Raw genomic sequence first — 44,551 nt, 5'->3', positions numbered from 1 at the left:
AAATCCATTTTTAAAATCAATAAAATGAAAATTGGATTCTTGTATGATTCATGAGATAGGCTTTATGAAATTGATTCAAATGAAATACTTAAAAAATTCTTCGTCCAAATGGGTTGCTTACTCGTTTTCATTGAAATCATTCCTTTTTGGTCCTAACTTTTCTAATAGAAAGAGGAGTTGCTGTTGTTCTAGCTCTGTTAATTGCATAATGTATTGTTGTTCCATAGTTTGAATGCTTTTTTTAACGAGTGGAAATGTTTTTTTTGCCATATCTGTCAATTCTACAATGCGCTCGCGTTTATCTGCTCCATGCCTCCTTATAATCCAGCCACTTGCTTCCATTCGTACAAGCGTCCGTGTGACGGTTGGCGCTTCAACTTTCAAGTATTGCCAAATATCGGTTTGAGTCATGGGCCCTTTTTCGGTGAGAGTATAGAGGATCGTCCACTGAGCCGTATAGAGTCCATATTCCTGCAATTGTTCGTTCAATTCCTTTGAAAATAATCGTACCTTTTGATTTAACGTATGAAAGAGGTTGCTTGTATCCATAATCGTCCTCCATTAAATTATTTACCTAAGTAAATAATCGTTCTTGAATTTATTATATAGGATGTAAGTAGATTACGTAACCCTATAAAATAAACATTATATAGAGATTGAGTTTATGAATAAAACGAGATCACGGCAATTGTACATAAAAATAGTCATATGCCTCTTTCATTTCCAGTGAAAAATGGTTGCAGGCCCTTGTCTGAAGAAGGCATGTATAGGTGGGAGAAACGATTTTTCTTATCCTTCGACGTTAACCTTTTTCTGAATAAAATCCTCGTCTTCTAGGAAAACTGTTGCAGAGGTGAGGAAATAAATGGGTTTTTTAGATCTTTTCGGTCAATGGCTTGAAAAGCGAAATGAGAAAAGGATTGAATTTGCTAAATCACAGGGCACGTGTCCGGAATGTCAGGGCAAGGGTGTGAACCTGTTAGGAATGGAACAATATACGATGAGCACCTTTTATGTCTGTTCTGGTTGTAGTGGCAGCGGATCGTTTTCTGATTGGGTGGAAACGAATTAATGGTAAGTGAGATGAGTAGGTTACTGGAGAAGGTTTTCACCTTTTTTAGTAACCTCTTTGCGTTTTAAAATCCTTAAAAGAATGAGCATCTTGCCGAATAAGAGCTTTTTATTAGAGCTTTTGTCATGTAGGAGGAAAATGGTCATAATCGCATCTAATATGTAAACAAACACCAAAATAAACGATGGGGTGAGCCTATGGAAAAAGGACAAAAAAAATATACAATTAAGGAAGTCTCTAAAAAATTAAAAGTCTCAGTAGGAAAGCTAAAAGAATGGGAAGAGTCGTTTTCACATGCTCTTTATGTACAAAGGACAAAAACAGGAGCGAGACTATACTCTGATTTTGAAATAGAAACATTAAAGAAAATCAAAATCCTAAAAGATCATCATATCAACGATGATCACGTCAACTTTATACTTGATACAAATTATGAAGTAGAACGTGATGATGATATAAGCGAAACAACTTCTCCAGAAATGGTAGATATGCTTGTTTCCTTACAAAACGATACGACAGAAACCATTCAACAACTAAATGAGTCTTTTGCTCAAGTGAAAGAAGAAATCATCCTAGATTTAAAAGAAGAAATAAAAACGGAATTAAACGCAGGGCATCATAAAACAAAGTCTCTTATTCAATCCTATTCTCACCTTGTCGTAGACAGAGCAGAACATACACAAGAAGAAATTACTAAACTAAGACAAGACATTCACCGTGAGGAAGAAGAGAAATTATTTATTCAACATAAGCTTGAAGAAAGGGAAGAGCAGTTTCAAGAATTTGTACTAGCTTATAGACAGTCTGCTGCTGCTAAGCAAAGATTTCCTAATTGGTTAAAGATTTTTAAAATGAAAAAAGAAGGAAGTATGGATTTAAATTAATAGAGATGAGTGGGTTATGCCCTCTGGTTTAAAAGTGAAAAAGAGAAGCCACTGAAAAAGTCCCTTTAAGCAGATTCTAGGAAATAGCAATGGCTTCACTTGTTGCGCGCCTGTTATGAGAAACCCACTCATAGCAGGCTTAAGACAAAGCAACGGTTCCATTGCTTAAAGGCCATTGAAACAGGTGAAAGCCGTACCTTTTTCAGTGGCCTCATTCTAACTCCTTTTTCAGCGGTTTCTCTTTTTTAGTGCCATTTTTTAAAACGGAGAGTCAGCTAGCAGTTGCTGTATGCTTTATCTCAATGAGCGCCAAAAATAGGAACCTCCTCTTTATAGGCATTAAATTTTGTTTCTGGTGTCCCTCTTGATACTATGTAGTTGTAACTTGATCAAGAAAGGACCATGAAAATGTCTAATATACAAATACCTGTATCTGTTTTAAATCTAGCCCCGATTCGCCAAGGGCAAGGGTCAAAGGAAGCCATTGATGCGATGGTAGATCTTGCCCAAGCAACCGAGAAATTGGGCTATACTCGTTATTGGATTGCAGAACATCACAATACATCAACGCTTGTCAGTTCAGCGACTTCTATATTAATCAAACATACGCTCGAACATACAGAGCACATACGTGTTGGATCTGGTGGGATTATGTTACCGAATCATTCACCTTTAGTAGTGGCGGAACAATTTGGTACAATGGCAACAATTTACCAGGATCGTCTTGACTTAGGACTAGGGCGGGCGCCTGGGACAGATATGAAAACGGCTAATGCATTACGCCGAACCCAAAAAGATGTCTCGGTCTACACATTTCCTGAAGACGTCAATGCCTTGCTAACTTATTTTGGTCCAAAAGAGCGTCAAAGCTATGTTAAAGCTTATCCAGGGGTTGGTACGAATGTTCCGATTTACATCCTTGGATCCTCGACGGAATCCGCTTATTTAGCAGCAAAACTAGGCTTACCTTATGTATTTGCTTCACATTTTGCGCCAAGATACATGGAAGAAGCTATTACGATTTATCGAAATCGATTCCAGCCATCCGAATATTTAGATGCTCCAAATATGATGGTTTGTTTGAATGTCATTGCAGCTGAAAGTGATGAAGAAGCCAAACGTGAGTTAACAACAATGCAGCAATTTTTCCTAAATGTCGTACGGGGTACTCAAAACCCATTAATGCCGCCTGTTGATAGCATGGATGACATTTGGAGCTCACACGAAATGGCTTTGGCTACGTCGATGTCGAGTGTGACGCTCATGGGAAGTAAAGATACTATCCGAGAGCAGTTGAAGAGTTTCCAAGAGAAATATAATGTAGATGAAATCATGGCGGTCTCTTATATTTATGATGCTGAGAAACAAAAACGCTCCTATGAACTATTTAAAGAAGTGGTTGATGGGAAGTAGAGTACGAGTGTGAACTGGAGGCACAGAACCTTCTTCGGTGGCTCTTCTATGGCAAGGATTTATTTAGGAAAAGAAAACAAGTCAAGAGGACATAGGTTACGTTAATCAACATTTTGACATGAGTTCCGCTATTTTGTTATTTCAATAATGTTTTGCCGTCAATTTGAACTAAACGGAACCAGTGTCCGGCTCAATGGACTCTAGCGGTTGGGCACTGAATAAAAATAATGATATTACATAATAGCTTGGAGGAAAGTTAATGGAAATAGGAGTAAGTACATTTGTAGAAACAACTCCGGATGTTGAAACTGGTGAGGTCATCAGCCATGCACAGCGAATACGTGAAGTAGTTGAGGAAATCGTACTGGCAGATCAAGTGGGGGTGGATGTCTTTGGTGTTGGTGAACATCATCGTGAAGATTTTGCAGCATCGTCTCCTGCAGTTGTACTTGCTGCTGCTGCTTCGCAGACGAGTCGGATTCGATTGACAAGTGCGGTAACGGTGCTTTCTTCAGCCGATCCTGTGAGGGTGTTTCAGGATTTTGCAACTCTTGATGCGATTTCAAACGGGCGCGCGGAGATCATGGCAGGCCGGGGTTCGTTTATTGAATCCTTTCCGCTATTTGGGTATGACTTAAGAGACTATGATGAATTGTTTAATGAGAAGCTGGAGTTGCTGTTGAAAATACGAGATTCTGAAAAAGTAACTTGGAGAGGCGGACATCGTCCAGCGATTGATAATCTTGGGGTGTATCCACGCCCGGTTCAAGATCCCTTGCCTGTTTGGATTGGCAGTGGTGGGAACTCTGAATCTGTTATTCGTGCGGGGCTCCTTGGATTGCCACTTGTTCTAGCTATTATTGGTGGACAACCGTTGCAATTTAAGCCGCTTGTGGAGCTTTATAAAAAGGCAGCGACTCAAGCAGGCCATGACCTATCCAAGCTACCAATTGCTTCACATTCACATGGATTTATTGCCGAAGAATCTGAAGTGGCAGCCGATAAATTTTTCCCGTCGACCGAGCAAGTGATGAATAAATTAGGGCGAGAGCGTGGTTGGGGACACTATGGTCGATCGAGCTTTGATGCGGCTCGTAGCCTTGAAGGAGCGCTATATGTGGGAGATTCGGACTTTGTAGCCGAAAAGATCATTTACCTACGAAAAAATGTGGGCATCACTCGCTTTATGTTGCATGTGCCGGTCGGCTCCATGCCTCATGAAGATGTGATGAAAGCGATCGATTTATTGGGGAAAGAGGTAGCACCAAAGGTTCGTGAAGAAATATCTAGGTGGGAAGCTGAGGAAGGGAATTAGGTTGTTAAAACGTAACTTTAGAAATATTAAATGGGTAAGACTAACCGCACGTGGTTAGTCTTACTGGTGTTTCACTGTAAAAGATTCTTCTAAAGAGGAAAAAGCGGCTTTTACATTGAAAAAGTAATACTCTCTTAAAACAGCTTCTCCCTCACATATTCAACAGGCATCTTATGACCCGTCCTAGTTGAAAAGAGCGTGCACCTGCCCACACTCTGCAAGCGCAACACCAAATTTCCTTGCTATTCCAAATGAAGTTTACAATAGCAATTTGAGCTTTGTACTTTGAAGATTTTTCAACTGGACGATGAACGGTTGTTTCAAAGCCAAAGTCTAATTGGGAGGCCGGGATTCCCAATTTTTCATATTCCCTCACAGTATTTGGACATAAGGGAAAAATATAGTCTGGTTGCATGGTTCTAACTAATGGAATTGCCCAAGCATCTGTGGTTTGCCCGGTTTTCTAAGTAGATCATAGAATTTACTGATGAACGATCCAACTCTAGTCAACCGCGCATCACTGACAAAAAGATTAAACTTCTGCCTTGAGACTGCAGTCTGGCCCTTCCAAATAGGTCAAAAACTCCCCTTCTTAATAGCCTCTTTATATTTCTTTAATTTATAGATAACAGACGGTTGGCTAATTCCTAAATACTCAGCCATTTCATAGGTCGTTTTACATTTTGCGTATGCGCTTAAGATTACTTTCAATTCGACCTCTTCCAAGGTTTCTTTTAGTGTCTTTCTTTCTATGATCTCTTGATCGAAGTTCCATGGCGGATCTACCGTTTCCTTGATGTCTTTTTGAAGGTCAAAGGGAAGGTGTTCGGGTACGATGATTTGCTCCTCAATCGTTAAGACGAGACGCTCTAGCAAATTTTCCATCTCGCGGACATTTCCAGGCCAATGATAGTGAATCAATAGTTCATACGTAGTTGGATGTAATTTTTTGCTTGTGTCATATTTTTCATTGATGGACTGGAGATAGTGCTGCAAGAGAATCGCGATATCATCCTTTCTTTCACGTAAGGGGGGAATGTCAACTGGAACCACATTTAATCGGTAGTATAAGTCCAGTCTGAACTTGCCTTCATCTACCATCTTTTTTAAATCTTGATTGGTGGCTGTAATTAAACGGAAATTCACCTGAAGTTCGTCTTTTCCACCAATCCGCATCAACTTTTTCTCCTGAATGACTTTCAATAATTTTACTTGAATGGCGAGTGGCAGTTCTCCGATTTCATCTAAAAATAACGTGCCATGATTTGCTTGCTCAACTAACCCTTGTTTTCCTTTTCTTTGTGCACCAGTGAATGAGCCTGGCTCATAGCCGAACATTTCCGATTCAAATAACGTTTCAGGTATGGTGCTGCAGTTCACTTCAATAAAAGGTTCTTTGTGACGCTCACTTTGATCGTGAATAAAACGGGCAAGCGTGCTTTTGCCGACCCCTGATTCCCCTAAAAATAAAATGGTTGCATCGGTTTTAGCTACCCGTTGAATCGTTTTAAATAGCTGCTGCATTTTCGCGCTACGAAACAAGATGCGATGGCTGGCTTCCTTTTCACGTAGTTTCTCAACTTCCGTTTGAAAGCCTGCCACTTTCGTTTGCAATTGCTTGTACTGCTCTTGAAGCTGGATGATCTCTGTTTGATCTTGGCTATAACTAATTGCTCTAATTAATCGTCCTTCTTTATTAAAGACAGGATAACCAGTCGACATTACGACTTGTCCTGTTTTGGTGTGCTGCAAGATACGAACGACTTTTTTTTCCTTTAAAACGAGGACGTTAACGGAAGGAGAGAGAACGCCTTCTTTTTCAAGATCGTACACGGACTTTCCTATATACGAATCAGCTTTTACCCCATACATCGTCCAATGATTAGGATTGGATCGTAAAATAATCCCATCTTCATCGGTAATCGTAATGTTGTTATTGGACGTTTCGACGATTTTATCTAATTCTATTTGTAACTCTTCGTCCACCGTAAATCGCCCGCCTCTCATCATCTTTTGATTTAAATATGAATCAAATCCACTGGATAATCAATATTTAAATCGGATTTTTCCGATTTTGATTAAAAAGTTGATCAAAGAGGATGGAAACATCTGTCATACCCGCTTAAAAAAGTTGGCACCATTCTTGCAATAATAAAAGTATAAGAATCTATTTGGAAAGGGAGTCATCTTCATGAATCAGTATATTCACGAATTAGAGGAATTAGATAAAAAGCATTTCCTACACCCAACATCGCCGATTCAACAACAGCAACAACACGGTCCTAGTTTCATATTTACGAAAGGTGAAGGAGTTATGTTAGAAGACATAAAAGGATATAAAGTGATTGATGGCATGTCTTCTTTATGGAATGTTAATATTGGTCACGGAAGAGAAGAAATGGGAAAAGTGGCGTTGGAACAAATGTCAAAGCTAGCATTTAGCTCTTGCTTTGCAACATTTAGTAATGAACCGGCGATCAAGCTGGCGGCTAAACTCGCTGATGTTGCACCGGGACATTTATCCGCTACATTTTTCACATCTGGAGGATCAGAGTCAAATGATACAGCTTATAAGCTTGCGAGACATTATTGGATTTTAAAAGGACTACCCAAAAAGAAAAAAATCATTACAAGAACAAAGTCCTATCACGGTGTAGCAATGGGAGCGACCAGTGCGACGGGATTAAAGCCGTTTCGTGACTTCACGAACTCATTAGCACCAGATTTTCATTATGTAGAAAATACGTCATCAGAAGCTCTTCGCCAAATGATTGAATTAGAAGGACCTGATACGATTGCCGCATTTGTTGCCGAACCGGTGCAAGGAGCTGGAGGTGTGCATATCGCGCCCGATAACTATTTTAAGGAAGTTAGAGACATTTGTGACGAATACAACCTGTTAATGATCACAGATGAAGTGATTACCGGATTCGGGAGAACGGGTACGTATTTTGGCATCGAGCATTATGATGTTGTGCCTGATATGATGTGCTTTGCGAAAGGGGTTACGAGTGGGTATGCACAGCTAGGTGGAGTGATGATTTCAGAAAGGATGCATCAAGATTTTGCTAAACATTCAACGGGTACATTGCTACATGGCTATACCTATAGTGGCCATCCCATGGCTTGTAGTGTGGCGCTTAAAAATTTAGAAATTATTGAGAGTGAAAATCTGATCGACCGTGCAAAACAAATGGGAGCTGAGATGCTAGCTGGCTTTAAAGCTTTGCAAAAAAGTCAGTCCATCGTGGGTGAGGTAAGAGCTCTTGGGTTAATGGGAGCGATTGAATTGGTGAAAGACCAAGACACAAATGAAAGATTCCAAGAGCCAGTCGCGCCATTAGTAGTGGCCGAAGCTGCTAAACGTGGGCTCGTGATTCGCTCGGTTGTATTTGATGGCCAGGATACACTCGTGATGGCCCCACCATTAGTGATAAATAAAGAAGAAATCAATCAAATGATTACGATTTTAGCTGAGACGATTTCAGCAGTTGAAATAACATATAAAAAGGGGATTGAGGGATGAAAAAAATGTTATTCATCAATGGAGAATGGATAGAAGCTAAAAAAACAACTGCTCTTTTAGCTCCGTATAGCGGGGAAGAAATGGCTCAAGTGGCTAGTGCTGATGAAAATGAGGTGGAACTAGCATTAGAAGCAGCGGATCGTGCAAAACTTTCAATGGCGAAAATGCCGAGTCACAAGCGTGCAACAATTTTAGAGAAAGTAGCCAGATTACTTGAGGAAAGGTCAGGCGAAGCTGCTAGAATCATTGCAACGGAGTCCGCTAAACCGATTACGATTGCCATGGGAGAAGTTGAGCGAACAATTCAAACATATAAGTTTGCAGCAGAAGAGGCAAAACGTATTCATGGGGAAACGTTACCGCTAGATGCTGCCCCTGGTGGCGAAGGGAGAGTTGCTTATATGGTCCATGAGCCGATTGGAGTCATTGGTGCGATTACTCCATTTAATTTTCCGATGAATCTAGTGGCCCATAAAGTAGGTCCCGCTCTAGCAGCAGGGAATACAGTTGTATTAAAGCCGGCAGAACAAACACCATTATCCGCTCTTTTCATTGCGGAACTTTTTCAAGAAGCAGGGCTTCCAGCAGGTGCTCTTAATGTGGTAACTGGTAAAGGCTCGCTTATTGGAGAAAAGATCGTAGCCGATGAGAGGGTTAGTAAAATCTCCTTTACAGGTAGCCCTGCTGTAGGAATTGGGATTCGCAGTAAAGCAGGATTAAAGCGCGTGACATTGGAGCTTGGCTCCAATGCAGCTGTCATTATTGATAACGATGTAAAGCTTGATCACATTATCGACCGGTGTGTGGTAGGAGCTTTTTCGAATCAAGGTCAAGTATGTATTTCTTTACAACGCGTTTATGTTTTGGAAGAATTGTACGATGAATTTGCATCAAAATTTACAAAAGCCACAAGCCAATTAACAGTTGGAGATCCATTAGATCCTAAGACAGACATTTCTGCTTTAATTAGTGCTAAAGATGTTGAGCGAGCATTGACGTGGATTCGGGAAGCGGAACAACAGGGAGCTCAAGTTGCAATTGGAGGCAGAGCAGACGGCAGCGTTTTATTGCCTACTGTGTTACTCGATGTTGATCCATCACAAAAAGTCTCATGTCAGGAAGTATTTGCACCAATTGTCGTTATTAATAAGGTAAAAACGGTTGAAGAAGCCATTGAAATGGTCAATGAATCAAAATACGGATTGCAAGCAGGCATTTATACAGACAACATTCATACGGCTTTAGACGCTGTTGAACATCTTCATGTAGGTGGAGTGTTAATCAATGATATCCCTACATTCCGTGTTGACCATATGCCTTACGGTGGAGTAAAAGAAAGTGGGATTGGCCGAGAAGGTGTGAAATATGCGATTGAAGAAATGACAGAAAAGAAATTGGTTGTATTTAATCGGAATAGATAGAGTTTATGGTTTAGTCTTGGAAGATATGCGCTGTGATCTAAATAGCGTTAAATAACGGAACAGAGCATAGGTTTCTGCCACCCCAGGTGCGTTAAATATATGTGGTGGCAGGAACCTTTTTTATTGATTTACTCCTCACTCTCTAAAAAATCCTGAAGTTGATTCAGCCGCTCATCATATTCTTTCGTATCAATCTCTGCATCGACTTGATCACCTAAATCTATGTTTTCCCACTCCAGCTGCTTTTCCTGAGTCGCCACATTATTTTGTCTAACACTCTCAACAGGAGGAGAGGGGATCTGTGAGTCTTCACGCTGATCCATTTCTCTAAGTCGAGTAAATAAATCCTTATACTCATCTTGTAATCTCTCACGTTCCTGTACAATTTGTTGCATTCGTAGATGGATGGCTGCTCTTTCATCAAACACCATAGCTCACTCCTATACAAAAAATAGTATTTTCTAAATCATAGCATAATTTTGTTTTTTGTTGGGTGATAAAGTATGGTGCGAGAGCAGGGTAGTCAGTGTATGGTAACGCATTTGTTTCTATGAGACGCATATCTCTCAAAGTTGATGCAAGATAGTGATGAGTTAAATTTAAGCATGATTTATACAAATCATTGGACAAATTCTAAGCCTTCATTTTAAAAACTAGCAAGTCACCTTCAGATTGCAGCTTTTATGTTAAAAATAGACCGTTTTGACCGATTCATTCGTTCCACTAAAAAGGCCATGCATATACTAAAGCGAGCACGTGCCGTAGCTAAACTTTTTTGCTAGTACTACTCTGATTTCTTTTTGTAAAACCATTTATCAGCAATGAAAAGGAATAGCACTAAAACGAACGCGTACAAAAGATTATCCCCTAGTCTCAGTTCGATTCCCCGAATATTGTCTACAAGTATGATTACCAACAGAGCGGATATAAAATAGGAAGGATAATACCAATATTTACGGATGATATTCACGCAAACACCTCCAATTAGCAATTTGTTCCATTCTAATTCATAACAGAAAACGATTCAATCTATCAAACCAAACTATTGCTGTTCTCACAACTTTCTTTAATGCTATTAAACACAATCAATTCTTAACAGCCGCCTCTACCCTTGTAAAAGCAGGAATCAGAGGAAGCCCAGTTGTTGTTGCTGCAACCCTTGCTGTTCTTTCCTATCAATGCATTAGAGAAATTGGATGGAGATAAACAAATATACCTATTTGAAACTCAAAGAGCCGATAATACTATTATTATCGGCTTTTTAGTAGTATATAGACATTTCAATTGTTCTTTGATACTGTTTAGTAGAGTAGTGATGAAAATGAAATATGAGTTAATTAAGATATCTTCCTAACGATGTCCCTGATAACTTATTCACAAGGAATGAACTTAAGTACATGGCTTTAGTTCCTTAGTTTCTTTAAGAACCTGATTCGATGGCTCATTATACAGACCAAAAGAGAGCATATAATCTTTATGGTGTTGAAATAACGAGGAAACCGAAATCTTAAAATACAAAAGGAATTTCTCTCTCGATTACAGAATTTCAGCCGTTTCTAAACCTTCAAACCGTATATTCTTTCACAATTTCACCACCAATTAGAATGTTCGTTCTCGGGAATGTATGTTCTAATTTTACCACGACAATGTATGATGCTGCATCAACTAATTTTAGTATTTGTTGTTGTTGTAAATGAGGTCACTTTAGTGGTCTTAAAACAAAAAGAACACCACTTATCGTTTAAGTGATGTTCTGAATTGAATATAATGTGCAACATTAAAGACAATTCACTACTCTAATAAGATTAGCTAATCACTTGTCTTTAATTTTACATAGTAGTGCTGCTTTTTCAACTTTTCTTAGCTTAAATCACTTGCAACAATCTCCCAAACACACGATTAGTTCCCAGCTCCTCGATACTTCTTCACCCCAGTATTCCATAACAGGACCGCCATCGTTAAAAAGATCACACCCATCACCGGAGTCAAGAACGCATACACATACCATTCTTCCCTTTGTAAAAAATAAGCAGCGGGGTACACGCCAACAAAGGCAAAGGGCAAGATCCACGTTAAAATATAGCGAATCACACGGTGGTAAATATCGACTGGGTAGCGGCCATAATTTCCTATGTTATACATCATCGGCATTATGTCTGTTCGGCTATCTGACCAAAAACCAATACTCGCAAGCGATATAAAAATACCCGCATAGATAAAGGCTCCACCCATCACCATAGCAATAAAAATAAAGAGATCATACCAAGCGTACGTTAAGCCTAAGCTCGTTCCAGCATAGTACATTATCGCTAAACCGGTCATCACGCCAAATAACGACTCTAACTCCATTCGTTCCATAATAATTTGGAATAGACTATGAATCGGACGTGTTAAGACACGGTCCATTTCTCCTTTGACGATATAGCGTTCATTAAAATCCCAAATGTTAAAGAAGGATGAAAACAAGGCGTAGGGAACAAGGAAGAACCCATAAATAAAAATGATTTCTTCACGGTTCCAGCCAATTAAAAAGGTCGTATGACCAAATACCACTAGAATAAAAATTAAATTTACAGCTTGAAACAATAAGTCTGAAAAAATTTCAACGATCGTATCAACGCGATACGTTAATCTTGTTTTTAAATATTGAGAGGCATATTGAAAGAAAATAGAGATGTAAAACATTTGTTAGCCTCCTTGCACAATTAACTGTTTTTTTGCTAGAGACCATAACAGTTGAATTGGTATCATTAATATCATCGCCCAAAATGCTTGCAGCATCACGGCCGTATAAATCTCGTTGCCGACAAACCCTTCAGTGAAAATCATGCTAGGTATATAGCTAATCGCCTGAAAGGGTAAGTACATCATCACCGACTGTGCCCATAGAGGGTAAAAAGAGATCGGTAGTAAGAGGCCAGAGAACAAGTCAATTACGACACGTTTCGCACGAATTAGCCCCGAATTATTAAATAAGAAAAACGTCATAATCCCAGTAAGTAAGTTAATTTGCGTATTGACAATAAAACTAAACACGAGCGAAACAAAGAACATCAACCATGTCGTTAAACTAGCGGAAAAACTGATTGGAAAAAGTAAAGCAACAATGACCATTCCAGGTACAGAAAAAAACAATAACCGGAATAATCCTTCTCCAAGTCCTTGCATCGTTTTCATTCCTAAATAGTTATAAGGCCGAATCATTTCAATCGCTACTTTGCCATCGTGGATTTCCATCGCGATTTCACGGTCAATATTATTAAAATAAAAAGCTCTTGCCATCCAAGCTATAGCTATATAGGTGGTCATCTGTAGAACTGATAACCCTTGAATGTCTTCTTGTCCTCCGTAGATCGCTGTCCATAAAAAATAATAAGCCCCAATGTTAATACTATAAATTAAAATCCCGCTATAATAGTTCGTTCGGTAAGCAAGCATCATTAAAAACCGAACTCTGATCATTTCTATATATTGACTCATGAAAGGGCCATTCCTTCTTCATAAATCTTACGGATGATTTCTTCGGTGGAAACTTCATTGATTCGTACATTTTTAATGGGATTCTTTTGAACAACTGTGCTTATTAGATCAGATGCAACACGTTCATCGCCATTCACATTGGCGAGCCATGTCGTTGCATCTTTTTGTTCCCAAAGAACGTTTGCGGTATCAGGCAAATCAGTCACATAGATGTCTGTTAGAAATTGAAATTCAACCTGTTTTCCCTCAACTGCATTTGCTTGAAGTTGATCGAGCCTGCCATCATAAACGATTTTTCCTTCATCTAATAACACAACTCGTTCGCACAGAGCTTCGATATCCGTTAAGTCATGTGTGGTGAGAAGAATGGTCGTTTTATACTGTTCATTAATTTCTTTTAAAAACTTGCGAATTTTTAATTTTACTAAAACATCTAACCCAATCGTCGGCTCGTCTAAAAAGAGGAGGGGAGGATTATGAATTAAGGCTGCAGCTAATTCACAACGCATTCGTTGTCCGAGCGACAATTTTCGTACCGGTTTATCTAATAAAGGACCAATTTCTAATGTTTCAATGACATGACCCATATGATTGTTGTAATCTTCATCGGAAACACGGTACACCTTTTTTAAAAGTCTGAATGATTCTTGCACCGCAATGTCCCACCATAACTGGGAACGTTGTCCAAAAACCACTCCAATTGAGCGGACAAATTGTTCTCGTTGTTTATGAGGATCCATCCCATTGACGATAATCGATCCTGATGTAGGTGTTAGAATCCCAGTTAACATTTTGATCGTGGTCGATTTGCCAGCGCCATTTTCTCCTATGTAGCCGACCATCTCTCCTTGTTTTATGTTTAAGGAGATATTATCAACGGCTGCAAGCACTTTATAATTCCTCGTAAATAAGTCCCTAAAAGCTCCTGATAAACCAGAACGACTTGAATACGATTTAAATTCTTTTCGTAAATCTTGAACTTGAATAATGTTCTTATTTACGTCCATTTACATTCCCCCTAAGGCTAAAAGACAAAGCCTGATTCTCTCTTTCATGACCATGCGCTTTTTTTAAAACACAGTATAGTGTAACTCGTCTGAATCGTTACAGCAAGTGGAATCGCTTGATATTTACAGCTTGTTTCAGTCTAAGCATTTTTGTTTTTTTACCAAATCTAAAAAGAATCATGGGTGCACTCACTCTTTCTATTGGAGGAGAACTTATAGAATTACTCACTGTTTTAATAACGGTGTATCAGTTCATGAAAAAAGTTAAAGCTAGGGAGAGAGAAAAAAGGATAGGCGAAGTAAGTTAAAAGGTAAAGGAAATTCTCCTATCTGATGAACAAGTGCAAATATCCAGAATGTAGTCCCATGCGTTGAAAAAAGTGTCGCTCGGCTCTTTTTAGTGGAAGAAGGGAAAGAGAATCTTCAAATTTTTTGGAAAATAGATTGACAGCAACAAGCAAATCGTGATAAAAACTGTATATACATAATATTTTTAGTGCATAAAAGCGTAAAAGCATAAAAGTGTTAAAGTGTGCGAATTTGTTAACTGAATGAAGAGTAAAAAATAGTATCTCAGGGGGATTATTATGGAACATATTGGCAAAATTATAGACTGTACCATTCGTGACGGAGGTTTGATTAACAATTGGGATTTTAGTGTAGAGTTTGTTCAAGATCTGTATGATGGCTTAAGTGCTGCTGGTGTAGAGTACATGGAAATTGGTTATAAAAACTCACCTAAACTTCTTAATGCAACAGAGCCTAATCCATGGAGATTTCTTGATGATAACTTCCTAAAAGAAATTCTCCCTGAGAAGAAATTTACAAAACTATCGGCTCTTGTAGATATCGGGCGTGTAGATCCTGATGATATATTACCACGTGAACAAAGTCCTCTAGATATGATCCGGGTGGCTTGCTATATCCGTGAAGTGGATAAAGGCTTAGAGCTTGTTCAAATGTTCCATGATTTAGGATATGAGACATCACTAAACATTATGGCACTTTCAAGTGTTCCTGAAAATCAACTAATTGAAGCATTTAAATTAGTGAAAGAAAGTCCTGTAGATGTTGTCTATATTGTCGACTCCTTCGGAAGCTTAGATCCTGCAGATGTAGAACATCAGGTTAAAAAGTTCAAGGAGATGATTCCTAATAAACAGCTTGGAATTCATACACATAACAACATGCAGTTAGCATTTGCGAATACATTAACGGCAATGAGAAATGGTGTGACTTTCCTGGATTCCTCTGTTTATGGTATGGGTCGTGCAGCTGGTAACTGTAATACGGAGTTACTTGTAACTCACATACAAAAACCAAGTTATGAGCTTAAACCTGTCCTAGGCGTCATTGAAAAGCACATGCTAGAAATGCGTCAAAAATGGGAGTGGGGTTATATCATTCCTTACATGATTTCAGGTACAATCAATGAACATCCACGTGTCGCAATGGCTTACCGTGCAAGTGAAGACCGTGATCAATATGTCAATTTCTATGACAAAGTAACATCACCTGAAGCCTCATTAGCTCCAGAGTCAAATTAACCTATTTAAGGTACCTCGATTGATTGGGGTACCTTATTTTTGGTGGATGGTTTATGGGTGGGTTTATCGGTTTTTATGGAAGAAGTAAATGTAAAACAGATAACCCCAAAAGGGACACTTTTAAAAGTGCCCCTTTTGGGGTTTTAACTTATTAAATTTTCTCAAACAATCCAATAGTAAGTAGAGATTCAAGGCCTTCTTGACTTTGGCTGTCGCGAACTTCAAATTCTACTTCTTGATTAGGTTGTAAAGAGATTGCTAGTAAACCTAAAAGGCTTTTCGCATCTATAACCCAGTGATCTTTTCGAATTAAAATGGTTTCTGGATATTCGCTAGCTTTATTGACTAGGCGACTTGCGTCATCTCCAAAAATCGGTTTTAGCACTCTTACCCTCATGTATTCACTCTCCTTTAAATGTTTGAATATTTCAAATATAATATACCATAATATAATTGAAGTAGATATTTATTTTTAATAGATGTGTTAGAACTTGGACGAACAGACCTAGTTGATATAAAAGGCTAAAAAACTTCTTTAAGTTCACTGTGAACTTAGAGAAGCTTTTTTTATGAAGGATTAGAATGATTTCCCATAGGGTTAAAAAACCTTTATATATATAGGGGTACTGTGATCGATGTTACAGCAACCATAAGACTCGCCTTATAAAATGTAGATAGTTCAAAACTTAGGATCCAAGGGGATGACTTGTATGATCGTAAATGAATTAATTGCAACAAAGGAAATCTATGCAGGAGAAGTAGTCGAAAACTATTACGTAATTTACGAAGAAACACGAAGTAAGGATTTCGTACTCAAGAATAACTTTTTTCTAGAAAAGAGTAGTTTTATTGAAAAAGTGATCTCCATCTTCAAAGGTGACTCATTCTCTACCTTACAAAAAATAAAAGCATATCCAATTGAAAATATAACAATAGAGTCCATGAAAGAGATCATTGGGAAGGACCTTCCTGAACTATTTAGTAAAGGTTGAAGGGTTATTTTTGTTTATAGTGGCACAATCTCCAGAGTTTTGAGGAGTAATACTTTTGATGAATAATGAGGCGATAAAAAAATGACAACTGAAAGGTATAGTTTTAAAATTGTTGATCGTCTTCAAAAAATAGATGAAGATATTCAACGAAGTGAATTGAGATATCACACGAAAAGAGTTCTTGTAAGCAAAGAATTTACATTTGATGCAGCCCATCATTTACATGCCTATGAAGGAAAATGCAAAAATCTTCATGGTCACACTTACAAGATTATCTTTGGAATAAGTGGTTTTGTAGATGAGATTGGAATTGTCATCGATTTTGCAGACATTAAGAAAATATGGAAAGAAGATATTGAAGTATATTTAGATCATCGTTATTTAAATGAAACTCTTCCTAAAATGAATACGACTGCGGAAAATCTTGTTGTGTGGATATATGAAACGATGAAGACATCCTTACTGCAAAGACAAGACCAATTTAATGAAGCGAGAGTTGAATTTATTCGACTATATGAAACTTCTACAAGTTATGCCGAAGTCACTAGAGAGTGGATGGATGTAGAGTGAATGATTAAAAATGGAGAAATAACGTTATAAAAACCAAACATCTCTGCAAAGAAGAGTTTGAAATCGGGAAAGAAGCATTAAATATGATTTGTGAACAAGTTAATGTGATTTCACCCGAAAATGGAGAAGTTCTATAAAGTCTGTGTAACAAGGACCTTGCATCACAAGATAATGCAAGGTCCTTGTTTTTTTTAAGAAAGCAGTAGGATGGGGAATAACCGATGAATGTAAAAAGGAACATGCAAATGAGCCTAACGTATTTATGAAAATCATTGTTTGATGAGGACTAATTCCATTGTTTTAAGGGGCTGGAATTATGGCCTTCTATCGGTGTATCCCTGTAATAACCATGTCGATTTTATGGTATGCAAGTATATGATGTCCTTTTTTAAGAATATTTGTTGGAATTCAACTGTAAAAATCAGGAATTTGTAAAAGGTTTTCTTCTTGCGATTATCGAACTACTTTATAGTCCCTGTGTTGTTTAGAATATGAAGTAGGGACTGGCTTATCAACTAAATAGAAAGGAGGATTTGCTAATCATTCACTTAAAAACTAACGTAAGGGAGAGGGTATATATTGATCAAAAGAACCTTGTTATTATCTATCGTCTTCGTAATTTTATTAGCGCTTACATTTAGAACATCAGGACAAGCTAGTTCAAACTTTCATGAAACTATTGGGCAATCCCTGCAACCAAGAACCGTAAATATTGGAATATTACCAGTAGAACCAGATCCAAATAAACCTGTTATTGTGTTTGTTCAAGGACTAACGAATAACTCTACCACTTGGTATCAAGGAAATAATATGTACGAATTAGCTGTACAGGGGGGATTTGAAACGGCTTTTGTTGAGTTACACGACTCAGGTGGAACACCAATGAGTTATTGGGACAACGGTGCAATGCTTGCGGATCAGCTTGAACAAATATCAGAATACTTTAACGGGAAAAAACTTGCGGTTGTGGGGTATAGCAAAGGTGGAATCGATGCTCAAGTTGCCTTAATTCATGAAGGGAAACATCACCTAGTTTCTGATGTTGTTACCATTGGATCTCCACACTGGGGAAGTGAATTAGCCGATCTAGCCAATAGTAGATCACTTGGTTGGTTAGCAACATTACTAGGCCAAAACAGTGAAGGTACTCAAAGTTTGCAAACTGGGGTTATGAATCATTTTAGAGCCATCACAGACAATCGCTGGGAGACTCAGCAAAATCGATATTATTCGATCGCAGGTAATCGAACGGGGCCTATTTTTAGTAATTACTGGCTAGGTTCAGCCTTTATTTCAGGTCCAAGTGACGGTGTTGTATCCGTGGCTAGCGCCCATTTACCATATGGTGAAATGCTTGCTGTAGGAAACTGGAATCATGGTGAAGTTCACCGAGGTTCAAATGCCCTTCCTTTTTTCAAAGATAGAATTGAAACTTCCAAACCGATGGAGGAAGCAGCATTTGATTACTTCTATGACAAAACGGGAACAGGAGAGGTAGATCGACTAGTTCGAGGGGGAGCTCAAAATGGAATCGCAGAAGAGACTTTTTTTGTTGAAAACGACGTGAAGAAATTAACAATCAACTGGATGAGTGCAACAAAACTCGATTCTGTTGAACTTGTAACTTCGGGAGACAACGAGCGTAAAACGTATGAAGTAGTCGCAGTCCAAGATACAGACTATTTTAATGGAGCGTGGCATCACTTTTTAGAACTAGAAAACCCTAAAAAAGGTAAATGGACGATCATTACGTATACAGAGCAACTATCAGCTTATGCTCTTCTTGTTAAGTTTGACTCTAACCTAAACAAACAGCTGAAACTTGAAGAGGATGGCAATAAGAAAAATTGGAGATATCACGCTAACTTTACGGCTGGTAACAACCATGAAAACACGCCATTTAAGTTGTTTTACGAAATCGACTTTGTTCCTAGAAAAGGCAAAGAAAACAAACAAATTGGCCACAAAATAAGAGAGTATAGACAAGCTCAAAAACATAATGAAAAGAATAAAGTAACGATTCCTGATCGTGGTGAAGGAGCATACAATGTCACTGTCAACATTGAAGGAATGACGCCGTCTGGTGATAAGTACCAAAGAACGGTAATCAAATCGATCTACATGGATGATAAAGGGAATGCTTATTAAAATCTTAAGTCCTAAACTAGATGGAGTTGGTATAAGAATATACTCAGAAGAAAGATAAATGACTGTATGAGAAGTTCGCAATGAGGCTATAATTTTCATAAAGGTTCCTGTTCCTCGGTGTGTTTAAACAGTGGGGAACAGGAACTTTTTTTGGAATAATCCTAAAAAATAAGTTCTTTTATTGTGATACATGTTACAGCAGAAGTTTGAGAGTCCTAATACCATAATGGTAGTTCTATATTTTATTATACAAGGGGATGACTTGCATGATCGTAAATGAATTAATTGAAACAAAGGAAATATATGCAGGTGAAGTGGCTGATAATTACTATGTTATTTACGAAGAAACGTTATGTAAGGATTTCGTCTTTAAGAATAACTATCTATTTGAGAAGAGCAGCCTTATTGAGAAGGCGATTCATATTTTCAAAGGTGATTCATGCTCTAGCTTACAAAAAGTAAAAGCATATCCTATTAATCATGTAGCACTCGAGTCCATGAAAGAGATTATTGGGAAGGAACATCCTGAGATCTTTAATAAGGGGTGACAGTGAGCCAAAGTGGGTTCCAACTCACTTATTCATACAACAGTGGCCTTCTCTTAAACAGCTCATTAAGGGAACCTGTAGAGATGATGTTGCATCCTTCACCAACCCTTATGCTCTTCTTGACGAAAAATAATGTAAAGAATATGATGAGGATAAATGAAGTGATTAAAGAGGTAGACGGACAAAAAATCAATCAGGATTCGTTGAATGTAAACCGACATATTCAAAAGTTCAGTGGTCTAAGAAAGGCTATTGGCTTCTTGAAATGTCGGTTTTTTTTTGTTGAGTCTTTTATGTGACCGTTTTTATCTGACTCCATTGAAGAACAAAATTCTTATGTTAGGGTTCAAGGGTTAGGGTGAATAATATAGTTGGATAAGTTTATAAAAGTGATGCTAGAGCTTGTAGAACTTCATTTTGTAGAATAGCAATCGAATTTGATCAACTACGTTCGTTTGAGGAAGTAGAAGAAACACATATAGGCACCGTTTCCTTTCTGCATATACACTCTATGATGGAAGAAAATTTTTTGTCTAGGTTTTTGTCTAGGATTGTAGAGATTGCCATGAATGGTGAATTAGACTTAGACATTGAAGGACTTTATAAAGGGTATATCATTAGGGGCTATTAGTAATATTTACAAAAGGGACGTTCCGTTTATCATGAAGAATCCTTTAAAAGACGCTGCTTTATGTAGGGTTCATTCAAACAAGCGATTGTTAGTAAAATAACAGTTGCTTGTTTTATTAGGTTAAGAAAGCACTTGTGATAGGGTCGTATAAAAATATTCCTTAGTGAACGTATAAATGGGTTGGTTCTATTAGACGAATCTTTGATTACTTAGGTGAATAGTATAGAGGCAGGGGGGAGGGTTCCTTATGGTATGAAAATCGCTTATACAATGTCGGGGGTGGTAACCCCCGTCGGATTCATTGTGGTGGTAAGTGAGTATTGCATCCTCACAACGGATAGCGCTTGAATAATTGGTACGATGTAGTCTCTATTTTTCTAGAGTAAGTATGAAAGTTAAGTTGATTTTGGAGGGGGAATGATGCAACTTTTTTACACAGTCCGTCCAGGAGATACACTGTATCAAATTGCGAGGCGATGGGCAATCCCGGTGGATTCCCTTATTGCCGCGAATAATGTGATTCCACCTTATACGATTTACGTAGGTCAACAGCTTTCTGTACCTCCTGGTGTTGATGTGATTCGTGTAAGGCCAGGAGATACAATCTATACCATTTCTCAATATTTCGGTGTTCCACAAGCCCTTATTTTTGAAATAAACCAGCTTGAGCCTCCTTATACCATTCAAGTCGGTCAATTGTTAAAAGTTCCACCTGGTAACCCCTACTATATCGTTCAGCCTGGAGACACGCTTTATCAGATTGCTAGGCGATTCAATGTAATAACGGGAGGACGAAGCAACTACGAGTTGATCAGGCAGGTTAATCGGCTTCCATCAAATTTGATTTTCCCAGGAATGAAGTTGGTCATTCCTTATGCTCCTTTAGGGGATCAAGGGTTTATTGCTTATATATCCAACCGTGGCGGAAGCTATGATCTGTGGTTATATAACCTCAGCGATGGTGGCAATGTACAGCTTACAACTGGTTTAGGAGATTTATTTTCAATCCCTTTTTGGTCACCAGACAGTAGACATATTGCCTTTGTAGGTCGTAATAGAATTCTTTACGTATTCAATTTAGCTGAAGAGAAAATGGCTCGTATAGACCAGTTTGAAGAGGGAGAAGGTAGTTATTTAAATTGGTCACCTGACAGTCGAAAATTAGTTTATACAAGACAGAATCATATAATCTTGTATGATGTTTTCACACATCAATCCGAAAGAATATTACAGCCTGGTGCAACGGACACTCAATGGTTTCCGAATGGGACAGAACTTCTTTTTCAAGCACCTGATCCATCAGGGATTAGTCAACTGTTTCGTATTCAAACCGATGGAACCGGTAAACGTCAAATCACCCAAAACACCGGTGGTCGACTTAATCATGTGCGCCTGTCTCCTGATGGCTTGTATGCCCTGTATACAACGCCTGGAGTTAGTATTTCATTGATTTATACCGTGGACATCATCACAGGAATTGTGAGTGAAGTGAGGGGAGGACCACTTGCCAAGAACTATTTTCCGGCATGGTCTCCGGATTCATCAAGCATTGCTTACAGTGCGACTGCTTTTGAAAACATCGGATATTTTTCCCTTATTCGAACGGTGGGGAGGCAAGGAGAGGGTGACCGAACAAGAGCTATTTCGAATTGCTTTGCTACGCCAATTACCTGGTCACCAGATGGCCGTAATCTCGCCTATCTATCAGGCTGTAACAACCAAGGAATGGCGAGCGAACTATGGTCCATTGACATAGGGCATCCTGTTCCGATCCGGTTAATAGAAGGAGTGGCGATCACATCTTTACAATGGTCCCCAATGCCAAACTCTGCGTTGATAAGGACCTATCGCAGTACGATCTATAAAGTTCAATTTCAATATCCTGCACATTGGCAAAAAATAACGGATGAAAGATATGAAGGCACAGAGGGCTTCTTCCAAATTTCAGCGATTTCTTCAGATGAACCGATTCACAAAGTTTGTCAAAATGAAGCATTCCAGCAATTATTGCCGTACGGTTCGTCACCACGCACCATTCAAACACAAATTCAACATCAAGAGGCATGCTTTATTATCCCGTCAGAGGACCAACCTACAGAAATGAGAAATCAAGCAGCTTTGATTGTCCAGTATCCACAACCTATTCCAATCGAAGGAACAACGTACAATTACTTTATCTTATGGGCAGACCAAGATCATATAAATGAGATAAGCTCAACCCTCATTTTTTTGTAGGAAAAACGACGAAATGGCTTATAAGTAGCCTCGTAACATTCTAATTAGCTGCCCAAATCATTTAGTGGTTTGGGTTTTTAGTTGTCATCTTATTATTGTTTCAGTTGATAGAATTTGTATGAATTGTATGAATAAAGGATAAAATTTTACTTTATGTTAAAATATGTATATTGGTGAACGTTATCGCTTATAGAGTTAAAAATTAGAAAGAATGATTTAATTGAATAAACTGAGGAGTGGTGTGTTTGAGCAAATTTCTAGCAATCCTTTTTTTGTTTTTTTTATTAGTAGGATGTTCTACAGAGGAAGAAAAAGTAATTGAGAGGTTAAAGCCAGAGGAAGAGAATAGGTTTAGTGTAAGAGTTTTTGTTGATAAAACCCCGTCAGAAGAATATCAACGAAGTATTCTAGATATCTTTGACGAGCAATCTCTTTGGGGAGAAAAAATTACCTCCCATGGGTTTACAATTATAGATGAAGAGTCGACTCATAGTGATGATTATATAAAAATTTTCGACTTGAAAAAATTCCCTGGAATCATCGTTTTTAATCACGATGGTGTTGCATTTCGAACGTATGAAGTTGAAGAGTTAAGAGTATTTTTTTTGAATCAATAAACAGTCTGAGTGCTAAAGTTTAGGGGACTCAAATTTAATTGTAAGTAGTCAAAATGTTAATGTTTAATAATAAAAAGAGAGTTACTAGGAGGAACAGGTGAATTATTTTAAAATATTATTTAAGGATATGTTCTTTGATTTAGTCTCAATGGGGAGAGGTTTTATATACGGTTTTGTGATGGTGGGATTGTTGGTTTTCATCGTTACTTTTTTGATTTATTTATTTTTAACTGCCAGAACCTTTTTTCTTTAGTTATGTTCTGATGCTCGGAAAAACTCAAGAAACGGAGATCCCTAAATGTATAGGGATCTCCGTTTTTTAAGTCATAAAATTAGTGAAAGAATACGGTAAATGTTAGGACCATTAATGTTAAGATTCCTGGATTTTTAAGTTGAGTGTTTGACATGTCGATTACCTCCTGAAATGTTCATCTCATTATGTTAATTTCATCTTAACAAGCAAATAAAAAGATGTAAGCATTTTGGTTAGATAATGTAACATGAAAGATGCATTTTAAATATAGGTTTTAAAAATGGTCATTTCATTTCATTTCGTTTATTTAGGTGTTTAGAAAAATAAGTGCCACATCTTTTCTTTCTTACAGCTATTGGATTGCTCCTAATTTGAAATCAGTAATTATGATTGTAATAATCAGGGAACTGCCCCGACCCTTGTCCATAGGAGTACCCATGATGCGAGTGGGAGTCATGAGGATTATGCTTCACATGAGTTTTGGTTTGGGATTGAACTGGATGAGATTGATGTTGAACGTAATGATTGTGCCATTGATACTCATGTCCGTGGTTGTAAACGGGCTGATATCCAAAGTGTCCATACCCGTTTCCTAGATATCCAGATTGGTGCCAAAAGTGCCCTTGCCTTTGATGAAAATTGTGTCCGAAATCTACGGGTGAGAATCGACCGATTCCTTGAAGTGGAGCTGGAAACATATGATCACCTTTTCTTAAGAGATAAGATATCCTATTGAACAAGATTTAGATTAGAGCTTATCCTTATCAAAATTAGGCTTTTGAGGAGTAGTTAAGATAAACTCAATACGTCCAATAATCAATTAAATTGCTTGACTAGCATTGTAGAAGAACGTAAGGAATTTACTTCCCCCCTCATTTGCCTAAAAACACTTAAGCCTCCATTTAGGACATCCTTTAACCTATTAAAGTATGGTAGTCATGTATTGGGGGCAGGCACCGTTTTCCGTTTTAATAAAGATGAATGTTTCCTTCTGTAACAGAATATGATCAATTTGGAAACAGAAAACAGGAAAATACGTAGGAAGGGGTTAACGGTATGCCAGTAGCAAGCGAACGTGGAACTGTTCAATGTCCTATAGAAACGATGTGGGAGTTCATTAAAGACATGGGAAATTGGGCTCCGTGTATGCCAGGTTTTGTAACATTTGAGGAAATAGATGAAAATGTATCAGTTTGGGCTCTTAAGGGCGATATGGGAATCTTTAAGCGGAAGATGAATTTTACCGTAACGGTAACCGAGAGAGTGATGCCTGAACGTGTTGCTTTCACATTAGAAGCAAAGAAGGAGGGCATTAAAGGGTATGGCTCTTACAAGGCGGTTGCTAAAGGTCCGAACACGACCGATGTAGAATTTAACCTGGATATGACTGGTACAGGGTTACCTGCGAAAATGGTAAACGCCCTATTATCAAAAACACTCCCTCGTGATTGCGAAGAATTAAAAGACAATCTGATCGAAGTGTTAGAAAAAGAAGGTCAGTCAATCGATGTTAGATAAGAGTAATATGAGTACAGTATTAACAAGATTTGTTGTATTAGTTCGTTAAGGTGATAGTGTGTAGCAATGAAATCCTCTGTATCGTAGTGATGTAGAATTAGGTGCATAAAAGAACAAAGTGACGCTTTAAAAATAAACTTGACGCAAATCTTTCAAATGCGCCGCATAAAAATAAATCTGACTAATAATTTCTGGATCTGACGAATAGGATGTGAATTTTGACGCATAAATTTATTATGTGACGCATTTTTTTGGAAATCAAAATTTTAAGCGAAAAAAGTGAAGTCAAAAGTAGGTTATATCAACATAAAATACTGTCACGAAAAAAATGGAATAATAATATACCTGTTTTACTCCTCAAAGCACTTTTGAGGGTTTTTATGAAATTTGAAGTTCTCTTTTTCAACAGAGTTTTTATTCTTTATCATGAGTCTTTTATCAATCTAAAATAACGCTCCTCTCTGTGAATTTTTGGGAGGAGCCTTTTCAATTAAACTTAGTCCTATTTACCCAAACCTCTATATAGTTATCCAAAGATGCTTTCTCTGTTTGAGGAAAAATTAACATCACTCCATTATATTTAGGCTTGTTCACATTGTAACGTACTTCCCTCTTTCAACGTTACATATGTAAAGCAACAAGAACTCACAACAAGAAGAGGGTGTATAGAAGTGGATAACATAAAAAAGATTGGATTGAAATTGATGACTTTGTCGTTAGGGCTACTAATCATGCTCGGATTTACTAACGGGGTTGGTGCAGCAACATATGAAGTGAAAACGGGAGATACCTTATACCAGATCGCTCAAGACAATAAGATGACTGTAGATGAATTAAAACAAATGAATCAGTTAACGAGCAACATGATTTTCCCGGGACAAAAAATAAAGGTGAAAGATGCTGTCACGTATGAAGTCCAAAAAGGCGATACGCTCTATAGTATCTCAAAGAACTTTAAGATCACCGTCCAAGAGCTTAAAGAAATGAACCAACTTTCGAGTACCATCATCTTTCCTGGACAAAAGCTTCAGGTGAGAGATGTAGTTTTTGAGACGTATGAAGTCCAAAAGGGTGATACGCTATATAGCATATCAACTCATTATAAGATCACTGTTGAAAAACTAAAACAAATGAACGATCTTACAAGTAATACGATTTTTCCTGGTCAAATACTTCAAGTGAAGATCGCAGTGATCGAAACGTATGAAGTCGAAAAAGGGGATACACTCTTTAGCATTTCGAGAGAGTATAAATTGTCGGTAGATGAGTTAAAACAACAGAATCATTTGAAGACGAATGTTATCTTCCCGGGGCAAAAGCTTACGGTTAAACGAAACCTATAGTTGGAACAAACAACGTCTAAGCCTTCGCCAAACAAAAAAAGGTGTCTCATTAGGTTCCTGGAACCATTGGGACACCTTTTTTACTTTTCTCCTGGTACTATTAATCCATCTTAAAACTCGAAACAGCCCCTTGTAAATCCTCTGACATGTCTGAAAGGGAATGGGCTGCATGGATAACCTCTTCCATCGAGGCCAGTTGTTCCTCGACCGAGGCTGCGACTGTTTGAGTGTAACCTGCTGAGGATTCAGCAATTTTAGTTGTCTCAACAATCGCTAAGCTCATGTTTTCTGTCCCTTGGGATACTTGATGAGTAAGGGTTGTAACGTGTTCAATTTGTTGGGTGACGCGTCGGACAGAAGAAGCGATTTCAGCAAAAGTCTCACCGGCTGCGCCAACTAACGTAATTCCTTCGATTACAGTAAGTCGTCCACTATCCATTGAATGAACAGACTGTTGGATATCGGTTTGAATAAGTATGACTAATATTGAAAAGGCCAAAGACATTTGGTGATGAAATTCTTTTATCAAACAAGTAAGAGAACACCGGATTATATCCACTGTTCTCTTACTTGTTAATTACTTATTATTTTCTTCTATTAAAGCTTAAACGAACTTTTCAACGAAACGATGAGATTGAACACAAGGTTGTCTGTTGTCGTATCTTTTGGATCGACATTAAAGTAACCGTGTCTAAAAAATTGGAATTTCTCTTGAGAGGCAACCTCTTTCATATTTGGCTCGACAAAGCCTTTTAAAGCTTGAAGAGAGTTAGGGTTTACATGATCAAGGAACGTTTTTTCTACTTCCGGCTCTGTTTCTGTTTCCGCTGATTCTTCTAACTCTTCTGGTTCTTCATTTAAAAGGAGTGGCTCATACAAACGGAACTCAGCTGGCACCGCTTGAGTAGCCTCGACCCAGTGTAGTGTTCCTTTTACTTTACGGCCCGTAAAGCCTGATCCACTTTTCGTTTCTGGATCGTACGTACAATGGATTTCAACGACGTTTCCATCTTCATCTTTGATGACGTCCTCACATTTAATGAAGTAAGCATGCTTTAGACGAACTTCGTTGCCTGGGAATAGACGGAAGTATTTCTTTGGTGGATCTTCCATGAAATCCTCTTGCTCAATGTAAAGCTCTCTTGAGAAGGGAATTTGTCTTGTTCCCATTTCTGGATTTTCCGGGTTGACTTCCGCGTCTAGCATTTCCACTTGTCCTTCTGGATAGTTAGTAATGACGACTTTTAACGGACGAAGAATTCCCATTGTTCGAGGAGCTTTCATTTTTAAATCTTCACGTACAAAGAAGTCCAACATTTGAGAATCAACCGTACCTGAACCTTTTGATACACCAGTTTCGCGCACAAACGCACGAATGGCTTCTGGTGTATAACCTCTTCTTCGTAAACCTGAAATGGTTGGCATACGTGGGTCGTCCCAACCATCAACCAATCCTTCATCAACGAGTTGTTTTAACTTTCGTTTACTCATGACGGCATTCGTAATGTTTAAACGACCGAACTCGATTTGTTGTGGGGTACTCGTCATTTCACATTCTTCTACGATCCAGTTGTAAAGCGGACGTTGATCCTCAAACTCAGTCGTACAGATTGAATGAGTGACATCTTCAATCGCATCCTCTAACGGATGAGCAAAGGCGTACATTGGGTAAATGCACCAATTGTCTCCCGTGTTATGGTGAGTAGCATGAGAGATACGGTAAATAACTGGATCGCGCAAGTTAATATTGGGAGAACTCATATCAATTTTGGCACGTAGCACCTTTTCCCCGTTGCCAAATTCACCTTTACGCATGCGCTCGAATAATTCTAAGTTTTCCTCAATCGTACGTTCGCGATAGGGGCTATCTTTACCAGGCTCCGTTAATGTCCCGCGGTACGCACGGATTTCATCTGGTGACAAATCATCAACGTAGGCCTTTCCTTTATTAATTAAAAGGACGGCTCTTTCGTACATTTCTTGGAAATAATCAGATGCAAAAAACAGCCCATCCCAATCATAGCCGAGCCATTGTACATCTTCTTTAATCGCATGAACGTACTCTGAATCTTCTTTTAAAGGATTGGTGTCATCAAAGCGTAGGTTCGTTTTACCTTTAAATTCATCTGCTAAATCAAAGTTAATGACGATCGATTTTGCATGTCCAATATGTAAGTATCCATTAGGTTCAGGCGGGAAACGAGTGATAACATGGTTTCGCTTGCCGGACTCTAGATCTTCTTTTATGATATTTCGAATAAAATTCGAAGAGTTATGTTCCAAGTTGATCAACCTTTCTTCATATGTATTGTGCATTATATTTCCATAATACACTATTTACTAGTAAATAGTGTATCACAAGTCGATGAGTGATAAAATGTTCGTTGACATGCGCCGACTCTAAGTGTGCGCTTACTTGCTCATCTTCCAACTAGCGATATACTCGGTATTCTCATTTTTAAGATCGAGGACAGGATCTTCAACCATCCAACATCCTTCAATTTCAAGCTCACGACAAGCCAAGTCAAACTGACACATAGCAATCCCCATATCTAAAAGCTGCATTTTATAGCCCAATTTCGAACTATAATTGGGTGTATGTTCAATGTAGAAATGACAAACTTGTCGGTCTGTGGATAGGACAAGTCTCCATGGTTGTTTATTCGAGGCAGATGGACCTAACCTCACCATTTCAATCGGAGTTTCTAGACCATCAACGTTCTCCTTTACTAACGGTACAGCAAAACTAGCATCGAAAAAAAGGCGATCCCACGGTTTTTTATTATCGGCTCTTACGACAAAACGTAACGCCTTATCAAACACCCGTTGCTTATCTTTCGGATATCCGAGTGGAGTCACACAAGGAATAAATTCTAAGTCACGTAACTGAATTTCTTTTTCAAATGAATTCCGTGAAAACGTACCACCCATCCAACACGTTCCTAAACCTAACTGAGTCATAAATAAAATAAGGCGATGAAAAATAAAAGCATACTCAACTAGGGCATACTTTTCATTTTTGGCTGCTCCTACTAAATAAGCTTGTGGATTTTTTATGAATCCATACGTTCCAAGCTTCATCCCTTTGTCCGTCACATTGCGATGAAGGAGGATAAAATCCATTCGGCCTCTTCCTCCGAATGGGCCTATTAAATGTTCTTCCTTACTTATGTAATTAGATATTTGCTTCACATCCGCTTCTGATAAACTCTGTTGTTCATACGTTCGAATGGACTGGCGGCGACGCATTGTTTCAATAGCTGATAGTGTGAAATTCATTAGATTCCCCTTTATATGAGCCTGATCGATCGAAGAGAGTAACGATGAAAGTAGTTACAGTTCTTGTACTTCAACGATTTCATTTTCTACCTATACGATTGATTTGAGTCGTGTGCTGAATTTCTTCATCTTTAAGAATAAGACGGAAGTTCTTTTTTGTTGGTAGGGGTTAGAAAATTTTTGAAGCCTTCTCCTTTAGTCTGAACGACTCCATGTAGTTCAAGCCCATCTTGATCTTCACGTTGATGACTATATGAGCGGAAATTATTTTTTCTTCCTTGATTTCGACTTTACATGGTCAGTAGGCTAAAGAGTGGATGCGAAATTGGCTTAGAAAACCAACACCTAGGCTTTCACGTAGTGAGAGATTTTGATGTATGGCATGAATGATGTGTTCGTATACTTTTCGGTCATCGTAAACAAAACTAATCAATGCGACGTAGTCAAAGTGATCGAAATTCTCTTCCTTCACAACTCCAATCATAGTTTTCCCTTTATTTGTAATTGTTAGCATAAAAGTCCCCATAAGGATGAGAGAGAAAAAAATCTTCCCTGGTAGATAGCCTTTAATTTTACCTTAGTGACATTGAAAAATAAAGGGATTTACATGTAGCTTGCTTTAGGGGGAGTAGTAAGAATGGTGGTCATTTGCGAAGTTTGTAAATGTAATGCAATAATAGCGATTAACGGCTTTGAAGAGGTGAACGGTGTGAATGCCATTTTATCTGACTTATTTCTAGTAGTATTTGGTATGATTCTTGGAGTAATTGTTAGTGATCCCTTAAAAAAATATTTACAGGCAAATACAAGGAAGAGGCGCGTCAGAAAAAACGTGTCCAACTTTTGCTATATATCCGGGAAAACAAGTCAAAGAGTGTCCCGACAACAGAAGAACTAGCCGGGAAGATCTTTGCGGGAAAATTGGATGTAACAATGGTAGGAGACCTTTTAAAAGAAAATGAAGAAATAGGATTGATTAAGGGGAATATCTAGTAAAAATCAGGATGATAGGAAAAAAGTGGATATATGTTAAGAAGCAATAGAGAGAGGCTGATTCACAACGTGTTGCACGGTGGGAAGCGGTTTTTTCATTTTAATTGACTAAGAGACAGCCGTTTTTGGGACATGTGGCAATATATGACTTTTGGTGACGCATAACTACCTCGATTTGATGCATAAAGTTCTTCATAACGCATAAATGCCCAATCTGACGCATATTTTCTCCTCGCGTCGCAAAACGTCTTCGATTTGACGTATATATATCTTGAGGCTTCATTCCCAACTGTTGAAAAGAGGTAGAAAGAGAAAGAATTGTAATAATTTCATGATTAAAATTATGAGGCACAATTGAAAATCTGCTTTTTGGCAATATTAAGCTATTTTTCTTCGATGTGATCCATGAATTTGCAAGAAATCACTCGTTATTGCTAGTACCTCACCCTATTTCAATTTCTTCGTTCTAAGATGGAAGGGGCATCATATATTGAAGCAAAAGGTTAGTGGTCAGGCGTCTAAGTTATGGACATCCCTTATAGAGGATAACTTTTTATTAGTAGTAGAGTTCAAGATTTCCTTTTTGTAAGGCTAAAAAAGAGCTTTCTCTCGAAGTCTCTTAACTTTAGCTAAATTCAACATCTGTTCTAAGCGCCACCAAAGAGGACCACCGGTAACAGAATAAAAGTCTTTACTAAAAAAGGGAGGCATAACATTATGGGTCTAGATCCTCAAGCGAAGTTTCTATTAGAGCAAATGGCAGCGGCTGGTGCACCGCCCATGCACGAACTTACACCAGAGGAAGCGAGGGCATCAGCGAATTTTACCGCTTTGGCAGGCGCACCTGAAGAAGTAGGTAAGGTAGAGAACCGAACGATTCCAGGACCTGGCGGGGAAATACCGGTTCGCATTTATACGCCAGAAGGCCAAGGGCCGTTTGGGGCATTGGTTTATTACCACGGAGGTGGTTGGGTCATTGGCGACCTTGAGGGGGTAGATGTACCTTGCCGTCTTCTTGCGAATCGCTCGAATTGTGTAGTCGTTTCCGTCGATTATAGATTGGCGCCTGAGCATAAATTCCCTGCAGCTATCGATGATGCGTATGCAGCTAGTAAATGGGTAGTGGAAAATGCTTCTTCGATTCAAGTTGACGCCGAGCGGGTTGCTGTTGGTGGCGACAGTGCGGGCGGGAATCTCGCAGCTGTCGTGTCTTTAATGGCCCGAGATAAAAACGAATTCCAGGTAGCCTTCCAAATGCTGATTTATCCGGTGACTCATCATTCGTTTGAGACCACATCACATAGCGAAAATGCGGAGGGCTACTTATTAACGAAGGATAGTATGGAATGGTTCTGGAAGCATTATTTACGTACCGAAGAGGAAGGTAAAAATCCTTATGTATCCCCTCTCCTTGCTGAAGACCTAAGCGGACTACCGCCAGCATTAGTAGTGACGGCTGGTTTTGATCCATTGAGAGATGAAGGAGAAGCCTATGCACAACGCTTAAAAGAAGCAGGGGTTGCAGTTGAAGCAACACGGTATGATGACATGATCCACGGATTTTTCTGGATGCCAGGTGTTTTAGAGCAGGGGAAACAATGTATAGAACTGGCAGCCGCTGCTTTAAAACGAGCATTGGATAAGTAGTGTAGAAATATATGGTCTTGTCAAATAAAGACTCCGGTATGGTGCTTCCTCGAATCTGCTTAAAGGGACTGTTTCAGTGCCCTTTTGTGGTCGCACTGGAGTCTTTTGAATGATCCCGCAGTTTCGTTTACAGTAGGTGCCTATTATGTCCCTTCAGGCTGAACACTTGATCCTAGCTCTCTAACTCCGAGTCAAACTCCCTATACGTACATATTTTTGACGATATTAAGGACATTACTAGCATTTAAAAGAGATAAGAGTGTATGTAAATGGATTTTAAATGGTAAGATAGATGTTAGAAAAGTTTCTAACATGAAGGAGAATGGATCGTTTGAGAAAAAATGAATCAAAAACGGAATTACCAGCAAATTTTAATGAGTTGAAGAAGTCGATTAATAGAACATCTAATTGGAGAGAGCGTTTAGATGCAATAGAAGATTTAGGTCAATATAAAAGCCGAGAAACGATTGAATTATTAAAGTACAGGTTGACAGGAGATCCTGTTTACAAGGTTCAGGAAGCTGCGTATCGTAAACTGATTGCTTTAGGTGAACAAGTAACGAAGCCTGAACGGAAAAACGGGGAGCTAATTAAAGATACAAAGAAAATTCTCCTTAGGTTAAAGAAGAGCCTCCCTGCAAATCATTCATATGAAGATTTCAAAGAGAAAGTGAAAAAAGTGAGATTGGATCTATATGATGTGTACGAAGGTGAAAAAGGCACTGACTTTGATAAATGGTTGAAGGAAAAATGGGACACATTACTAACTAGATAATTCACAGGTTGTTCTTAAATTCCGCTAGAAAGCACTTTCATCAAAATAAAGTGATTTTCATGGTTGAAGATTGTAAGAAAAGTTGGTAAAATAAAAATAATTTAAAAGACTATGTGTAACTGGCGAAACGCGGATCACCGCGAGGGAGCACATAGTGTCGTAGCCGTTCGCCTGGGCAGAGGTAAGGGATCTTGATCCCTTACCTCTTTCTGCATATGTGGAGGGGGTATCCTATACTACTAATCACTAGGGCAACTGCAGGATTTCATGACATTTTGAGAGTTTTGTTTTAGAAAATAAAAAAAGATAAAAAACAGAAAGTGGGAGAAATGATATGAGCACAACAACAACTTTAGAAAAAGTAAATACAATCAAAACGTTAAATAATATAGCAGAAAGCGGATTAAATGTATTCAAGGGTAATTATTCTCTTGATAATGACAATGAAAATCCGGATGCTTTTGTTCTTCGTAGTTTTAACATGCACTCAATGGAATTTGGTAGTAATTTAAAAGCAATCGCACGAGCTGGTGCGGGTGTTAATAATATTCCGGTCGATAAGTGTACAGAGCAAGGAATCGTTGTTTTTAATACACCAGGTGCTAATGCGAACGCTGTAAAGGAACTTGTTTTAACGACATTAATGGCTTCTTCTCGTAACTTGTTTGCTGGTGTAGCTTGGACCAAAACGTTAAATGGTGAAGGGGAACAAGTTCCAAAGTTAGTAGAAGCAGGGAAGAAGCAATTTGTCGGAAAAGAAATAAAAGGGAAAACGCTTGGTGTTATTGGTTTAGGTGCAATCGGTGCTCTAGTTGCAAATGATGCCCTTCAATTAGGAATGGATGTTATTGCGTTTGACCCGTTCATCTCCGTTGATACAGCTTGGAATTTGTCTCGTAATGTACAGCGTGCGATGACAATTGAAGAGTTATTCGCGAGCGCGGATTTCATTACGGTACACGTTCCATTCACAAAGGACACAGGTGGTATGTTTAACGAAGCTACATTTAGCATCATGAAGCCTGGCGTTCATATTTTGAATTTCTCACGTGGTGAGCTTGTAAATGAAAAGGATATGGCCGCTGCACTTGAAGGCGGGTTGGTTGGTAAGTATATTACAGACTTCCCGAATGAAAATGTATTAAACATGAAGAATGTCGTTCCTATTCCTCATTTAGGTGCTTCAACACAAGAATCAGAGGAAAACTGTGCGGTTATGGCTGCTCGTCAAGTAAAGGAATTTTTAGAAACAGGAAACATCAAAAACTCAGTCAATTTTCCAAATGCATCTCTTCCTTATACAGGTAGACGTCGTGTGGCTGCGTTCCACAAAAACGTTCCGAACATGGTTGGACAGATTACAACAGCGATTTCAGACTTCCATTTAAACATCGCGGACATGGTGAACAGAAGCCGTGGGGAATATGCATATACGATGATCGATATTGAAAATGATGTAAACGGCGATATTATTCCTAACTTAGAAGAGAAAATGAGTCAAATTGAGGGTATGGTTGCGACTCGTATTATTTAATATCAAACGTACGTGTTGTGTAGAAGAAAACAAAGAAAAATAAAATTGTTCGAAGCTGTCTCATTAGGGGAAATACCCCCTTTTAGAGGTAGCTTCTTTTTTAGCTGAAATGGTAAAAAATACGTTTTAATGTTAAACCATTTAGTTTTGTGCTTTTCAAACGTAGCCATAATTTCGAATGAACAATCGATTGCATTTTGTTTCGTTACTAAAGTAAAATGAATATGGAATTGGTTTCATGTTTTATATTGACAGTGGAGTGATTACTAGTGGCTAACATATCAGATGTTGCAAAATTATCAGGATTATCGAAAACGACTGTTTCTCGAGTTATAAATAATCATCCGTATGTTTCGGACAAGAAAAGAGAATTAGTATTAAAGGCAATGAAAGAGCTTGGTTATACGCCAAATCCTTCCGCAAGAAGATTAAGAGGACAGCTGACGACAACAATAGGTGTCATAGTACCTAAAATTGTGAATCCTTTTTTTGCGTCTCTAGTGAATTCGATTGAACTTGCTGCCTATAAAAAGGGACACCAAGTGTTGATTAGCCAAAGTAATGAAGATAAAGAAAAAGAATTAGCGTTTTTAAATTTATTAAAAACAAAGCAAGTAGATGGGATTATTATGACTTCAATTGAGAATGATTGGGAAATGATCGAAGCGTATAGCAAGTACGGATCTATTTTGTTATGTAATGATTACGTTGATCAAGAAGTTGTTCCGATGATCCGTTTAGATCAAACAAAAGGGGCATACTTAGGTGCTAAGCATTTGATTGAAAGGGGTCATCAAAAAATTGCTTACTGCACAGGTGGTTTATTTGATGAGCATGGGAAAGGGAAAGATCGTAATCAAGGATTTCAGAAAGCGTTAAGTGAAGTAGGAATGAAGATCAATCCAAAATGGATTTTTGTAGATCAGCACACGGTTGAAGATGGTAAACAGGTGATGAAGCAAATTTTAGAGATGGATGATCGTCCAACTGCTATTTTTACAGGAAGTGATGAAGTGGCGGGGGGAATTATTATCGAAGCAAAAGAACAGCACTTAACTATCCCAAATGACTTGGCAATCATTGGGTTTGATGATCAGCCAATTGCAGAAATAGTAGATCCTAAACTAACGACTATTCGTCAACCTGTTGACCAGATGGGGGAGAAATCAATAGAAGTGATGATTGAGATGCTTGAAAATCGCGAAATGAAAATAAAAAACTACGAGCTACCAATCGAATTAATTATTCGCCAATCGACATAGTATACACCATGGCTAATTCCTCGGAAAATGGGGGACAAAGTGAAACTCTCAACACAGTTTCACTTTGTTGTTGAAATCACTATCTAGCCTTTCTTTGAATTAAATAGAAATTTGAGCATTGGAAATCAGCTAGGAAAGCGTTGACAGAACTCGAAAACAAAAATATAATAGAAACAGAAATCGTCTCCATAACCATAATAACTAAATGGTTATTTTTTTGGTTCAGTGCGGAACCGATACCACATTGATTTTTTGTGTTATCGTTCGTAGATCATTTGCATAATTGTTATTATACCTTTTGAAATTCAGAAAAATTGTACTCTATATTTTTTTGAGGTAATGTGGAACCGATACCACAATAAGGCAGAAGACGTAGAATATTTTAAATCTAATACAACTAATGGAGGGAACAACATGGAGAAGAAGTGGTGGCAAAAAGAAGTTATTTATCAAATATATCCTAAAAGTTTTTATGATTCGAATAACGATGGAATAGGTGATATAAAAGGGATTACACAAAAACTAGATTACTTACAGTCTTTGGGGATTACAATGGTGTGGATATGTCCGATTTACCAATCTCCAATGGCCGATAATGGATATGATATCTCAGATTATTATCAATTAAATCCTGAGTTTGGAAAAATGAAAGATCTAGATGAGTTAATTGATCAAGCCAAAGAAAAAGGAATTAAGGTTGTACTTGATCTAGTCATCAATCATACATCAGATGAACATATTTGGTTTCAAGATTTATTAGAAAATCCAGAAACTAGTAAATATAGAGACTATTACATTTTGAAATCTGGCAAAGATGGTCAACCTCCTACTAACTGGCGCTCTGTTTTCGGAGGTAGTGTGTGGGAACCTTTGAAAAATACGGATCAGTACTATTTCCATTCATTTGATGTTAAACAACCGGACTTAAATTGGGAAAACAAGCAAGTTCGTGAAGAATTATATCAAATGGTGAATTTCTGGTTAGATAAAGGTATTGCTGGATTTCGAGTGGATGCAATAACGTTTATAAAAAAAGACCAAAACTATGGTGATTTGCCTGCTGATGGAGTAGATGGACTTGTAAAATGTACAAAGAAAGCTCGTAATCAACCAGGTATTGAAACATTCTTACATGAATTAAAAGACAAAACATTTTCTAAGTATGATTGTGTGACGATTGGGGAAGCTCCTGGGGTACCTTATGATCAATATGGTGATTACATTGGGGACAATGGTTATTTTTCAATGATTTTTGATTTTAGGTATGCAGACCTTGATGTAGCTTCTGGTAGTGAGTGGTTTAGAAGAATAGATTGGAACGTACTAGATTTAAAGAAATTAATCTTCACTAGTCAGAGGGAAATCCAAAAAGCGGGTTGGGGAGCAAACTTTTTAGAAAATCATGATCAGAATCGCTCAATAAGCAAGTATATCAAACAGGAAGAGGATCGACATTTCCATTCTGCGACCATGCTAGGAGCTATGTTTTTCTTTCTTAGGGGAACGCCTTTTATCTATCAAGGGCAAGAAATTGGAATGACTAACTTTGAACGCAAAAGAATTGAAGAATTCGACGATATTTCGAGTATTGATCAGTACTACCGTTCTATGAAGGAAGGCTTTAGTGCAGAAGAAGCATTGCACTTTATTAATTTACGAAGCCGTGATAATTCTAGAACACCATTTCATTGGAATGCTAAAGAATATGGTGGTTTCTCAGAAGTTAAGCCATGGTTAGGGATGAATGAGAATTATAAAACGATCAATGCGGAACAACAAGAACAAGATCCACATTCAATCTTACAATTTTATAAAGAAATCATTCAAGTAAGACAAAAGAGTGAGGCGTGTGACTGCTTAACATATGGAGAGATTGAACCGATCCTTGAAGATCATCCGACGATTGTGGCGTATAAGCGTATATGGAATCAAGAAGAGGTTGTTTGCTATTACAATTTTTCATCTGAGAGTCAACCAGTTGAATTAGAACTTACTAAGTATGATGTATTATTAGACAATTACAAAGAAGAAACAGTTCCATCACTTAAGCAAAAATGTTCGTTAAAGCCATACCAAGCATTAGTACTCTTAAAGAAAGAAGCGAGCCATCATGAATGAAAATAAATACGAACGTATAGGGAAAGAAATTATCGATGTCATTGGCGAGGATAATATAGAATCGTATGTTCATTGTGCAACAAGGTTGCGATTCTCCGTTAAAGATCGCGAGAAGATTGATGACGAGTCTATTGAAAAAATTGATGAAGTGAAAGGTGTATTTTACAATGCGGGTCAATATCAGGTCATTTTAGGTACTGGTACAGTCAATAAAGTCTATGCCGCTTTAAGGGGGGGGCAACCGGATCGGGAGGATGAGCAAGCGAAAAAGGAATCACCATCTAGAAATAAGGAAAAGGGAATTAGAAAGGCTGTCCGAACGCTAGCTGATATCTTTATTCCTATTATCCCAATCATTGCTGCAACAGGTTTATTCCTTGGCTTAAAGGGTGTTATGTTCAGTGAGGCGTTCTTAAGCTTAGTTGGCATGAGCATTGATGATATTCCTGAATATTTGCAGACACTTATTTCTGTTCTGACAGACACGGCTTTTGCGTTTTTACCAGCTTTAATTTGTTGGTCTGCCTTTAGGAATTTTGGCGGTATGCCTATTATTGGTTTTGTACTTGGATTAATGCTTGTATCTCCTGCATTGCCTAATGCGTATGCGGTAGCAGATATCAATAGTGGAGTAGATCCTATTATAGCTTTCGGTTTCATACCGGTTGTTGGTTATCAAGGTAGTGTGTTAACTGCTCTTGTGATGGGAATTCTTGGAGCAAAATTAGAGAAGAAGTTACGGGCTATCATGCCAAATGCATTAGATTTAATTTTTACTCCATTCTTTGTTTTATTATCTATGATGATTACAGGTTTACTCATTTTAGGACCTTTATTGCATTTTGTTGAAATGGGATTAGTAACGGTTGTTACGCAATTGATTGATATTCCTCTTGGTATTGGGGGGCTGTTGATTGGCTTTATCTATCCGTTAGCAGTTATGACGGGGATGCATCATTTATTTATCATGATCGAAACAACGTTGCTTGCAAATACAGGGTTTAACCCGCTGATTACTTTATGTGCGATGTACGGATTTGCGAATGCAGGTACTTGTTTGGGGATTACGGTAAAAGCGAAAAAAAGTACGGTAAAGGTTACAGGAGCGAGTGCAACGGCTACACAATTACTGGGTGTTAGTGAACCGGCTTTGTTTGGTGTCGTGATGAGGTATAGCATGAAACCTCTTTATGTTATGATTGCTTGCTCAGCTGCTGGAGGTGCGATTCTATCCTTATTAAACATCCAAGCAAATTCATATGGTTTGGCTGTAGTTCTCTCTCCTTTAATGTACATTTATGATTGGAATCAGTTGCTTGCTTATCTGGTGGTTTCCGTCATAACATTTGCAGCTGCATTTATGATCACCTACTTATTTGCCGTACCAAAAGAAGTAATGGTAGAGGATCAAGATCGAAAAGTAAACAATGTGAGTTCAATGTAATTGAAGCGTTATGAGGATGAAGTACCTGTCACTTGTCAGAAAAGCAAAGTGACAGGTGTTTTTTTGTGCGAGTTTGTAAAGGGTGTATAAGAAATTAGTTGATGAGGGTTTTATTAAGATGAAATTACAAGAAATTTTATATGATTCAAGGGGTAGGTCAGATATTTATTATTCGTAGATACAAGGTGTTGTTTAATCACATTTGTTTTATGGATTGACGTAAGTCCTTTTGAACAAACCTAGTAGTCCTCTTGAAATGATTTTCACAACGAATACAAGGTAAAACGAGTAAATCCATTTCCAATTCCCTTTAAATTGTAGGGCTTTTGTTTTTCTTTCAAGTGTGACCTCATAAAGGGCCTGAGGGATAGCAAAAAGAATTAATTTGCCTAGGACATCTTGGAGTTTGGAGTTATAAGTCGATTGACAATACCAAATGGATAGGTAAGGGCAGACCAAGAAGTCATAAATAACATTTATTTTGAACACCTTAGGTAAAAACCTAATTGGGTACTTTACTTGCTTCGTTTCAACTAAAATTTTGTCAAAGATATAATGGGTAAAACATTTTAGCGAATACAAAGGTAACCAACTCTTTACCGATGGTTTTTTAAATAAAGTAACGGTAGATAGTAGACCGAAAAAAATACCGAATTTAATAATGAAACGTTCGAGTTGCATCAATTTCTCCTCCTTTTCTCAAAGTATTATCAACTAGGGAGGAGAAATAAAAAAATAAAAAGATTTTATACGAATCACTCGGTTTTATTTCTTCCTTCATTTCATTATTTATGTGATGTTACATCTTTTATTTACGATTAATACCTTTCCTCGCTCTTACAGGGATTAAAAGAGATACGGAGGTTACCTAGCTCTATAAAAGCATTTTTTTAGTCAAAGCTGACATAATATGCTAAAGTATCTCCAAGTAATCTAAATAACAGATAAAAAATTAGGATGGTGTGAATGATGGAAATTAAACAACTAACAAGTATGGAAGACATGACTGAATTTGTAAAGCAACCAGGGAAACACTTGCTTTTTAAGCATAGTACGACTTGCCCAATTAGTGCGAAAGCACATGAAGAATTTCAAGCGTTTGTTGAGGAGTCGAACACGTCTGCTGCGATTGTATTAGTTATTGAAGATCGACCTGTATCGAATCAAATTGCGGAAGAGCTTGGAATAAAGCATGAATCACCACAAATTTTCTTGATTGAAGATGGGAACGTTCTTTGGAATACATCTCACTGGAAAATTACAAAAAACGCGTTAAAGGAAGCTGTCGGTGAATGAGTAAACAAGTGATTGTCTATTCAACAGATGGCTGTGTAGAGTGCACGTATGTGAAACAAATGTTAACGGATGAAGGTGTTTCATTTGAGGTAAGAGATGTGATGGCAAGTAAAGAATACCAAAAAGAAGTAGAGAAATTTGGATTCATGGGTGTCCCTGTTACCGTTGTTGGGGACCAAGCTGTTAAAGGGTTTACACCCGAACTGAAAGAGCTAATTGACAACGCTAAAAAGTAAAGATAAAGAAGACTTCCAAGGTGTATGGTGACCGAGGGAGTCTTCTTCTTCTATTTAAGACCTAACAAAAAGGATTCATATTTTTTAGAGAAAGAGTTCACTCTGATTCAAATGAACTAAATGTCCTGCATTTTGAATTTCGACATACTGAACATGCGGAATGATTTCAAGTAAAACATACGTGCAACTTCGATATAAAAAGTCATATTCTCCGCTTAACCAAAAAATAGGTTTTTGGAATTTAGTTAAAACCGATTTCAAATCGTACTGAAGGCGGATCTCTAGAGATTGTTTGATAATCGAGGGGTGCATGAGTAACCCATATTTCAAGAAAATCTCTTTTGATTTAGCATTAAAAGGGTTTGGCATGTCTTTCGTATTGGGCTTAACTCTGTCAGCCTAAGTCGTGAGCCAAGCTGAATAATCATCTATCGGTTCATTTAGCGAGAGTATAAATTGATCGAACAAAAAAGATGGATTGTTGTAATGACCGCCAATGTTACAAATGCTCAGTACCTTATCAGGATATCTTTCTTCAAACGCGTGGGCAATATAACAACCAAAGCTTAATGCGCAAATGTTAGCTCGATCTATGTTTTCGGTTTCAAATACTTCAAAAAGTTGTGCTACTAACTGGTTAAGTGTAAATGAAACACTCGACCCTAAACCAGAACCGTGCCCTAAATAATCATAGGAGATCGTTTGGAGTTTGAGCTTAGATGGTTGGCTTCAACTTTAAACACGTGTTGATTGCCTACTAAACCATGTAAAAAGACGATTGAAAGATGCCGACGTCCTAGCGCCTATGATAATAAAAGCTCTTGAAGAACAAAACACTAGTGCTCATCGCCTAAAATTGTTTGAAGAGTTAAGAAAAGTAGAGATTGAAAATCAGCAAAACATGCAGAAAAAAAAAGAACATTCATTTGCGAAACTAATTGCTTAGAAGAAGCGAGTCTGACACGTTGTCGAATTCGACAACGTGTCAGGCTTATTTTTATGAGGATAAAGTAGTGGGAACATCTATATAATGGCAACCGGTGAGGTGCTGAAAAGATGGGAGTTACATTCATCAAAATCTCAGTTGTTTATTTTGTAATAGGTGTTTTACTTGGCTATTATATGTCGGTTGCTCATGGTTCTAATCTTACAGGGGTCCATGCACATATCAACTTGTTAGGTTGGACTTCGATGACTTTGGCTGGTATTATTTACACAATGTTCCTAAGGAAGAGTCTAGTCTTCTAGGTAAGGTTCATTTTTGGCTCCTAACATCGGTTTACCGTTGATGATGGTTGATCTGTTTTTCTTTCTGCAAGGAAATCCATCACTTGAATTCTTTATTCCAATTGGAGCTACTCTTCTAATCATATCTGTCCTGTCATCTTGTTTACCATTAATGTGCTTAAAATTGTAAAGCGAGAAGATGCTCAACATTTATTCCAGAAGTAAGGTAGGAATTTGGGTGTAAGTCTTTTGGGGCTTACGCCTTTTCTCTGTTTTACAAGAAGATGTTTCGTTAAAGCGCAATGGGAAGTTTGTATGTAAAAAGAGTTAAAGGGCGCGATCATCAAGCAGAAAGAGTATAATAAAAAACACAGAAGTAGACAATAAAAAGGGTTGTCTATGTTGATTTGAAACCAGTTGGAATCGTTTGTAAAAGAAGTGATTGTATACAAAGACAAAAGATAAAAGGAGACATAATGACAAAGGAACAAGAAACAGAAACCGGATGGAATTTAGACAACAGTTATGCCCGTCTGCCGCAACCATTTTTTACGAAAATCAACTTAAACCCTGTACGCGCACCGAAGTTGATTATTCTTAATAAACCGCTGGCGACATCACTAGGGATGAACGTACAAGCTCTACAGCGGGAAGAGAATGTAGCCGTATTCGGTGGTAATCAGGCTCCTGAAGGCGCTTTTCCTCTTGCTCAAGCTTATGCGGGGCATCAATTTGGGCATTTTAACATGTTAGGGGACGGTCGGGCTTTGTTACTTGGTGAGCAGATTACTCCCCAAGGTGAGCGGATGGATATTCAGCTCAAGGGTTCAGGTCGAACGCCATACTCGCGCGGTGGCGATGGACGAGCGGGGCTTGGTCCCATGCTACGTGAATATATCATTAGTGAAGCGATGCATGGACTTGGTATTCCGACTACCCGCAGTCTAGCCGTGGTAACAACGGGTGAATTAGTTATCCGTGAAACTGACCAGCCTGGCGCCATTCTAACACGCGTGGCCACTAGTCATTTACGTGTCGGCACCTTTCAATTTGCTTCCAAATGGGGCAACGAAGAGGATCTTCAGGCGCTAGTTGACTACACATTACAACGTCATTTTCCAGAAGTTGCTGATGTAGAAAACCGTTATTTGGTCCTTCTTCAGGAAGTGATCAAGCGTCAGGCCGAGCTTATTGCCAAATGGCAACTCATTGGCTTTATTCACGGGGTGATGAACACCGACAACATGGCGATTGGTGGAGAAACGATTGATTACGGTCCGTGCGCCTTCATGGACGCTTATGACCCTGCAACCGTATTCAGTTCGATTGACACTCAAGGCCGTTATGCCTATGGCAATCAGCCGTATATGGCCGGATGGAATCTAGCGCGATTCGCTGAGACGCTAGTGCCACTGTTGCATGAAAACCAGGAGGAGGGTGTCAAACTGGCTCAGGATGAGATTTCGAATTTTTCAAAGTTGTATCATTCCAATTGGCTCAAGGGAATGAGAGCGAAACTAGGAATAAGGAACGAAGAAAAAGAGGACGAATCCTTGATTGAAGACCTTCTTAGCATGATGCAGAAACACAGTGCTGACTATACGAATACGTTCCGTGCCTTAACGTTTGATAAGCTAGAGGGTTCAGTGCTATTTGAAACGGAAGAATTTACTATGTGGCATAAGCTATGGCAAGCGAGACTAGGAAGGCAGCAGGAATCAAAGGACTCCTCATTACAATTGATGAGAAATAACAATCCTGCAATTATTCCTCGCAACCATCGGGTAGAAGAGGCACTCGAAGCTGCCGTGAAACAACAAAACTTTAGCGTGATGGAACGGCTTCTACATGTGCTTGCAAATCCATACGCGCACTCGCTCGAACAGGCTGATTACGCTACACTGCCTGAGAAAGTAAACTGTGATTATCGAACTTTTTGCGGAACATAATACATGAGGATGAAAAGCTGTTAACGGTCGTCGTTAGCAGCTTTTTTAGTATTCAAAAAAATGCACGCCTTACTAAAACCAACCAAGATCCCCAATTCATAACGTTGAACGAGAGATTCCTCCTTTTGTCACGCTTGTACAAATGAATGAGTTTCGCTGCAACTTCCGGCTTAGACTGGATGGCTGCCATACGTCGTTTGAACCCTGAAGTTCTTTTATCAATCGATGAATCCATCTCACAAAAACGGTTCGTTTTTTTCGCGGAGCTTAG

General features: G+C 38.3%; 40 protein-coding genes, 2 pseudogenes and 1 riboswitch. Of the genes and pseudogenes, 27 read left to right on the top strand and 15 right to left on the bottom strand.

From position 1 onward, the window contains the following. Window positions 1–117: 117 nt before the first annotated feature. Complete coding sequence (locus PQ474_RS21080) at window positions 118–549, bottom strand: MarR family winged helix-turn-helix transcriptional regulator (RefSeq protein WP_273847538.1); 432 nt, start codon at window positions 547–549, stop codon at window positions 118–120. A gap of 316 nt (window positions 550–865) precedes the next feature. Between PQ474_RS21080 and PQ474_RS21075 the strand changes: the two genes are divergently transcribed. The 4 genes from PQ474_RS21075 to PQ474_RS21060 all read left to right on the top strand — a co-directional run bounded on the left by PQ474_RS21075 (window position 866) and on the right by PQ474_RS21060 (window position 4,684). Then, complete coding sequence (locus tag PQ474_RS21075) at window positions 866–1,072, top strand: methionine aminopeptidase (RefSeq protein ID WP_273847536.1); 207 nt, start codon at window positions 866–868, stop codon at window positions 1,070–1,072. Between the two features lie 197 nt (window positions 1,073–1,269). After that, a complete protein-coding gene (locus PQ474_RS21070; protein WP_273847534.1) occupies window positions 1,270–1,956 on the top strand; it encodes a MerR family transcriptional regulator in 687 nt (228 codons plus the stop codon). Window positions 1,957–2,364: 408 nt separating this feature from the next. Then, on the top strand, window positions 2,365–3,369 hold the full coding sequence (locus tag PQ474_RS21065) for an LLM class flavin-dependent oxidoreductase (protein ID WP_273847531.1): 1,005 nt from the start codon (window positions 2,365–2,367) through the stop codon (window positions 3,367–3,369). Between the two features lie 259 nt (window positions 3,370–3,628). Then, window positions 3,629–4,684, top strand: a complete 1,056-nt coding sequence (locus tag PQ474_RS21060) for an LLM class flavin-dependent oxidoreductase (RefSeq protein WP_273847529.1) — start codon at window positions 3,629–3,631, stop codon at window positions 4,682–4,684. 576 nt (window positions 4,685–5,260) lie between these two features. Here PQ474_RS21060 and PQ474_RS21055 read toward each other — a convergent pair. Next, entirely contained in the window at window positions 5,261–6,691 is a 1,431-nt protein-coding gene (locus PQ474_RS21055; RefSeq protein ID WP_273847527.1) for a sigma-54 interaction domain-containing protein, read from the bottom strand. 184 nt (window positions 6,692–6,875) lie between these two features. Between PQ474_RS21055 and PQ474_RS21050 the strand changes: the two genes are divergently transcribed. After that, window positions 6,876–8,210 carry an aminotransferase family protein gene (locus PQ474_RS21050; RefSeq protein WP_273847526.1) on the top strand — a complete coding sequence of 445 codons (1,335 nt, stop codon included), beginning with the start codon at window positions 6,876–6,878 and terminating at the stop codon, window positions 8,208–8,210. Then, window positions 8,207–9,631, top strand: a complete 1,425-nt coding sequence (locus PQ474_RS21045) for an aldehyde dehydrogenase family protein (protein WP_273847524.1) — start codon at window positions 8,207–8,209, stop codon at window positions 9,629–9,631. Before PQ474_RS21050 ends, PQ474_RS21045 begins: the two co-directional genes overlap by 4 nt. A 128-nt stretch (window positions 9,632–9,759) precedes the next feature. On the opposite strand, the gene PQ474_RS21040 is transcribed toward PQ474_RS21045, so the two are convergent. The 4 genes from PQ474_RS21040 to PQ474_RS21025 form a co-directional block, all read right to left on the bottom strand. Next, window positions 9,760–10,062 (bottom strand): hypothetical protein, encoded by a 303-nt coding sequence (locus tag PQ474_RS21040; protein WP_273847522.1) that lies wholly within the window; start codon window positions 10,060–10,062, stop codon window positions 9,760–9,762. A gap of 1,468 nt (window positions 10,063–11,530) precedes the next feature. Further along, the gene (locus PQ474_RS21035) at window positions 11,531–12,316 is read right to left on the bottom strand and encodes an ABC transporter permease (protein ID WP_273847520.1); all 786 of its coding nucleotides are present in this window, start codon (window positions 12,314–12,316) and stop codon (window positions 11,531–11,533) included. A gap of 3 nt (window positions 12,317–12,319) precedes the next feature. Further along, complete coding sequence (locus PQ474_RS21030; protein ID WP_273847518.1) at window positions 12,320–13,111, bottom strand: ABC transporter permease; 792 nt, start codon at window positions 13,109–13,111, stop codon at window positions 12,320–12,322. Next, complete coding sequence (locus tag PQ474_RS21025; RefSeq protein ID WP_273847516.1) at window positions 13,108–14,118, bottom strand: ABC transporter ATP-binding protein; 1,011 nt, start codon at window positions 14,116–14,118, stop codon at window positions 13,108–13,110. Before PQ474_RS21025 ends, PQ474_RS21030 begins: the two co-directional genes overlap by 4 nt. Window positions 14,119–14,705: 587 nt before the next feature. Between PQ474_RS21025 and PQ474_RS21020 the strand changes: the two genes are divergently transcribed. Continuing rightward, entirely contained in the window at window positions 14,706–15,665 is a 960-nt protein-coding gene (locus PQ474_RS21020) for an aldolase catalytic domain-containing protein (RefSeq protein ID WP_273847513.1), read from the top strand. A 151-nt stretch (window positions 15,666–15,816) separates the two neighbouring features. On the opposite strand, the gene PQ474_RS21015 is transcribed toward PQ474_RS21020, so the two are convergent. Continuing rightward, a complete protein-coding gene (locus PQ474_RS21015) occupies window positions 15,817–16,062 on the bottom strand; it encodes an HPr family phosphocarrier protein (protein WP_273847511.1) in 246 nt (81 codons plus the stop codon). Window positions 16,063–16,375: 313 nt separating this feature from the next. Between PQ474_RS21015 and PQ474_RS21010 the strand changes: the two genes are divergently transcribed. The 7 genes and pseudogenes from PQ474_RS21010 to PQ474_RS20980 all read left to right on the top strand — a co-directional run bounded on the left by PQ474_RS21010 (window position 16,376) and on the right by PQ474_RS20980 (window position 23,406). Beyond that, window positions 16,376–16,657: a hypothetical protein gene (locus PQ474_RS21010; RefSeq protein WP_273847509.1), complete on the top strand. Its 282-nt coding sequence runs from the start codon at window positions 16,376–16,378 to the stop codon at window positions 16,655–16,657. Window positions 16,658–16,738: 81 nt separating this feature from the next. Then, a complete protein-coding gene (gene queD / locus PQ474_RS21005; RefSeq protein WP_273847507.1) occupies window positions 16,739–17,227 on the top strand; it encodes a 6-carboxytetrahydropterin synthase QueD in 489 nt (162 codons plus the stop codon). A 579-nt stretch (window positions 17,228–17,806) separates the two neighbouring features. Beyond that, window positions 17,807–19,375: an alpha/beta fold hydrolase gene (locus PQ474_RS21000; RefSeq protein ID WP_273847505.1), complete on the top strand. Its 1,569-nt coding sequence runs from the start codon at window positions 17,807–17,809 to the stop codon at window positions 19,373–19,375. A gap of 266 nt (window positions 19,376–19,641) precedes the next feature. After that, complete coding sequence (locus PQ474_RS20995; protein WP_273847503.1) at window positions 19,642–19,923, top strand: hypothetical protein; 282 nt, start codon at window positions 19,642–19,644, stop codon at window positions 19,921–19,923. A gap of 415 nt (window positions 19,924–20,338) precedes the next feature. Then, window positions 20,339–20,554: pseudogene (locus PQ474_RS20990) on the top strand (DUF6407 family protein); the annotation flags it as partial. Between the two features lie 420 nt (window positions 20,555–20,974). Beyond that, window positions 20,975–22,789 carry a LysM peptidoglycan-binding domain-containing protein gene (locus PQ474_RS20985; protein ID WP_273847501.1) on the top strand — a complete coding sequence of 605 codons (1,815 nt, stop codon included), beginning with the start codon at window positions 20,975–20,977 and terminating at the stop codon, window positions 22,787–22,789. Window positions 22,790–23,034: 245 nt separating this feature from the next. Continuing rightward, window positions 23,035–23,406, top strand: coding sequence for a hypothetical protein (locus PQ474_RS20980; RefSeq protein WP_273847499.1), 372 nt, complete (start codon window positions 23,035–23,037; stop codon window positions 23,404–23,406). Between the two features lie 630 nt (window positions 23,407–24,036). Here the strand turns inward: PQ474_RS20980 and PQ474_RS20975 are convergent. Next, a complete protein-coding gene (locus tag PQ474_RS20975) occupies window positions 24,037–24,357 on the bottom strand; it encodes a hypothetical protein (RefSeq protein ID WP_273847498.1) in 321 nt (106 codons plus the stop codon). A 358-nt stretch (window positions 24,358–24,715) separates the two neighbouring features. On the opposite strand from PQ474_RS20975, the gene PQ474_RS20970 reads away from it, so the two are divergent. Continuing rightward, window positions 24,716–25,177, top strand: coding sequence for an SRPBCC family protein (locus PQ474_RS20970; RefSeq protein ID WP_273847496.1), 462 nt, complete (start codon window positions 24,716–24,718; stop codon window positions 25,175–25,177). A 671-nt stretch (window positions 25,178–25,848) separates the two neighbouring features. Beyond that, complete coding sequence (locus tag PQ474_RS20965) at window positions 25,849–26,520, top strand: LysM peptidoglycan-binding domain-containing protein (protein WP_273847494.1); 672 nt, start codon at window positions 25,849–25,851, stop codon at window positions 26,518–26,520. 100 nt (window positions 26,521–26,620) lie between these two features. Here the strand turns inward: PQ474_RS20965 and PQ474_RS20960 are convergent, their stop codons facing one another. The 4 genes from PQ474_RS20960 to PQ474_RS20945 form a co-directional block, all read right to left on the bottom strand. Next, a complete protein-coding gene (locus PQ474_RS20960) occupies window positions 26,621–27,049 on the bottom strand; it encodes a methyl-accepting chemotaxis protein (protein ID WP_273847492.1) in 429 nt (142 codons plus the stop codon). Between the two features lie 68 nt (window positions 27,050–27,117). Further along, a complete protein-coding gene (locus PQ474_RS20955) occupies window positions 27,118–28,836 on the bottom strand; it encodes a glutamine--tRNA ligase/YqeY domain fusion protein (RefSeq protein WP_273847490.1) in 1,719 nt (572 codons plus the stop codon). A gap of 96 nt (window positions 28,837–28,932) precedes the next feature. Beyond that, window positions 28,933–29,799, bottom strand: coding sequence for a nitroreductase family protein (locus PQ474_RS20950; RefSeq protein WP_273847489.1), 867 nt, complete (start codon window positions 29,797–29,799; stop codon window positions 28,933–28,935). A gap of 298 nt (window positions 29,800–30,097) precedes the next feature. Then, window positions 30,098–30,313, bottom strand: a complete 216-nt coding sequence (locus tag PQ474_RS20945) for a hypothetical protein (RefSeq protein WP_273847487.1) — start codon at window positions 30,311–30,313, stop codon at window positions 30,098–30,100. A 329-nt stretch (window positions 30,314–30,642) separates the two neighbouring features. Here PQ474_RS20945 and PQ474_RS20940 point away from each other — a divergent pair, with 329 nt between their 5' ends. The 7 genes from PQ474_RS20940 to PQ474_RS20910 all read left to right on the top strand — a co-directional run bounded on the left by PQ474_RS20940 (window position 30,643) and on the right by PQ474_RS20910 (window position 39,572). After that, a complete protein-coding gene (locus PQ474_RS20940) occupies window positions 30,643–30,792 on the top strand; it encodes a hypothetical protein (RefSeq protein WP_273847485.1) in 150 nt (49 codons plus the stop codon). Between the two features lie 717 nt (window positions 30,793–31,509). Continuing rightward, window positions 31,510–32,439, top strand: a complete 930-nt coding sequence (locus PQ474_RS20935) for an alpha/beta hydrolase (protein ID WP_273847484.1) — start codon at window positions 31,510–31,512, stop codon at window positions 32,437–32,439. 322 nt (window positions 32,440–32,761) lie between these two features. Next, entirely contained in the window at window positions 32,762–33,214 is a 453-nt protein-coding gene (locus PQ474_RS20930) for a HEAT repeat domain-containing protein (protein WP_390187748.1), read from the top strand. Between the two features lie 105 nt (window positions 33,215–33,319). Then, window positions 33,320–33,398, top strand: a riboswitch (ZMP/ZTP riboswitch). Between the two features lie 150 nt (window positions 33,399–33,548). Next, window positions 33,549–34,748 (top strand): phosphoglycerate dehydrogenase, encoded by a 1,200-nt coding sequence (locus PQ474_RS20925; RefSeq protein WP_273847482.1) that lies wholly within the window; start codon window positions 33,549–33,551, stop codon window positions 34,746–34,748. A gap of 269 nt (window positions 34,749–35,017) precedes the next feature. Continuing rightward, window positions 35,018–36,010, top strand: coding sequence for a LacI family DNA-binding transcriptional regulator (locus tag PQ474_RS20920; protein WP_273847481.1), 993 nt, complete (start codon window positions 35,018–35,020; stop codon window positions 36,008–36,010). A 414-nt stretch (window positions 36,011–36,424) separates the two neighbouring features. After that, window positions 36,425–38,128, top strand: a complete 1,704-nt coding sequence (locus PQ474_RS20915) for a glycoside hydrolase family 13 protein (RefSeq protein ID WP_273847479.1) — start codon at window positions 36,425–36,427, stop codon at window positions 38,126–38,128. Beyond that, the gene (locus PQ474_RS20910; RefSeq protein ID WP_273847477.1) at window positions 38,121–39,572 is read left to right on the top strand and encodes a PTS transporter subunit EIIC; all 1,452 of its coding nucleotides are present in this window, start codon (window positions 38,121–38,123) and stop codon (window positions 39,570–39,572) included. The genes PQ474_RS20915 and PQ474_RS20910 overlap by 8 nt, the downstream gene beginning before the upstream one ends. 207 nt (window positions 39,573–39,779) lie before the next feature. Here the strand turns inward: PQ474_RS20910 and PQ474_RS20905 are convergent, their stop codons facing one another. Further along, window positions 39,780–40,253, bottom strand: a complete 474-nt coding sequence (locus tag PQ474_RS20905; protein WP_273847476.1) for a CBO0543 family protein — start codon at window positions 40,251–40,253, stop codon at window positions 39,780–39,782. Between the two features lie 288 nt (window positions 40,254–40,541). Here PQ474_RS20905 and ytxJ point away from each other — a divergent pair, with 288 nt between their 5' ends. Beyond that, window positions 40,542–40,868, top strand: coding sequence for a bacillithiol system redox-active protein YtxJ (ytxJ, locus tag PQ474_RS20900; RefSeq protein WP_273847540.1), 327 nt, complete (start codon window positions 40,542–40,544; stop codon window positions 40,866–40,868). After that, entirely contained in the window at window positions 40,865–41,104 is a 240-nt protein-coding gene (locus tag PQ474_RS20895) for a glutaredoxin family protein (RefSeq protein ID WP_273847474.1), read from the top strand. The genes ytxJ and PQ474_RS20895 overlap by 4 nt, the downstream gene beginning before the upstream one ends. 84 nt (window positions 41,105–41,188) lie before the next feature. Here PQ474_RS20895 and PQ474_RS20890 read toward each other — a convergent pair whose 3' ends face one another. After that, window positions 41,189–41,434, bottom strand: a complete 246-nt coding sequence (locus PQ474_RS20890) for an alpha/beta fold hydrolase (RefSeq protein ID WP_273847472.1) — start codon at window positions 41,432–41,434, stop codon at window positions 41,189–41,191. Between the two features lie 726 nt (window positions 41,435–42,160). Between PQ474_RS20890 and PQ474_RS26665 the strand changes: the two genes are divergently transcribed. Together PQ474_RS26665 and PQ474_RS20880 are read left to right on the top strand one after the other, a co-directional pair. Next, complete coding sequence (locus PQ474_RS26665) at window positions 42,161–42,352, top strand: hypothetical protein (RefSeq protein WP_390187751.1); 192 nt, start codon at window positions 42,161–42,163, stop codon at window positions 42,350–42,352. Between the two features lie 455 nt (window positions 42,353–42,807). Then, on the top strand, window positions 42,808–44,280 hold the full coding sequence (locus PQ474_RS20880) for a protein adenylyltransferase SelO (RefSeq protein ID WP_273847470.1): 1,473 nt from the start codon (window positions 42,808–42,810) through the stop codon (window positions 44,278–44,280). 52 nt (window positions 44,281–44,332) lie between these two features. Here the strand turns inward: PQ474_RS20880 and PQ474_RS20875 are convergent. After that, window positions 44,333–44,551, bottom strand: a pseudogene (locus tag PQ474_RS20875) (hypothetical protein); the annotation flags it as partial.

Source organism: Halalkalibacter alkalisediminis, from assembly GCF_028610705.1.
GTDB classification, from domain to species: Bacteria; Bacillota; Bacilli; order Bacillales; family Bacillaceae_D; genus Halalkalibacter; species Halalkalibacter alkalisediminis.
This window is presented reverse-complemented; position numbering and strand designations above follow the sequence as displayed.

What these genes read in the sequence shown, in the direction of transcription:
- PQ474_RS21080 (WP_273847538.1), bottom strand. Translation starts at nt 549, where the DNA reads ATGGATACAAGCAACCTCTTTCATACGTTAAATCAAAAGGTACGATTA.
- PQ474_RS21075 (WP_273847536.1), top strand. Translation starts at nt 866, where the DNA reads ATGGGTTTTTTAGATCTTTTCGGTCAATGGCTTGAAAAGCGAAATGAG.
- PQ474_RS21070 (WP_273847534.1), top strand. Translation starts at nt 1,270, where the DNA reads ATGGAAAAAGGACAAAAAAAATATACAATTAAGGAAGTCTCTAAAAAA.
- PQ474_RS21065 (WP_273847531.1), top strand. Translation starts at nt 2,365, where the DNA reads ATGTCTAATATACAAATACCTGTATCTGTTTTAAATCTAGCCCCGATT.
- PQ474_RS21060 (WP_273847529.1), top strand. Translation starts at nt 3,629, where the DNA reads ATGGAAATAGGAGTAAGTACATTTGTAGAAACAACTCCGGATGTTGAA.
- PQ474_RS21055 (WP_273847527.1), bottom strand. Translation starts at nt 6,691, where the DNA reads ATGAGAGGCGGGCGATTTACGGTGGACGAAGAGTTACAAATAGAATTA.
- PQ474_RS21050 (WP_273847526.1), top strand. Translation starts at nt 6,876, where the DNA reads ATGAATCAGTATATTCACGAATTAGAGGAATTAGATAAAAAGCATTTC.
- PQ474_RS21045 (WP_273847524.1), top strand. Translation starts at nt 8,207, where the DNA reads ATGAAAAAAATGTTATTCATCAATGGAGAATGGATAGAAGCTAAAAAA.
- PQ474_RS21040 (WP_273847522.1), bottom strand. Translation starts at nt 10,062, where the DNA reads ATGGTGTTTGATGAAAGAGCAGCCATCCATCTACGAATGCAACAAATT.
- PQ474_RS21035 (WP_273847520.1), bottom strand. Translation starts at nt 12,316, where the DNA reads ATGTTTTACATCTCTATTTTCTTTCAATATGCCTCTCAATATTTAAAA.
- PQ474_RS21030 (WP_273847518.1), bottom strand. Translation starts at nt 13,111, where the DNA reads ATGAGTCAATATATAGAAATGATCAGAGTTCGGTTTTTAATGATGCTT.
- PQ474_RS21025 (WP_273847516.1), bottom strand. Translation starts at nt 14,118, where the DNA reads ATGGACGTAAATAAGAACATTATTCAAGTTCAAGATTTACGAAAAGAA.
- PQ474_RS21020 (WP_273847513.1), top strand. Translation starts at nt 14,706, where the DNA reads ATGGAACATATTGGCAAAATTATAGACTGTACCATTCGTGACGGAGGT.
- PQ474_RS21015 (WP_273847511.1), bottom strand. Translation starts at nt 16,062, where the DNA reads ATGAGGGTAAGAGTGCTAAAACCGATTTTTGGAGATGACGCAAGTCGC.
- PQ474_RS21010 (WP_273847509.1), top strand. Translation starts at nt 16,376, where the DNA reads ATGATCGTAAATGAATTAATTGCAACAAAGGAAATCTATGCAGGAGAA.
- queD (WP_273847507.1), top strand. Translation starts at nt 16,739, where the DNA reads ATGACAACTGAAAGGTATAGTTTTAAAATTGTTGATCGTCTTCAAAAA.
- PQ474_RS20995 (WP_273847503.1), top strand. Translation starts at nt 19,642, where the DNA reads ATGATCGTAAATGAATTAATTGAAACAAAGGAAATATATGCAGGTGAA.
- PQ474_RS20985 (WP_273847501.1), top strand. Translation starts at nt 20,975, where the DNA reads ATGCAACTTTTTTACACAGTCCGTCCAGGAGATACACTGTATCAAATT.
- PQ474_RS20975 (WP_273847498.1), bottom strand. Translation starts at nt 24,357, where the DNA reads ATGTTTCCAGCTCCACTTCAAGGAATCGGTCGATTCTCACCCGTAGAT.
- PQ474_RS20970 (WP_273847496.1), top strand. Translation starts at nt 24,716, where the DNA reads ATGCCAGTAGCAAGCGAACGTGGAACTGTTCAATGTCCTATAGAAACG.
- PQ474_RS20955 (WP_273847490.1), bottom strand. Translation starts at nt 28,836, where the DNA reads ATGCACAATACATATGAAGAAAGGTTGATCAACTTGGAACATAACTCT.
- PQ474_RS20950 (WP_273847489.1), bottom strand. Translation starts at nt 29,799, where the DNA reads ATGAATTTCACACTATCAGCTATTGAAACAATGCGTCGCCGCCAGTCC.
- PQ474_RS20945 (WP_273847487.1), bottom strand. Translation starts at nt 30,313, where the DNA reads ATGCTAACAATTACAAATAAAGGGAAAACTATGATTGGAGTTGTGAAG.
- PQ474_RS20935 (WP_273847484.1), top strand. Translation starts at nt 31,510, where the DNA reads ATGGGTCTAGATCCTCAAGCGAAGTTTCTATTAGAGCAAATGGCAGCG.
- PQ474_RS20930 (WP_390187748.1), top strand. Translation starts at nt 32,762, where the DNA reads ATGGATCGTTTGAGAAAAAATGAATCAAAAACGGAATTACCAGCAAAT.
- PQ474_RS20925 (WP_273847482.1), top strand. Translation starts at nt 33,549, where the DNA reads ATGAGCACAACAACAACTTTAGAAAAAGTAAATACAATCAAAACGTTA.
- PQ474_RS20915 (WP_273847479.1), top strand. Translation starts at nt 36,425, where the DNA reads ATGGAGAAGAAGTGGTGGCAAAAAGAAGTTATTTATCAAATATATCCT.
- PQ474_RS20910 (WP_273847477.1), top strand. Translation starts at nt 38,121, where the DNA reads ATGAATGAAAATAAATACGAACGTATAGGGAAAGAAATTATCGATGTC.
- PQ474_RS20905 (WP_273847476.1), bottom strand. Translation starts at nt 40,253, where the DNA reads ATGCAACTCGAACGTTTCATTATTAAATTCGGTATTTTTTTCGGTCTA.
- ytxJ (WP_273847540.1), top strand. Translation starts at nt 40,542, where the DNA reads ATGGAAATTAAACAACTAACAAGTATGGAAGACATGACTGAATTTGTA.
- PQ474_RS20895 (WP_273847474.1), top strand. Translation starts at nt 40,865, where the DNA reads ATGAGTAAACAAGTGATTGTCTATTCAACAGATGGCTGTGTAGAGTGC.
- PQ474_RS26665 (WP_390187751.1), top strand. Translation starts at nt 42,161, where the DNA reads ATGGGAGTTACATTCATCAAAATCTCAGTTGTTTATTTTGTAATAGGT.
- PQ474_RS20880 (WP_273847470.1), top strand. Translation starts at nt 42,808, where the DNA reads ATGACAAAGGAACAAGAAACAGAAACCGGATGGAATTTAGACAACAGT.